Here is a 57671-nt window from a genome sequence, read left to right as displayed (position 1 = left end):
TATTCCTGGAAATTAGAAATCATTACTGTTTGTCCAAGTGAACAAAGCAATTCCGCTCTGTCCATGAAATCGCGTTCGTCGATCTCCCCGTCAGAACGCAGGTTAGACAAGGTGATTTCAAAAACAACCAGCGTATTTTCTTTCTCCACTTTGTTTTCTTCAAGAAACATTTTTAGTGATTTCTTGTACATGTCCATATTTACTCTCGTAACAGGACGAAAACTACCTCTTAGAGCAAGTATGTTCTTTTTATATAAGATGGCTGCAGGAAGTATGTTTCTACCTTCAGGATCAAACATAACCGCATCGGTCATTCCGTTTTTTACTAATTGTAAACTCATCAAACGATTGTCTACATCAGCAAAACGTGGGCCTGAGAAATTAATAGTGTCGATCTCTAGTTGGTCTTTGTCTAAATGGTCGTATAAATAACGCAGTAATCGTTTAGGATCATTGTATTTATAAAAGGCACCGTAGATTAAATTCACTCCTAGAATACCAAGGGTTTCTTGTTGTAATCGAGCGTCAGTTTCTTTAAAACGGATGTGGAGTATAATTTCGTTGTAGTCTTCATCTGGTTCGATTTGGTATCGAATTCCTACCCAACCGTGTCCTTTAAATTGTTTGGCAAAATCAATAGTAGCGACCGTATTAGCGTAACTAAAAAACATTTTATTGGGATGTTTTTCTCTGCTCAATCGTTTTTCAATGAGTTCACCTTCCATGGTGATCATTCTTTTAAGTCGGCTTTCAGTTACATAGCGGCCGTCTTTTTCGATACCATATATTGCGTCACTAAAATCTTTGTCATAAGCTGACATTGCCTTCGCGATAGTTCCAGAAGAACCACCAGATCTAAAAAAATGTCTTACAGTTTCTTGTCCAGCACCAATTTCAGCAAAAGTTCCATATATATTTTCATTCAAATTGATACGGAGTGCTTTATCTTTTATTGAGGGTATTTGTGCGATGACTTTGTCACCTTTTAATTTTATTTCTGTGTCCATTTTATTTTAAATATGGCTAATATGTTGCAAAGTTAGTTAAATAGGTTTCTAATGAAAGATAATTAATCCTATTTTTGTAAAAAAATCAAAGAGCAATTGAAGGTATATTTTTTAGGCACTGGTACATCACAAGGGATTCCTGTTATTGGCAGTAATCATCCGGTATGTAATAGCACTGATTTGAAAGACAAAAGGCTTCGCGTTTCTGTTTGGATTAGTTGGGACGATCATTCTTATGTAGTTGATTGTGGTCCCGATTTCAGGCAACAAATGCTTGCCTCTAAGTGTCAAAAAGTAGACGGAATTCTTTTTACTCATGAACATGCAGATCATACCTCAGGTTTAGATGATATTCGTCCATTTAATTTTAGACAAGGAGAGATTCCTATTTACGCACATAATCGTGTTATTGATAATCTTAAGGAGCGCTTTGAGTATATTTTTAGAACCGAAAATCGATATCCTGGTGCGCCTTGCGTCAAAACGATTGAAGTGATCAACGATGAACCCTTTCAAATAGGAAATAAAGTAGCGATTCCTGTAAACGTAATGCATGGTGATCTACAGGTGTTTGGTTATAGAATTGATGATTTTGCCTATCTGACTGATGTAAAAACGATAGACGATATTGAAATACAAAAACTTAAAAACTTAAAAGTATTAGTAATAAATGCTTTGAGGGAAGAGCATCATTTCTCCCATTTAAATCTGGAGGAAGCCTTAGCTTTAATTGAATTGGTTCAACCAGAAAAAACTTATTTAACTCATATTAGTCATGTCTTCGGTTTTCATGAAGAGGTGCAAAAAAAGTTGCCAGAGAATGTCTTTCTGGCTTATGATAATTTAGAAATCACACTATAATAAAATTTAAAATGAAAAAATCCTTTCTTCTCTATGCCTTTATAATTCTTGCTCTAATGCTCGTTTTTACCTATAGTTTTTATAGTAAACAAGTCGCTTATGAACAGGACAGATATGAAAAAACGACTAAAAAATTAAGAGACAGTTTGAATTCGGTTACTACTAAATTGAATGATGCTAATTATTTTTCTTTGGAAAGAAATGAAAAAGCTCAGAATTATTTCGAATCAGGAACTTCAGAAAAAATGATTAAGTACGAAGAATTAATCCCTTATGTGACGGAGAAATTATTAGACTACAATTCGAATCCAAAAGGGAATCCTTATGTAGGTCAAGATCAAATAGGGGCAAATAAGTTTATCATAAACAAGGTGAAAGTGCTTAACCACCGATGGATTATTGCTGATTACAATGATGGAGATATATGGGGTGAAGTATTATTGAAATACTTTGTCAATGAGGATGAAAGCATATCGTTTGAAGTAAATCAAACGCTACTGTATCAGAAATAATAAAAAAAGGTTCCAAATTTTGGAACCTTTTTTTTGCTTTATTTTATAACCAGTTTTTAAAATCTGTAAATATCTGAGGCGATATTCCGTGTCCAATAGGGTATTCTTTGTATATAGAATCGATTCCTAATGCGTCTAAAAATGGCGTTGTATTTCTAGCCCAAGTTACCGGGATTACTTGGTCAACGACACCATGAGAAGCAAATATCTTTAGTTTAGACAGATCGTTATTTCGATAGTTTTCTTCAAAAATTTCGTCATTTACATAACCACTCAATGCAATTACTTTGTTGATTTTTTCAGGATGTGAAAGCGCAATCGCATAACTCAATATTGCACCTTGGCTGAAGCCCAGTAAGGAAACAGCTTTTGCATCAATTGGATATTTAAGAAGCAGTTCGTCAATGAAACCAGCAATTAATTCGCGAGAAGATTTTGCTTGTTCATTATCTGAAAATTTATTTTGATCAGCATCAAAATTGATGGCATACCAAGCATAACTTCCGTATTGTAAGTCATAAGGTGCTTGTGCAGATACGACATAATATTCATCAGGAAGTTCATTTGCAAATGAAAATAAATCTTCGGCGTTGCTGCCGTATCCGTGAAGTAAAAGTAAAAGTGGGTTTTTGTCTAATTTTATTTTTGGCTCTCTAATGAGATATTGTAAAGATGAATTCATTATGGTTTATGTTTAAAAAACCATGTCAAAGCTTTAAACATTGACATAGTTGAGGAATTTTTGAAATTAATATTTAAGAGATATTCGAAAACCATTTTTGGAAAAGCTCACCTACAAGAGGCATTGGTTTTGTTTCTCCTTTTATCGCGCTGAAAATACCATAAGACCACAGTACAGAAACGCAAATCCACATTGGTGCCGAAATAAGTAGGCTATTAAAATTACTGATAATTAAACCCAGTGATATGAATGTAAGAGTAATTCCTAGTCCTTGGCGGATATGAAATGAAGCAAATGTATTTTTATCTTCAGAGTTCATGGACATGGCGATAAAAACCCCTATACCTAAAATATAGCTTGTAATCGCTGCCGTCTTTCCTTTTTCAATTGTATTGTTCATGTTGTATTATTGTGATACTATTAATTTTCCTTGGTTTACAATTCCGTAAACTTTTCCTTTTGTTTCGGTACCTAAAAATGCTGAGTTTTTAGATTTAGATAAGATAGCTGCTTTGGTGAAAACGCCTTTTCCTTCTGGTGTGAATAAACTCAAATTTGCTTTGGCTCCTTCTTCAATAGGATAGCTTTCAATACCAAAAACTACTTTACCTGAAGTCAATTTTTCTACGACTGTTTCTAATGGTAAAACGGTCATCAAAGCGCCAAATGCACTTTCTAAACCTATAGTTCCATTTTTGGCCATATCAAACTCCATTTTCTTATGTTCGATATCGATAGGATTGTGGTCAGAGGTAATCATATCGATGGCGTTATCTTTTACTGCATTGAGCAACGCTTTGCGATCTGTCTCCATGCGTAATGGAGGCGAAACTTTAAATCGGGTGTCAAAACCTTCTAGTTTTTCATCAGTCATTACTAAATGATGTACGGCTACGCTGCAGCTAACCTGCAATCCTTTTGCTTTTGCTTCTTTTATTAATTGAACTGATTTGGCTGTAGAAACAGTAGGAATGTGCAATTTACCGCCAGTATATTCTAATAAAAATAAATTTCTCGCTATTTGTAATTCTTCGGCAAGATTTGGAATTCCTTTTAATCCTAATCGAGTGGAAACGATTCCTTCGTTAACCACACCTTGACCTTTTATTTTTTCATCTTGCGGAAAAGCAATTACCAATCCGTCGAAATCCTGAACATATTGTAAGGCAATTTTTAGCAAATTAGCATTGTCTTGGCTTTTATTATAATCTCCAAAGGCAACTGCTCCGCATTTTTTCATGTCATAGATCTCAGCCATGTCTTTTCCTTCACTTCCTTTTGTTAAAGCTCCAATAGCGAAAAGCTGTGTAGCACTTTCCATCGCTTTATTCTGAACAAAGTTCACTTGCGATTGATTATCAATAATAGGGAAGGAGTTGGGTTGCAAAGCGATAGCTGTAAAACCACTTTTTGCAGCAACATTTAATCCATTCGCAATCGTTTCTCTTTCTTCATAACCGGGTTCGCCCAATGAAACGCTACTGTCAAACCAGCCTTGTGATACATGGAGATTGTCCAATTTTATTTCTTCGGTTTTGTCTGCATTGGGAAGGGAAGTAGCTATTTTTTTTATAAAACCATCTACAATTAAAATATCTACTGTCTTGTTGTGAAAAGGACTGTTTGAATCGATAATTTTGGCGCTTCGGAGGATAAATTTCATATATAGAGACTATTTTTTTGTTTTGTGGAGTCCAAAAACAATTAATTATTTCAGGAATCGGATGATTGCCATTTCAGTGACTAGAAAGAGCAGTGCAAAGATAACAAACCATTTCCAAATTTGATTATCCAATCGGTTGGTTTGTAAAGTATCAAATACTTTTGCTACTGAATCTATTGTTTTGTATCTAGAAAGTACGTTTTCATTGACAGCGCTAAGGTCACTTTCGGTTCTATCGAAGTTAAAACTGATGTTTTCTACAAATTCCTTTTGGTTATAAATTCCGTAATTCCCAGCTTCTTCTGGATAATCATTAAACGTTAATTTCACTTTGCTATTTATGATTTGCTGAATCGGGATGAAATTTTCAGCAGCATTTTTTACCGTAAGAATTGCATCTTTCGATAAAGCTACATCCACTAAATATGGATTTGTATTCCCGATAGTTAGTGCGTTTATTCCTTTTGGCTGATTGTTCATTGCCATTTTATAAAAAGTGGGAACGATAAGCGGAGATTGTTGAAAGTTTGAATTTGTAGTGTTTATAGGTGCTGAAAAAACATAGACACTAGAAATTGCATTGGGCAAAGCCGTTAAAAATGCACTTTGATCGTCATTATAAAGCGCGGCCGGATTTGAATTTGATAATGAAAAGGAACCGCTTGTTTTTGGATATTGAAAATTAGTAATTTTATTTTCAAAAACAGATTTAAACAACGGATGATTGAAATTGATTTTCGTGATTAGTTTCTCTCCAACTTCAAAAGATTTAAATTGGATGCCTCCAAAATCACCTAGAAACTGATTCAAATTTGCTGCAGTATCTTTCTCTGATGGAATAACGATAAGACTGCCGCCTTTTTCTACAAATGACTTTAAAGTTGTCTGGAGCGCTTGCGGAATTGCATCGAGTTCATTTAAAATAATGACATCTTGTTTATCAATACTGTTGTAATCTAATGAGCCAATTGTAGAATTGGTGAAATTAAACTCACCATCCGTATAAATCCGACTTAAAAAGTTGCTTTTTTCGGCGGCGCCAATGCTTATGACATTCGTCTTTTTTATTTTTGAAATAGTGAAATATAAGGTATTGTCATAGCTTAGACCGTTATCAATGATGGAGATATAACCATGAAAAGGCTGTTTAGGGATTGTGAAATTGATGCTTTTTTTGTTGGTTTCGAAGTTAACAGCGGTTTTTGCAACCAGTTTATTTTGGTTGTAAATCGCTATAGGAACCGCATTCAAATCAGCACCATGATGCGATAATTCAACTGCGATATCATAGAAATTATCTGAGATATCATTGATATAAACGCTGTCAATTGAAGTATTATTCTTTTGTTCTGACTTCGGGATTATAAAATAAGGAACATCATTTTTATCCCGGTTTTTGAATTGTTTTTCGGTAAGACCGATGCCATCTGTGATAATGACAATATCTTTCTTAAAAGCAGATTTATGAGCTTTTACTTTTGTCATTATGCGATCTAGTTGAAACGGCGTAGCACTGTATTTCAAGTTTTGGAGTTCCGTACGAATGGATTTAATATCAGTATCCCAAAAGTCTTCAGAATTTGTAAGCAATGAGAAATTAGTGTTTTCGGGAGTATCTTCCAGTAATTCCTGAACGGCGCGCTTTAGTAATTCGCCTTTTTTGCCTTTAGCCTGCATACTAAATGAATTGTCTAAAATAATATACATTTCATTGTTTGCATTTAGCTTGTCTTTGGCTTCAAAAAAGGGTTGAGCAAAAGCTAAAATGATACAGCTAAGTAATAATAATCGGCAACTTAGAAGCAACCATTTTTTTATTTTCGAACTTTTTCTAGTTTGGACAGAAAGGGCTGCGAGGAATTGTACGTTTGTAAAATATTCTTTTTTAAAACGACGAAATTGAAATAAATGAACCAAAATTGGTACAATCAGCAACAAGAGAAAGTATAAAATTTCGGGATGTTTAAATTGCATTCTTTGATCGAGTTAGCTGCATTGGATTATATTCTCAATGAAGATTGAATCAAAAATACAAATTTGTACACAGTTGCATGATGCTATTGTTTAAAATTTTCGGTTAAGATTCACTTTTTCTTTCACTTTTTAACAAATGACATTTTTATTGACTTTATATTCTTGGAACGTAATAAATAGACTGCCATATATTATGTATTTTAGCCTTAAAATATAATTTACAAAAATGAAAAAACAATTTATAACATTACTGATCGTTTTAATTTCCAGTAGTACTCAAGCACAGGATTCTAAATTCAATTTGGTAATAGGAACTTATACGAATAAGTGCGACAGCAAAGGAATATATGTTTATGATTTTGATTCGGATACAGGAAGTTTTAATTTGAAAAACACTTCTGAAAACGTTGTGAATCCAAGTTATTTGACTGTTTCGAATGATAATAATTATGTATATGCTGTAAATGAAAATGGGGCCGAAAGTGGTGTGAGTTCTTTTGGATTCGATCCTTCGAGCGGAAAATTAAATTTTATAAATCAACAAAGTTCTAAGGGAGCTGATCCTTGTTACATTATTAATGACGATAAAAATGTAATCGTTGCTAATTATTCAGGTGGGAATATATCCGTTTTTGGGAAAAATGGTGATGGAAGTCTAACCGAAGCCAAACAAGTAGTTTCGCATTTGAGAAAAGCGAAAGATGGAAAAACCCAGAAAAATCCTCACGCACACATGGTGTATTTTTCTCCAGATAAGAAATATGTTTTGGCTAATGATTTAGGGAATGACATGGTTTATACCTATAAGTACAATCCAAATTCTGTTTCTGAAACTCTAAAAATAAAAGATAGCGTTTCCGTAAAAGCAGGAAGCGGACCACGACATTTAACCTTTAGCAAAAACGGAAAATACGTTTATTTACTGCAAGAATTAGATGGAGCATTGACTGTTTTCAAGTATTCGAATGGAAAATTGAAAAAAATTGATGAAGCTACTGTTGTTGCAAAAGATTTTAAAGGAAAAAATGGTGCAGCTGACATTCATATTTCACCAGATGGTAAATATTTGTATGCCTCTAATCGTGGAACAGCAAATGACATTTCGATTTTTAAAATCCTTAAAAACGGAAAATTAGAATCAAAAGGTCAAACAAGTACTATGGGGAAAGGACCTCGGAATTTTGCGATTGATCCAAGTGGTAATTTTCTTTTGGTTGCGCATCAATATACAAATGATGTTGTAATTTTTAAAAGGGATAAAACTACTGGCGCGCTTACAGACACTGGAAAAAAAATAGAGTTGTGTGCTCCCGTTTGCTTGGTTTTTGTAAAGTAGTTTTCAGTTATCAGTGGTCGGACCAATTGCCTGGCCACTGATAACTAAATACTGGGACTATTTTTTCTTGTCTTTTCGCTTTTTGTCTCTCGTTTTTAGCATGTTACGATTGACAGATCCATGAGTTTTTTTCTTGGTAACTCCAGGTCCACCCAAATTGACTTTCTTATTCTTTTTACTTTTTTCTTGGAAAGCACCATCTCCATCAAGTGTTTTCTTTTTCATTAAGAACTTAACAACTTGACGTTCTTTTTCGGGCTCAATTAACTTAGCCGAAACTTCTACTGCTTCAGGGAATGCCTCAATAGGTAATTCCATGTTCATTAGAACTTCGATTTCCACTTTAGCTTCTTCCTCTCTGGGAGCAACAAAACTAATTGCTTTTCCTGTTTTATCAGCACGTCCCGTTCTACCTATACGGTGCATGTATAATTCTGGCATTGCAGGCATTTCGAAGTTGATAACATGGGTAATATTCGAAATATCTAAACCTCTGGCCATAATATCGGTAGTGATAAGTCCGCGAAGATTTCCTTCTTGGAAAGAAGCCATCGTACTTAGACGATAATTTTGAGATTTGTTTGAGTGAATTACTCCAAATTGATCTGCAAAATCTTCATCGATACGTACGTGAAGCATATCAGATATTTTCTTGTTGTTTACGAAAATCAACACACGACTCATGTCTTCATTTTCTTCTAACAAGTGTTTAAGCAAGTTTACTTTAGTATTAAAGTTAACTGCATGATACGATACTTGTTGAATGTTTTCCAATGGAGTTCCAGATGCCGAAAGAGTAACTTCTTCGGGATAATCGAAGTAGTCATTTAATATAGCGTCTACTTCGTCAGTCATCGTAGCAGAAAATAATATGTTCTGACGTTTTTTAGGCATCATCGCTAAAATAGCAGTCAACTGAGTACGGAATCCTAAATTCAACATTTCGTCGAACTCATCGATAACCAGTTTTTGCATTTCTTCAAAACGAATAACATTGTCTAATGTTAAATCCATTATCCTTCCCGGTGTTCCTACCAGTATGTCGCAACCTTGATAAATTGTTGTTTTTTGAGTGTTGATGTTTACACCACCAAAAATACCAACAGTACGAACTGACATGTATTTCGTTAATTTTTCTACCTCCTCTACTACTTGAACCACAAGTTCACGCGTAGGCACAAGTATCACAATTTTAGGAGTGTGCCCCGGAAGAAATTTGTATAATTTTAATAAGGGTAATAAATAGGCAAATGTTTTACCCGTTCCCGTTTGTGCAATTCCCATCATATCACGACCTGACATTATCACAGAAAAAGTTTTTTCCTGAATAGGAGTAGGCGTTGTAAACCCTAAATCATCTATTGCTTTTTGTACAGATTTAGGAAGGTTGAATTGCTCGAAAGTGGTCATTTGCTTAAATTTTTTGCAAAGGTACGTTATTTTTAAGGATACTCCTATTTACAATGGTAATGGTTTCATTTTGAGCTAATAGATTAATGATAAATTAATTAAAGTGGATATAAAAAAGATTGAGCCCGATATAGTATCGAGCTCAATATTGTCAACTTTTATGATGACTTGACAAAGTATAAAATAGCTTTCAAAATTATATACAAAAGCTTTTTCCTTTTTTTTAATAAATGAATTAAATCTTATTTCTTGATGATCTTGGCAGAGGAGGTTTTTCCGTCTATGATACCTATAAGATAATAGATTCCCGTTGGAAGATTACTTAAATTTATGTTTGCCGTTCGATCGAAATTAGGATATGAATTCATTTTCTTTCCGGTGCTATCAAAAATCATCAACTCATCAAAGTTTGTAGGTGCTTCCACAGTTAAAATATCTGCTACTGGATTTGGATATACATTTATGCGTGTTTTAAAGGAAGTGATACTTAGGTTAGGTTTTTTAACATTTAGTACAACCGTGGTAGGTGTAGATAAACTATAACCGTCATAAATAGCATATTGAAAAGTATCTATTCCAACGAAATTAAGAATAGGAGAATATTCAAAAGAACCATCGGTTTGTAATGTTAAAATTCCGCTTTTAGGATTTTTAAAAACAACTGTCATTTTTTCTGTTCCGTCTAAATCAAAGTCGTTTTTGAGTAAACCGTAAGGAGCATTAATAAAGGCAGGATAACTACCATCATTAAAAGTGTACTCATCACTTACGCTTATGGCACTAGTGTTGAATTTCTGTAAATTGTCCTGCATCACGTAAAAAGAAACTTTTCTTTTCTCTGGAATATTTTTTAAATCAAGCGCATTCCAATCATTCCAAACAAATCTATCGGCGTGCTCAAACCAATTTTGCTTGTAATAGGCATTTATTTTGATTCCATCAGTAACAATTTCTTCTTTCGCTTGGGTTTCTTTGGTGTCGTTTAGTACGGTTTTAGTGTTTGGAGCTACAAAATTAATGTAGTTCCAAGGCAAACGAATGTGGATTGATTTATCGGCAATAGTCACCGCATCTTTAGAGGAATACGGCTGAAAATCATAATTTACCTGTAATTTTCCAATGTATTGGATATCAGCATTAGAATTAGTACCGTTATTTTTAACTCTAACTATATTCCAGGGTTTACCATCAGTAGCTACTGAATGGTACAATTGGTTTGCTGTAGAAACATTATGCCAGTTCCCAAAAGTATCATACGCTTCGGTAACATACAATTCGGCAGAATGATTGGTTATTTTTATGGCAAATTCACTTCTGTTGGGGATGCTGGCTCCATTAGGAAGCAAAGATTCTCCAAGAGTTGTATCATAAGTGTCTAAGGCTACCCAAAGTTCATCGATGGTTTTAAAATTATCTTTTAGCTCTAGCTTGATTTCTAAAAATTTGAGGTTTGCATCTGCACTTATTTTTGTTACGGCATCTGCGCGGTTATCTTTCAAGGTTTTAAATTGAGAGGGCTTTTCGAAGCTTAATAAACCAAAATTTTGTTCAGCAGAATTAAGGTTTTGCCACAGCACTCTGCTTTCAGGAGAATAATCCAAAGGATCTGCTAACCAAGTTCTTTTAAACCATTCGTCTGTAAGTGAAAATTGGATTCCACCACCACATTGGGTGTCAAAAATCGACTGTAAAATTCTCATATCTGTAAGACCTTGATTATATTCATCAAATCCTCCGTGATTCATGCCTGATGATGTGTAATGTGCCGTAGTCCAACTACTAGGAACGCCATATTCAGCAATTATTAATGGGAATTTTGTATAATGCGATTTAAGATCTTGTAAATAGGCTTTGTAGCTATTTGGACCAAAATTATCAGAAGTATTTTGATAAGAAGCCTGATTACCAATGAAGTCGGGGTAATACGGATAGGCATGATAGCTCATGAAAATCCCCGATGGAGCGTTTACGATTTCAATTTTAGACAAATTAATTTGCTGACTGTCTTCTGGATCATTTACTTCACCCGTATGTGTCAATGGGTCTAATGTGGGCCAGCTTGAAAAACTAATAGGTCTTTGTGTATCAAAAATAGTTTGTTCAAAATCAAGCGCGAAATCCATCATTCTTGTTTCCCACTGTTCGGCAGGGGAAGCATTCGCTATTTTAAGATGTTTACCTGTAAATTGCGTGTCATTTGGGTTTGAAAGATTGGTCGTTGCAACTTCTTGCGGCATAACTTCTCTACCGATGATATAAGCCAGACACCATTTTGACACGTCAGATGTATAACTACCGGAAGCTTTTCCAAATCGTTCTGGAATTGTGTTGTCTCCATGCAAAGCTTTTATGTTATCCTGAATTTCTAATTGAAAAGTGTTAGTTAGATAATTTAAGTCGTTATTATATCCCGGGGCCTCTTCGTCAAGCCAAACTCCCTGCATAAAAAGTAAAGGATTGTCAGAATGAAGGTTGTTATAATCACTTAAAGCTTTATAAAAACGTGGATAATGCAAGGTGTAAATTCGGAACGAATTGAAACCCGCCGCTTTCATTTCTTCAAACCAATGATAATATTGCTCATAAGAGGGAGCCAATTCTCCTGGGAATGTTCCGGGAATACCAACTCCTAAATTAGTTCCTTTTATGAAAAAAGGAACGTATGCTTCCCCATTCCAAATAGTTAAAAAATCCTTGTTTGTGGCATAAGGATATTTATTGACAGTCTGTCCAAACGCAGTTGTACAGAATAGGATAAGGTTTAACAATAATACTTTTGTGTAATTTTTTTTCATATTTTTTTTCATTTAACTTATTTGTAAACTCATAAATTTCTTCCTAATTTTTCCAAGGCTATATCCTATTTTTTTTTAATTCTATTTCGTGGCTTCCAGTTCGAATTTCGAACTGGAAGCAAATTTATCTGAAACGCACATCCCAAGTAAAGGCTACGAAATAAACCCAATAATAATCACCAGGACTGGATAGTTCTTCCTGATGCGTTATTCCGAATTGAGTATTGTAAATATTTAGCTGATTGCGAGAAGTAAAATTATAACCTAAATTAATTTTTTGCGATTTCAATCCTATTTTGACGTTATCCACAGCCGTGTAATTGAACTGGTTTAGCTCGGGCGAATATCCCACACCTGCTGAAACACTGAAATAATTATCGGCATCCGATCGGTATTTTCGATAAGTCAAAGCCCCAGAAAAACTGGTTCCCAAATCTCCCGGAGTAAGATAAGGACGAAACGACCAGTAGCTGTTACCCGTGTACCAACTTACAGAAGCAGTGTAGAAATTAGTTGTGGTTGCATAATTCAGCGTACGAAAACCAAGGGAGGCTTCGAGACCGTGAGGTAATGCTTTGAAAAGTTCAGCACCGTATTTTGTTTTAGGGAAAAGTGAAGAATTTGAATATCCTGCATTAATGTAACCATAAAGTCCATTAATAATTTTAGGATACATTTCTATTTCTAGCTGTGTACCGTTAGTATTTAATTTCCTGTTGAAATTCAGTTTAGCAGTTACAAATCCCAGTTTAGTTTGGCGTCCATATTTCAGACTATGATATTGAATAGGTTCGAAAATTTCAGAAAAAAAATCGGCTGACACAATTAAACCGATAGTATTGAGACTTACCTTTTTTCGTAAAATGTATCTAAGTTCTTCTGCTTTTTGGTTATCTGGATTTTCCTGAAGTATCAAATTGACAGTATCCAAAGCATCCGAATTTTTTTCTATCTGTTCCTGGGACTTGGCTTTTAAGAACAATATGTCCGCGTCTTTTGGAAAATGCTCTAAGGCTCTGTCAGACATTTTTAAAGCGATAAAAGGAGCATTTGCCCATAATTCATTTTGAATTATTCCCTGCCAGGCAGGCTTGTTTTTTGGATCTTTTTCTAAAACAACTTCAAATTCCTTTTTTGCTTTTTTATTATCTCCGTCCCATCCATAAGTCGTCGCCAAGTAAATACGAACATCATGATAATCTGGATATTTTGTCAAAATAAAAAGTAAAGTATCCTGTGCTTGTTTACGTTGATTGTTAGTTGCTAAGTCTCGTGCAGTGTTGAAGGCGCCGTCTGGATCTCCGCTGAATTCTTTTTCTTGCCCCAACATTTGAAAGGCACATAAAAAAATCAGTATAACACTTAGTTTTAAAATTATTTTACAGATCATTTTTTTAATCTCCATCTCTTAGATTTATATTTTAAATATTTAAACTTTAGACATTCCAGTTCTAGTCATTTCTCCCCATTTTTTCTTTTTGTTAAAATAGTAGTCCATGTTTCCTCTAAAAGCAGCGTATAATATGAACGGATGAATGACAAATGGTTCTAAGAAGGTGATAAGAATTAATTTAATTCCTGTTCCTTTTTTCTTGTATTGATGATAAGTAAGTTCTTCAGAAATTATGGATATTATCGAAAACAAAACAGTAAATAAATAGGCTACAAGTATAAAAGCAAGGGTGTAATCCCATCTTACTTTTTCGTAAGCAATAAGAACTCCAAAATAGATTAGTCCTAATATCTCGATTATAGGTGCCATTCTTTCGAATAAAAACCAATAGGGATAACTTAGAAGTCCCATCGCTCCGTAATTTTTATTGAAGCCAATTTTTCGGTGTATTTTCAGTGTTTCTATAGTGCCACGAGTCCAGCGATTTCTTTGAGAAATAAATACTTTATAACTATCAGGAGCTTCTGTCCAGCAAAGTGGATCAGGAATATAGGCCACTTTATATTTGGGTTTGCTTTCTAGTTCTTCCATATAGCGTCTCATTCGAACAATAATTTCCATATCTTCTCCTACAGTTTTAGTGTCATAGCCTCCCACACTAATTGCAATCTTTTTATCGAATAGTCCAAAAGCTCCTGAAATAACTAACAATCCATTTAACCTGCTCCAAGCCATTCTTCCAAGTAGAAAAGCTCGTAAATATTCTAGAATTTGCCCTTGGAGCATCAGTTTATTTGGAAGGTTGATTTCAAGCATTTTACCTTCTTTAATAATGCACGAATTTGCAATCCTAATTACACCGCCGGCAGCAATAACTTGCGTGTCTGTAGTTTCGAGAAAAGGTTTGACCAATTTGAGTAATGCGTCTTCGATTAACAGACAATCGACATCGATACAGGCAACATATTTGTTAGCACTAATATTCAATCCCATATTAAGAGCGTCTGCCTTTCCGCCATTTTCTTTATCAACAATTATTAATTTTTCAAAGGCTGGATTGGTTGATTTGTATATCCCGTTTCGAAGTGGTTTTGTAGGTATCTGCTCATTAATTAGGAAGTCTACTTTTACCAAATCGTAGGCTGCGATAAGCTTTTCTAAACTGTCGTCTTTACTACCGTCGTTTACAATTATAACGTCATAATTAGCGTAATGACAGGAAAGTAATGACCGTACATTTTCAATAATATTTAAACTCTCATTATAAGCCGGAGCTATGATGGAGATTGAAGGAGAAATATTAGAAGATAAAATTTTGTTGTAGTTAACAAAACTATTCTTCTTCATATAGGCGATACTCTCAATTATAGAAATAATCCCTAGAACAATGTAAGATCCTATAAGTACAAAACTATAGAGGAAAAATAAAAACCGCATAACGAGGATAAAATTATTCATAGAGGAAGTGCTTAATTTAATTCTAAATGTTTGATAATTTTAACAAAATCAGGATCCACAGACAACACCTTAAAACTATTGAAATCTTCTAGACTTAATTCTTTTAAAATTGTCAGTGCTGAGAATTTAATTTCAAAATTTGGATTTTGGATATTATCCAGAATAAATGGCTTGTCAGTCACTTCATAGGTGTTTTCCATCATTGTAAAAAAGGCAATTTGTTCTTCTATAGCAAGCTCATCAAAATTTCCAATTAATTCTGGTTTAGCTTCTATAATACTCAGGTGGCTGATTACTTCAATTGCTTGAATTCGCACTGCTAACGAAGGGTGTTTTAAAAGTGAAATAAGCTCGTCCTTTGCGCCATAACGATTGTATATTTTGGCCATTTTTAAAGAAAAAATCACTACAGATTCATTAGATGATTTAAGCCAGTTGTTTATACCCGAAATTTCCTGAGTTTTCAGTAACTGCAGCACTTCTAATAATTGGATTTGGTCCCATTCTGATATAGGGGTTTTTATGTCATTCAAAAAATCCAGACCTTTAAAATGAAACAAACTAACAAGGTACAATTGTATTACACTTCGCACTTCACTTTTGGGATGGTTGATATGCTTTTTAACTAAATCTTCAACTTCCTTTACTTCAAACAGCGTAAGTTCTCTGATTCCTTCAGCAATTAAATTCCATTTTTTATTTTTTATTTTCCAAAGGGAATGTTCTAGCAAACTAGTTTCTACATAAAGTTTATTGATCGAATTAGCCATTTCTCCAGAAATTTCATAACTCAACTTTAACATCGTTGCAATAAGAATGTCTTTTCTATACTCTTTAGAAGTTTCTTTTTTTAAATCTTCAATGATTAATTGTTGCTCTGAACTAATTTTATCACTATCCTCATCAGCTGAATATAAATAGGTGATAATTTTAGTTTCAAATTCTTTTCCTAAGGTCTTTTTTGATTTTTCATTTCTGCGTAAGATCGTTCTTAAAAATTTCAAATAGATTAGGACAGCAATAATGGAAGCGATTAGAATTACTATTAGAATCCATACTAATTCAATGACAACAGAAGAGCTTTTAAAAAGATCAATAAAATAATTACTCGAAATCATATCTATTATCGCAAAATTCGTTTTACTCTATTAACCATTTCATTTGGACTAAAAGGTTTTGTCATAAAATCAGTAGCTCCTAATTTAAAGGCTTTTAGTACTATTTCTTCTTGGCCTGATGCCGAAAAAACGATTATAGGAGTGCTGTTTTTTAATGTATTACGTACATGACTTATGATTTCAAGTCCGCTAATAAAAGGCATCATTATGTCTGTTAGAATTAATTCAGGATTGTGTTCCTCAATTAGCGCTATCGTTTCTTTTCCATTTTCGGCAATTAGAAGCTCGTATCCTTCTTTTTCTAACCGGAATTTAAGTAATAAGGATAGCATTGAATTATCTTCGGCTATTAAAATCTTTTTCATATTAATGTCGTATCATAATTTTAGTTCACTCGAACTTGATCTTTTATACTGATGTATACGTATTATTCTTTCTCTGAGTTTTTATTTTATAAATAATTTCCTGTCTATTTTAAAAAAGACTGCCATTTTTTAATATTTATTTAGTGCGAAAATAGTGTAATTTGTTCATGATAAACACGATAAAGTGTTAAATGTACCGATGAATAACATATCTATTTCCTTTTAATATCAAAAATAGGTTGGTAACAATCCCAAAAATCCGTTTTATACAAGAGATATTTTATAAATAGAGCAAATATCTGCTGGAAAACAGTATAATTTGAATATTAAAATCCTTCAAAAACTCCCAATCCAAAGAGTGCAAAATCATATTTAACGGGATCCGTTGAATCTAATTTCCGAAGTTGTAAATCTAATTCCGCTAGTGCTTTGCCATCATTTTGTTTTCGAGTTAGCAGCCCAAGTTTTCGAGCAACATTACCAGAATGGACGTCTAAAGGGCAAGACAAAATAGAAGGAGAGATACTTTTCCAAATTCCTAAATCTACTCCTTTGCTGTCTTGGCGACACATCCATCTTAAATACATATTAATTCGTTTTGCCGCCGATCCATTCATAGGGTCAGAAACGTGTTTTTGAGTACGTTGTGCATGTGGGATTTCGAAAAATATTTTCTTAAACTCAGAGATGCTTTTTTGTATTGAAGGTGTCTCTTGATTTTTAGAAAAAACAGCTTCGAGACCATCGTGATTCGTATAAATATTTTGAAGACTTTTTATAAAAAAGCTAAAATCCTGGCCGTTAAAAGTACGATGTACGAAAGATTCTAATCTTTGTAAATCATCCTCAGTATGAGACATCACAAAGTCAAAAGGAGCATTTCCCATCAAATCGATCATTCGATGCGAATTTTTGATAATCATAGTCCGATTTCCCCAAGCAATGGTTGCGCTAAGAAAACCGGCGATTTCGATATCTTCTTTTCGAGTAAAGAGATGTGGTATTTGCACCGGATCACTTTCTATAAAGTCTAGGGTATTGTATTGAATGACTTTTTCGTCGAGAAATGATTTGAGTTCAGCTTGATTCATTGAATGAGATACGGATAATATGGATTTTTCTGTTTATTCAGAACAGAATACAGAATACTGCGAATGATTACTGTTTGCTAATTTGGCCATCGACCATCACCAGTTTTCTGTCGGCCATGTTCGCTAATTCTTCGTTATGCGTTACAATCACAAAAGTTTGACCAAATTCGTCACGCAATTTAAAAAACAATTGGTGCAAGTTTTCTGCCGATGCGGTGTCAAGGTTACCAGAAGGCTCATCGGCAAATATAATCGCCGGTTTATTTATCAATGCGCGTGCAACCGCCACTCGCTGTTGTTCTCCTCCTGAAAGTTCATTGGGTTTATGATCAAGTCGGTGCGATAATCCTAGAAAGTCCAATAATTTTTTTGCCTCAGTTTCAGTTTCTTGTTTTGATTTATTGGCGATATAAGCAGGAATACACACATTTTCTAATGCTGTAAACTCAGGTAGTAACTGATGAAACTGAAAGATAAAACCAAGATTTAAATTTCGAAATTTAGAAAGGTTTTTATCATTCATTTTCAGAATGTCTTCATTGTTGATGCGAAGCTCTATTTCCTTTTCTTCTGATGGTCTATCCAAAGTTCCAAGGATTTGCAAAAGCGTCGTTTTTCCTGCGCCAGAAGCACCAACAATAGAAACGATTTCACCTTTTTTAATATGTAAATCCACTCCTTTTAAAACATGGAGTTGGTCGTAATATTTATGTAGATTTTTGGCATGTATCATAGGAAGCTCTTTGCTGCAAAGAAACAAAGATTTAAATGAATATTTAATGACGAACAAAATAATTTTGATGGCGTAAACTATAAAATTTAGTTAATTAGAAATAGGAGAGACTTTTTAAAACCCTAAATTTGAATTACAAGAAGGGTGTTACGGATTTAAAGACAATTTTATTTTATTTGTAATGTTGTTAATTTCGAAATGTAAACTGAAAAACAGTAGTATGTACCCTAAATTAAAATACTTAAAAACTATGGAAATAGAAAAAGGAATGGAAGTAGCTACGTTTGCAGGAGGTTGTTTTTGGTGTACAGAAGCAGTGTTTTTAGAATTAGAGGGAGTAAATAGCGTTGTTTCAGGATATATTGGAGGAGAGACGATTAATCCTACATATAAAGAGATTTGCGGTGGCGACACAGGTCATGCTGAAGCGATTCAAATCACTTTTGATCCGGAGGAAATATCATTTGGCGAACTCTTAGAAATATTTTTCGCCACCCATGATCCTACTACATTAAATCGTCAAGGAAATGATGTGGGGACTCAATACCGCAGTGAAATTTTTTATCATAGCGAAGAACAGAAAAAAACAGCTGAAGACTACATTGATTTAATGACGAGAGAAGATACCTTTGGAAAGACTATTGTAACTGCTATTTCCCCAGTATCAAAATTTTATGAAGCGGAGGATTACCATCAAAATTATTATAACGGTAATAAAACGCAAGGCTATTGCTCTTACATCATCACTCCTAAGATAGAAAAATTGAAAAAAGTGTATCACGATAAACTTAAAAAATAATGGAAAAAGTCGGGCTGCAGTTGGATAGAAACACTAAAAAAAGAGATCTATTTCTAGGTCTTTTATTTGATGCTATTGGGATGTTATCTTTTACAGTCCCTATGATTGGTGAGTTTTCAGATGTTATTTGGGCGCCAGTTGCAGCTTATCTCATGACAAGAATGTATAAAGGAACTGCAGGTCGAGTAGGTGGAGTGGTCGCTTTTTTAGAAGAAATACTCCCATTCACTGACTTTATACCTTCTTTTACATTAATGTGGTTCTATAATTATGTTATAAAAAGAGAAAGTAAAAGTTAAGTCTTTTTTATGTTCTAAAAAGAAAACCTAAGCCCATGCTTTTAAGCATTTTTTGCTCAAATGCCCAAAAGAATTTAAATTGGCCCAAAAGAAATCCTACTAAGACCAAAAGCACTTGGTATATCGGAAAAATTATCAGTAAACGAACTGGAGTGTACCACAAACCGAAATCTTCTTTCATAATTCCCAGCCAAAAACAAACGGGTTTTGATAGCCAAGCCGAAGTAGATCCAGTAATTGCAAAGCCGATAAATATAATGGCTAGTTGAAAATTGGACTCAATTTTCCAACGTTTTTTTAATTCCTTCATTTTTATTTATAATGATTACAAATATAGTAACATTATCTCGAAGGAACATAACCAAAAAGTTTTTGTTTGTAGGTATTTTGAAAATAGACCAGGTAGTTATAAAATAAGTAATTCACCTCATATCCATAATCGACATTTTGATCATAGTTTATGGTCATTTCGTATAGATTGGGATTATAGTGAAAAGGTTGCAAAACCCTACTATTCCATTCGCTGATCCACAATTTATTTTTGTTTTCTAAATAAGATTGAGAGTGATAATTCCTAGAGAATGCCCTTGACGCTAACCAAGAACTGTAACCTGGATCAATTATGATTACTTCATATTCCAGTTCCTCGTTAGCAATTCTAACAGTATCATTAGCCGTAGGATTCGGGTTTTCTGCTTTAGAAACGACTGACTTTGAAGTATTACAACTAATTATGACACCTAAAATTAATACTATTATGTAAACCTTATTTTTCATGATAAAAATTTTGACAGATAAAGTTACGGTTTAATTCGTTAATTCGTAAAGTTTTATAAAAAAAAAGGGATTCATTAAACGATGTTAATGAATCCCTTTTGTATGTATAAATTGAAATAACTATTTCAATAAACTGATAATTTGCGAAGCTAATTCAGTGCCTATTCTGTCTTGCGCTTCTCCCGTTGCAGCACCAATATGTGGAGTCAACGAGATTTTAGAATGCATTAAGATTGCCATTTCTGGTTTTGGCTCACTTTCAAAAACATCTAAACCAGCAAACAATACTTTTCCGCTGTCTAAAGCTTTTACTAATGCTACTTCGTCAATTACACCACCACGAGCACAGTTTACAATACCTACACCATCTTTCATCGTTGCTAGTTCTTTTTCTCCAATGATGTAGCCATCTTGAGCAGGAACGTGCAAAGTAATGAAATCAGCCTCTTTAAATAATGATTCTACTGATTGAGAAACAATAGTTGTAGTGATCGATTGTCCGTCAAAGAATTCTACTTTTACGTCAACTTGTGGAATAAAACTATCCGCAGCAATTACTTTCATACCTAATCCAAGAGCCATTTTTGCAGTAGCTTGACCAATACGGCCAATTCCAACTATTCCAAGAGTTTTTCCTCTTAACTCCACTCCGTTAGCGTATGCTTTTTTCAAACCATCAAAGTTTGAATCTCCTTCAAGAGGCATTGTTCTGTTAGAATCGTGTAAGAAACGTACACCAGAAAATAAGTGCGCAAAAACTAATTCAGCTACTGATTCTGATGATGAAGCCGGAGTATTTATTACGTGAATTCCTTTGCTTTTAGCATAATCCACATCAATATTGTCCATTCCTACACCACCACGACCAATAATTTTCAATCCTGGGCAAGCATCAATAATATCTTTACGCACTTTAGTAGCACTTCTTACAAGAACCACATCTACGTTATTTTCGTTTACAAAGTTAGCTACCTGTTCTTGGGCTACTTTAGTTGTAATTACTTCAAATCCACCTTTTTCTAAAGCTAGAATTCCACTTTTTGAAATTCCGTCGTTGGCTAATACTTTCATTTTTTATTGCATTTCGAGGAAAAAATAAATCTAATCCTCCTATTTTATATTATTGTTTTTAGGAGCTATTTCCCGCTATTCGTTTCAATCTTTATATTTTTTTAAAGAAAAAAAATATAAAGGATTTTCACTGCTATCGGGGCTAGGAATCCCACTTATGATATTGTTTACTTATACTTTCGCTTCAAGCGCTTGCATCACATCAACTAGTACTTGAACGCTTTCAATTGGCATTGCATTATACATAGAAGCTCTGTAACCACCTACTGAACGGTGTCCAGGTATTCCAGATATTCCTGCAGCTTTCCACATTGCATCAAAGGTTTCTGTGTGTGCAGCATCATTTAATAAGAAAGTAGCATTCATATTAGAACGGTCTTCAACAGCTGCAGCTCCTTTAAATAATGGGTTTCTGTCAATTTCACCATATAATAATGCCGCTTTTGCGTTGTTTAATTTTTCAACAGCAGCAATTCCTCCAAGGTTTTTTAGCCATTGTAAAGTTAATAAGGAAGAATAAACAGGAAAAACAGGGGGAGTATTGTACATGCTATCTGCTTTAATATGTTTTTCATAATCCAATATGCTTGGAATCGTTCTACCTGATTTACCTAGAATTTCTTCTTTTACGATAACTAAAGTAGTTCCTGCAGGGCCCATATTTTTTTGAGCTCCGGCGTAGATAATGTCAAATTTTGTAAAGTCTAATACTCTAGAAAAAATATCAGAACTCATGTCACATACCATCGGCATGTCTAATGAAGGAAATTCTTTCATTTGAGTTCCAAAAATGGTATTGTTACTAGTACAGTGAAAGTAATCTGCATCTGCAGGTACTGTATATCCTTTTGGAATATTATTGTAATTTTCTTCTTTTGAAGAAGCAACAACAACAGTTTCTCCAAAGAATTTAGCTTCTTTTATCGCTCCGCTAGCCCATGTTCCTGAGTCAAGATAAGCGGCTTTACCGTTTTCTTTCATCAAGTTATAAGGAACCATCAAAAACTCTAAGCTAGCACCTCCTGCAAGGAAAAGTGCTTTATATCCTTTGCCTTCTAAACCTAATAATTCAAGAGCTAGTGCTCTGGCTTCATCCATAACGGCTACAAAGTCTTTACTTCGATGCGAAATTTCTAAAATAGATAATCCTGAATCATTAAAATTTAAAATAGCTTGTGCTGATTTCTCAAATACTTCTTGTGGTAAAATGCATGGTCCTGCGCTGTAGTTGTGTTTTTTCATGGTGTAGTTTAAGTCCAAAAAATTAAAAAGCAAATTTCGGGAATAGGACTTTAAAAAGCGATTAATATTCGATTATTATTGCACATATTTCTATTATGTTGTTAACAAAAACGATATAGTGTCCACATTGTCTGCGTAATCTGATAATTTAGGATGTTGTGTTTGTCCAAAATCAATACTGTTTTCAATTAAATTAGTACTCACCACACATTGTATTTGGTCGCGCTCTTGCTCTAATCGAGTTTGCAATTCATTGAGGTTATCATAGTATTCATAGAACACACTCGAAATTGGAGATGCATGGCTTTTGTCTTCTTTTAAAGTCAAAAAACCATTATCTAACAATTTGAAATTGCTCATTAGGAAAACAGCCTTATTGTAATCATAATTATTGGCATATTTTTCATAATGAATAACATCTTGATATTCGAAAATAGCTTCAAAAAAAGCATCAAAAGAATAGCCTTTTGGTACAAAAAGTTTAGACACATTGCGACAACCCAAACCAAAATAACGGAAGATATCTTCACCTAAAGCGGTCAGTTGTTCTTTTGTCTCTTTCCCAGTTAGAATGGCAACTGAATTTCTACTTTTTCGAATAATAGAAGGTTTGTCCTTAAAATAATATTCAAAATAACGAGCCGTATTGTTGCTTCCGGTAGCTATTACAGCATCAAAATTTTCTAATTTTCCTTCGACAAAAGTAATTTTATCAGCAAATTTTGGCTCTATAGCGATAATATATTTCGCCATAAACGGAAGTAAATGTTGGTCGTTAGAGGATGTTTTAACTAAGACACTATGGCCTGTAATTAATACCGAAAGGAAGTCGTGAAAACCAACTAAAGGAATGTTCCCAGCTAAAATTAAAGCAATGTTTTTAGGCTTTGCATTATCTATAGTGTAAGCGGAAAGCCATTGATTCAAATTGTCTTCAGTAAGTGCGCTAGCCCAAGATTGAATCGAAAAATAAACCTGTTCTGGCGTGTACCAGCCATTATGAGATTGCGATAATTTTATCAGAGCTGTAAAGTCCTCAAAAAATTGATTATTCTTTAAAACTTCAGGGTTTTTAATCGTATTATCTTCAGAAAATTGGCTTAAGAACTTTCCTAATTCAACAAAAACACTTTTTTTTGTTTCTAATGTCATAATGTTTGCTTATGAATTGTTTTGATTGTAATTTTGTACAAAAATAAGCTTTAATATGTCGAAAGTCAAAAGTCTTAAAGTCATAAAATGACTTAGTGAGACTTTTTTATTTCGAATAACCAATACTATAATAAAATGGCAATAATTATAACTGACGAATGTATCAATTGTGGGGCTTGTGAACCGGAGTGCCCAAATACAGCAATATATGAAGGTGCAGACGACTGGAGATATAAAGATGGAACTAAATTAACGGGGAAAGTTATTTTACCAGACGGTACTGAGGTTGATGCTGAAGACGCACAAACTCCAATATCTGACGAGGTATATTACATTGTTCCTGGAAAATGTACGGAATGTAAAGGGTTTCACGATGAGCCACAATGTGCCGCTGTGTGTCCTGTAGACTGTTGTATTCCTGATGATAATCATGTTGAAACAGAAGAGACTTTATTGAACAGACAAGCATTTTTACATAACGAATAGATTAATACTTGTTTTAATAATATAAAAAAATCCTGTTAGCCAAGGCTAACAGGATTTTTCGTTTTTAAGAAATTACTTTCTACTATTTAGTAATAATATAAGTTGTGATCGTTATTGTATCAGTATTTTCATCATAAGTCTCTAATACTAAATTTCCATCAGCGTTAAAATGACCATATGATGTTTTATCTTTTGCTTTGTAGATATAATTGTTGTTAGATGTTTTTCTTAATACAGCTGATTTTTCGCCATTAGGATTAAACATGATGTAACCATTATTGTCACTCGCCACCTTATATTTTTTTCCGTCTAATTCATAATAAGCAGATCGATCCACAGAAATTACTTTCGTTACTCCGTTTTCTGTGATTTTTGTAGTTGCAGTAACTTCTACTGGACTTTCTTTTATGTCTTTGTTTAGTACTTTAGAATCAGCATCTTTCAGTTCAATAGTTTGTACTTCTTCGATTTCCTTAGTTTGAATCACACTTTTTTTTCCGTCAGAGTCTTTTACCGTAGTGATATTAGTCTTAACTTCTGTCTTTACATTTTTTTTCTGAGCTTGAATATTTAAAGAAAATAAAAAAGCTACCATTCCTATCATTATAATTTTCATAATATTTAATTTTAGTAATTTGTATATCACAAATTTAAAAGTAATTGACTTTTAAGCTGTTATAAAATTATCAGTAAAGTTTGTATTATTCACTCCTTAGTTAATAATAAGAATATAGTAATGGACAATTTGACTGTTGGCTTTCTTAAAACAGATTGTTTTTAGAATGGGAAATAAAAAAAGAGCTGTCATCAGACAGCTCTTCCTCGCATTATTAGAAATTTTATAAAATGAATTAATTAGAAATTAAATCCTAATCTTGCATAGTAATAAGCTCCGCTGAATCCCATTTGTACTGAATCCCAGTAGCCACCAGCTTCAGTATTTCCTTGTTCATCTTGCTTGTCTGGATAAATATTAAATAAATTGTTACTTCCTACGCTTAATTTAAGACTTTTAGAAAGCTTATATCCTAGAGTTAAATCAGTAATTGTTTTAGCAGTATAAACATCATCTTCATCATTATAGTCAACTAAGACTACTTTGCTGAAATTAGTGAAAGCCAAACCTGCATCAAATTTATTTTTTGAATAATTAAGGTTTAAACCAAATTTCGATTTTGGTGCAGATGCCAGTAAAAATGCTTTTTCTCTATCTCCAAAGAAAATAGCTTCGTCTAAATTACCGTTTTTGACATTTTCAATTTTCATGTCATTGATATTTCCAACAAGTGTTACTCCGAATTTGGAATCTCCAAATGATTTTTTCCAATTTAAAACTAAATCTAAACCTGTAGTTTTTGTATCCACTCCATTTGTAAAGAACTGAGCTTCTGAAACACCTAAGTTGAATGAACTGGCGTCAAAATATCCAGTTAAAACGATTCTGTCTTTAACTTTAATAGAGTACCCATCAACTGTAGCAGTAAAATCACCAAAATTTGCAGTAAATCCTAAAGAGGCATTAACCGCTTTTTCTTCATTTAGTTTTTGTATTCCAAAGGCATTTGTAACTGGACTGTTATTAGGCGAAAGTATAACTTCTGTCGCTCCAGAAGCATTGAAATTTGTAAAACGTAAATTGTAATAAATTTGAGCTAATGAAGGAGCTCTAAATCCTGTGCTCAAAGATCCTCTAATATTGAAATTTTCTGAAGCTTTAATTCTTGCCGCTATTTTTCCGTTTACAGTGCTTCCAAAATCGCTATAATTCTCATAACGAACTGCTCCACTTATTAAGAGTGAATTTGTAATATCAAATTCGGTATCAGCATATAATGACAAGTTTGTACGGCTTTTGTCAACTTTGTTAGCTGGACTATATCCAGGAAAACCTTGAGATCCACCAGGTCTTAGTTCTCCTGTGATAGGATCCGTTGGCGCTGTTTGAGTTGCAGGGTCGATTATCACTCTTCCATTAGTGTCATAAGTAGAATAAGAACCTTCTTCTCCAGCAAAAATATTGAAGTTTTCTGTTCTAAATTCAGCTCCAAAAGCGATATTCATTCCGTTTAATACAGAGCTATAATTTTTAGAGAAATCAAAATTAGTTGTGTTTTGACTCAAACTATGTCCACCAGCATCAAATTCTGTAGGTGAAGCTCCTTCTAATGAAGCATTAATAGTTCCTTTTATGTAGTAATGAAAAAGGTTTTGACCATAAGCATTACTGATGTCAATTTTCCAACCGCTAGCAGTCTCAGTTCTAAAACCAGCTGCAAATGAATTGTCTAATATGTTTGATGTAATTCTTGGTGAATAACCTCCAGGATAGATTGATTCTACAACTCTTTCTCCATCATTTCTGGTAAAAGCATAAGCATCTGTATCTCTATAGTTTCTTCCTCCAAAAGCATAGAACTCAGTTTTGTCAGATATTGGCATTGCAAAATTTCCAAAAAGGTTAAATCCTTGAATAGCTGCTTCTCCAAATCCTTTTCTGAAATCATATCCAGGACGTAATGTTTTATTTTTGTTTAAATACTCAGTAGTGAAGTTGGCATAACCACCTTTGTCGCCCACTGCAACACCATAATTTGCAGCAACTTTAATGGAGCCACCATCAAAAGATTGATCTTTTCCGTATGAATTTCCATTTCCGTTTTGATCTAAGCGATATCCATCTGTATTTGTTGTTCCGTCAAGGAAATCGCCTTTAGCATTAGTATTAAATGCTCCGTAGGTAATAGATCCAGTAAGTTCATCCACATTATCATTTAATACAATATTAATTACTCCCGCGATAGCGTCAGAACCGTATTGTGCCGCAGCGCCATCTCTCAAGATTTCAATTCTTTTAATAGAAGCCGCTGGAATTGCATTTAAATCGGTTCCTGTGTTTCCACGTCCGCGAGTTCCAAAAAGGTTGATAAGAGACGATTGATGTCTTCTTTTTCCATTAATTAAAACTAGAGTTTGATCTGGACCTAAGCCTCTTAATGAAGCTGGATCCACGTGATCTGCCCCATCTGAACCAGATTGTTTATTAGCATTAAATGAAGGAGCAACATATTGTAGCAATTCATTAATCTCTAATTTTCCACTTTGCGTTGTTACATCTCTTACATTAATAACATCGATAGGGACTGCTGAATTTACTACAGTTCTTTTTGCGTTTCTAGAACCTACAATTTGCACTTCTTGTAATGTCTGCCCACCTTCTTCTGATAAAACAACATCAACTTTCGAACTTGAAGTCCCTTTTTCTACTTTGGTAAAACCAATGTAGCTAAAAACGATTGTAGCTCCTTCTTGAACTTTTATCTTGTAAGTTCCTGCCATATCGGTAGAAACACCATTATTAGTTCCTTTTTCAACGATGTTAACTCCAGGAAGTGGGCTGCCAGAGTCGTCTTTTACTACTCCAGAAATCTCTTTTTGTGCAAAAAGAAACGAGGCGTTTAGCAGTAAAAATAATAATGCAATTTTTTTCATAATAAAGTTAATTTGGTTTTTGTTTAGTGTAAAAGTATTCGCAATTTAATTTTTTTTTAACAAAATAAAGGTAAAATCAATTTTTTTTTATAAAAAATATACATAATTGTATTAATGTAATGTTTTTTCTGCTTGAGCGTTTATTAAATCTTATATTTGCAAAATTTTAAAGTAAACATAGAACTTATAGTAGTACAATACTATACGTAAATATAAATAATATGAAAGCAGGAATTGTAGGGTTACCAAATGTTGGAAAATCAACTTTATTTAATTGTTTATCGAATGCAAAAGCGCAAAGTGCTAACTTTCCTTTTTGTACAATCGAACCTAATATAGGTGTTGTAAACGTGCCAGATCCAAGAATTGAAAAACTAGAAGAACTAGTTAAACCAGAACGCGTTCAAATGGCAACAGTTGACATTGTGGATATTGCAGGTTTAGTTAAAGGAGCTAGTAAAGGAGAAGGTTTAGGAAATCAATTCTTAGGAAACATTAGAGAATGTAACGCTATTATTCACGTTCTACGTTGTTTTGATAATGATAATATCGTTCACGTTGACGGAAATGTAAACCCAATTCGCGACAAAGAAACAATCGACATTGAGCTGCAATTGAAAGATTTAGAAAATGTTGAAAAACGTTTAGAGAAAGTAAATCGCGCAGCCAAAACTGGAAACAAAGAAGCGCAAACTGAGAAAGCACTTTTAGACCGTATCAGAGAGACATTGCTTCAAGCAAAATCAGCTAGAACAATAACTCCTCAAAATAATGATGAAGAGGTTTTGATGGAAGGTTTCCAATTAATTACTGCAAAACCAGTATTGTATGTTTGCAACGTAGATGAAAACTCTGCTGTAAACGGAAATAAATATGTGGACCAAGTTCGCGAATTAGTGAAAGACGAAGATGCTGAGGTTATTATCCTTTCGGTAGGTGCTGAAGCTGATATTACTGAATTAGAAAGCTACGAAGAGCGTCAGGTTTTTCTAGAAGATATGGGTTTAACTGAGCCAGGTGCGTCTGTTTTAATTAGAGCAGCTTATAAATTATTGAAACAACAAACTTATTTTACAGCAGGTGTAAAAGAGGTCAGAGCTTGGACGATCGACGTTGGATCTACTGCACCACAAGCTGCGGGAGTAATTCATACTGATTTCGAAAAAGGATTTATTCGTGCTGAGGTGATTTCTTATGAAGACTTCGTTCATTATGGTTCAGAAGCTAAAGCAAAAGAAGCTGGAAAGTTCAAAGTAGAAGGAAAAGAATATATCGTTAAAGATGGTGATGTAATGCACTTTAGATTTAACGTGTAATTTAAGACAATAGAAGAAAGAAAAAAGAATATAGAAAACCGTAGAAGTGATTTTACGGTTTTTTTTGTGGGATATTGTTTTTTATCGATTACCCACTTAGTTTGTGACCCTGGAAACATCTCACACAAACCGTGAAACAGCTAGCTTGTCCCATTGTAATCGTCTTAGTATAGTTTATTGTAGCTTGAGATTCCTCCGGAATGATAAACTAACTTTTAATTTATACCGCTAAATTTCCATCGGTGTGCTAATTTTACTATTTTTATAAAAAAAGTCATGAAAATTATAGCTTTTGGCGCAAGCCCCAGTAAAAAATCCATTAATAAAAGATTAGCAACCTACGCTTCCAGTTTATTCGAAAATGCCGAAGTGGAAGTGCTTGATTTAAATGCCTACCAGATGCCTATTTTTAGCGTGGATGTCGAAGAAGAAATTGGGAAGCATTCTTTAGCACAAAAGTTTTTAGACAAAATTGCCAGTGCTGATATTTTAGTGGTTTCCTTGGCCGAAAATAACGGTAACTATTCTGCTGCTTTTAAAAATGTTTTTGACTGGTGCACCCGCATTCAGAAAAGGGTTTTTCAAGATAAACCCATGCTTTTGATGGCAACTTCTACAGGTGCAAATGGTGCTACAATTGTATTAGGAATTGCTAAAAATGCTTTCCCGTTTTATGGAGGAAATGTAAAAGCAACTTTCTCGTTACCAAGTTTTGACGCTAATTTTGATAGTGAAAAAGAGGAAATTAGCAACATCGAGTTGCGAGAAGAACTTCAAAAACTAATACAAGATAATTTTTAATCAGTTATGATTTCAGTTCAATTACATTCCATTTTAGATAATGACTTCTATAAATTTACGATGCAGCATGCTGTAATCAAGCTTTTTCCAAAGGCGAAAGTTCGTTATGCATTCATTAACCGAGGTAAACATGAGTTCCCGCCTAATTTTGCTGAATTACTTCGCAATGCTGTCGATGCGATGATTGATTTAAGGTTGTCAGTTGCCGAAAAGAAATTTCTTGCTGATAATTGTCCCTATTTAGACCCAACTTATTTGGATTTTTTACAAGGCTATCAATACGATCCTGCCGAAGTTACAATTGAGCAGCAGGGAAGTGATTTGAAAGTTATTATCGAAGGATATTGGTATCGAACGATTCTTTGGGAAGTTCCCTTGATGGCTTTGATTTCAGAACTTTTTTATACTTCGCAAAACTTAATTCGTGTTGATGATGAAGAAGTAAAACGTATTACAAAATCTAAAATAGAGAATTATAATAATTTAGGTGTTGTGATTTTAGAATTTGGAACCCGCCGTCGTCATTCGTATAAAGTTCAAAAATTAGTTAATGAAACCTTAGACACTTTTGGTGCCAATAGTTTTTTAGGAACTAGCAATGTGCATTTGGCGATGATGCAAAACAGAAAACCGTCGGGAACACATGCTCATGAATGGTTTATGTATCACGCTTCAGAATACGGATTTAAAGTAGCCAATGCCGTAAGTCTCGAAAATTGGACAAAAGTGTACCACGGCGATCTTGGAATTGCTTTAACTGATACGTACACAACCGAAGTCTTTTTCGAACAATTTAATAAAAAATACTCCAAACTTTTTGATGGTGTTCGACACGATAGTGGCGATCCGATTGAGTTTGCCAAAAAAACGATCGAACATTACGAAAAAATGGGCATTGATCCGAAATCGAAAATTATTGTTTTCTCTGATTCTTTGAATTTTGAAAAGGTAAAAGTTATTGCCGATTTTTGTCGAGGAAAAATAAAAATGTCTTTCGGTATTGGAACAAACTTTAGCAATGATGTGGGTTTACCCGCAATGAATATGGTAATTAAACTTACGAATACTAAACCCGAAAATAGTCATTGGGAAGCGGTGGTAAAACTATCAGATGAAAAAAATAAACATACTGGAACTCCAAAAATGATTGCTCTTGCCCAACAAGTTTTAGGAATAGAATCCCAAAATGAATTGATTTTATGATGTCGAAATCATTTTTAATAACTTTGAAGCGAAGCCCTTTTTAAATTTATCGAATTACACTATATTAGCACACTCAAGGTCTATGCTGAAAGCGAAGTCCGAACAGAACGAAGTTAAAATCCACAAAATTTACAATGTCCGATCAAAATCAATATACCGAAGATAATATTCGGTCACTCGACTGGAAAGAGCACATTCGCATGCGTCCCGGAATGTATATCGGGAAACTGGGAGACGGTTCTTCACCAGATGATGGTATTTATATTCTTTTAAAAGAGGTTCTAGACAACTGTATCGATGAATTTGTCATGGGTGCAGGAAAAACGATTGAAGTTACGATCAAGGACAAAACGGTTTCCGTGAGAGATTACGGTCGTGGAATTCCGTTAGGAAAAGTGATTGATGTTGTTTCTAAGATGAATACCGGAGGAAAATACGATTCTTTGGCCTTCAAAAAATCGGTGGGTTTGAACGGAGTAGGAACAAAAGCGGTCAATGCTTTGTCTAATTATTTCCGTGTAGAATCAGTACGTGATGAGAAACAAAAGGCCGCCGAATTTTCAGCTGGAAATTTAATGTTGGAAGAAGATGTTATTGATACGACGAAACGCAAAGGAACTAAAGTTACTTTTATTCCAGACGAATCCATCTTTAAAAACTATAAGTTTAGGTTTGAATATATCATCAAAATGCTTAAAAACTATTGTTACCTAAACAATGGTTTGACCATCATTTTTAATGGTGAAAAATATTTTTCTGAGAATGGACTGAGAGATTTATTAGAAGAAACTATTAATGCTGAAGATTTAGAATACCCAATTATTCACTTGAAAGCAGAGGATATTGAAATTGCTTTAACACACAGTAAAACGCAATATAGTGAAGAATACCATTCGTTTGTAAACGGACAGAATACCACACAGGGTGGAACGCATCTTGCTGCTTATCGCGAAGCTATTGTAAAAACGATTCGGGAGTTTTATAACAAAAGTTTTGAAGCCTCAGATGTTCGAAAGTCTATAGTTACGGCGATTAGCATCAAAGTAATGGAACCTGTTTTTGAGTCGCAAACCAAAACTAAATTAGGTTCGACGGATATGGGGTCTGAACCAGGAATGCCTTCAGTAAGAACTTTTGTAAATGATTTTGTAAAAACAAAATTAGATAATTATTTACACAAGAATCCACGAGCTGCCGATGCTTTGTTGCGTAAAATTTTACAGGCGGAAAGGGAACGTAAAGAACTTTCAGGAATCAGAAAACTTGCCACAGATCGCGCTAAGAAAGCTAATCTACACAATAAAAAACTGAGAGATTGCAGAGCACATCTTCCAGACACAAAAAATCCTAGAAACTTAGAAAGTACTCTTTTTATAACTGAGGGAGATTCGGCTTCAGGATCGATTACCAAATCACGTGATGTCAATACACAAGCCGTTTTTAGTTTACGTGGAAAGCCTTTGAACTCTTACGGAATGAGCAAAAAAATTGTTTATGAAAATGAAGAGTTCAACTTATTGCAATCGGCTTTAGATATCGAGGATGGATTAGAAAAGTTACGTTATAACAATATTGTTATCGCCACAGATGCCGATGTCGATGGAATGCACATTCGTTTATTGATAATTACATTTTTTCTGCAATTTTTTCCCGAATTAATCAAAGAAGGGCATTTGTATATTTTACAAACCCCGCTTTTTAGGGTTAGAAACAAAAAAGAAACCATTTATTGTTATTCTGAAGAAGAAAGAAGAGACGCGATCGAAAAACTAAAACCAAAGCCGGAAATTACCCGATTTAAAGGATTAGGAGAGATTTCACCAGATGAATTCAAAAACTTTATTGGAGAAACCATTCGTTTGGATCCTGTAATGATGGATAAAAATACCTCGATTGAGCAATTACTCTCATTTTATATGGGTAAAAATACGCCAGACAGGCAGGAATTTATCATCAAGAATTTGAAAGTGGAGTTAGATGTAATCGAGAAAGTTTAACTATTTATAAATGCCTACAAAAAAAGCACTATTTTTTATCGCTTTACTATTTGTAATTAGTTTTTCAACTAGCTTTTTTATTATAAGAAGTAATGATCATATAGAATGTGAAACAGCTGTAAAAAAAGAGTTGGATAAAAATGGAAATGAAGTTGCAAAGGAGGAGCATGTTTGTAAAGAAAAATATTCTTTTTAGAATTTTTAGACCAAAATTAGAAGTGATTACGATTCAATAGAATAAATGTAATGAAAGACGAAGACGAAGAAAATATCATACCAAACGAAGACGAATCTCAAAACGAAATCAACGATTCCGGCGAATCAAATGATGAAGGATTTGACGATATAGTAACTTCGGGCGAACACCATTTTTACGATAATCCCGAAGACAGCCACGATACCATTACCAAAGTTACAGGAATGTACAAGGACTGGTTTTTGGATTATGCTTCCTATGTAATTCTGGAGCGCGCTGTTCCTGCGATTGAGGATGGTTTTAAACCGGTGCAACGTCGTATCATGCACTCGCTAAAAGAGTTGGATGACGGTCGTTATAATAAAGTTGCCAATGTTGTAGGGCACACCATGCAGTATCATCCTCACGGGGATCAGAGTATTGGAGATGCGATGGTACAGATTGGTCAGAAAGAATTATTGATAGATTGTCAAGGAAACTGGGGAAATATCTTAACTGGTGATGGTGCTGCGGCTTCTCGTTACATTGAAGCGCGTTTGTCTAAATTTGCTTTGGAGGTTATTTATAGTCCAAAGATTACTGATTGGGGAATGTCTTATGACGGAAGAAGAGCTGAGCCTAACAATCTTCCCGTTAAGTTTCCATTACTTTTGGCACAAGGTGCAGAAGGTATTGCAGTGGGACTTTCGACAAAAGTATTACCTCATAATTTTAATGAGTTAATCGATGCTTCGATAAAAATATTAAAGGGGAAACCTTTTACACTTTATCCCGACTTTATGACTCAGGGTATCGCTGATATCTCGAACTACAATAATGGATTAAGAGGTGGTCGTGTGCGTGTTCGTGCAAAAATTGCACAATTGGACAAAAATACTTTGGTGATTACTCAAATTCCGTTTTCGACAAATACGACTACTTTAATCGACAGTATTTTGAAAGCCAATGATAAAGGTAAAATCAAAATCAAAAAAATTGAAGACAATACCGCCGCCGATGTTGAAATTCTAATTCATCTTTTTCCTGGAGTTTCTCCTGATAAAACCATCGATGCATTATTTGCTTTCACGGCCTGTGAAACTTCTGTTGCGCCTTTAGGATGTGTTATTGAAGATAATAAGCCTTTGTTTATAGGCGTTTCTGATATGTTGAAAATTTCGACTAATAGAACAGTTGGATTGTTGAAAAGCGAACTCGAAATTCAACTGAGTGAACTCGAAGAACAATGGCATTTTCTTTCTTTGGAACGTATTTTTATCGAAAATAAAATCTATCGTGATATTGAGGAAAAAACCACGAGAGAAGATGTTTTACAAGCAGTTGATGATGGTTTAAAACCACACATAAAACATTTAAGAAGAGCTATTACCGAGGAAGATATTCTACGTTTACTAGATATTCGAATCATGCGTATCTCTAAATTCGACAGTAACAAAGCTCAAGATAAAATTGAAGCGCTTGAAGGAAATATAGAGCAAGTAAAGCACGATTTAGAGCACTTGATCGACTTTGCAATTGCTTATTTCACCAAGCTGAAAGAAAAGTACGGTAAAGGTCGCGAACGCCAAACCGAACTTCGTGTTTTTGATGATATTGAGGCTACAAAAGTAGTTTTAAGAAACACAAAATTGTACGTAAATAGAGAGGAAGGATTTGTAGGTACGAGCTTGAAAAAAGACGAATACGTTACAGATTGTTCTGATATTGATGATGTAATTGTTTTTCTACGTGACGGAAGTATGATGGTGACTAAGGTAGACGCTAAGACCTTCGTGGGTAAAGATATTATTCATGTTGCTATTTTTGACAAAAGCGACAAACGCACTACTTACAATATGATTTACCGTGACGGTAAATCGGGGCCTTCTTATATCAAACGATTCAACGTTTCAGCCGTTACGAGAGACAAACTTTATGATTTGACTAATGCAACCAAAGGATCGCAAATCCTGTATTTTACATGCAATCCAAATGGAGAAGCTGAGGTGATAACGGTGATTTTACGTCAGATAGGAAGTATTAAGAAATTAAAATTCGATATCGATTTTGCTAAAATGGCTATTAAAGGACGAAGTTCCAAAGGGAATTTAGCATCTAAATATCCAATTAAGAAAATTGAAATTAAAGAAAAAGGAATATCGACTTTGCTACCAAGAAAAGTATGGTATGACGATACTGTTCAGCGATTAAATGTAGATGAAAGAGGGGAGTTGCTTGGCGAGTTCAGACCTAGCGATAAAATTTTGATTATTCAACAATCAGGGAAACTAAAAGTAATTACGCCAGAATTATCCACTCATTTTGATTCAGATATGGTGGTATTAGAAAAATGGGTTCCTAAAAAACCAATTTCGGCCATTTATTATGATGGTGAAAAAGAGCGCTACTACATCAAGCGTTTCTTGGTTGAAACCGAAAATAAAGAAGAGGTTTTTATCTCAGAACATCCAAATTCGCAATTAGAAATTGTATCAACGGATTATCGTCCGGTGGTTGAGCTTGTTTTTCCAAAGATAAAAGGTGTTCAAAAAGATTCGGTAACAGTAGATATAGAAGACTTTATCGCGGTAAAAGGATTCAAAGCCTTAGGAAATCAATTAACGACTGATAAAATAAAACAGGTCAATATGTTAGAGCCATTGCCTTATGAAGTGCCAGTAGAAATCGTACCGGAACGCCGAATCACAAATGATGATGGAACTGAGGTTCAGCTCGATGATGACGGACAAGTTAACTTGTTCTAACTAAAAAAATAGCTCCTTAATTGGAGCTTTTTTTAGTTTTTTTCAGATTTTAAGGTTCGCTCAAGCATATTATTTAAACAATTGCTCTAAGGTAATTTCTTTTTTGTCTCGTAGTTTTTTCAAAATCTTTAAAAATGCAATCGCAGTGATATAAGCGTCTCCCATTGCGGTATGTCTATCTTTTAAGGGAATGTCAAATTTATCAGCCAGCTCATCTAATGAATAATGGTCCTTATGATTTAATAGATTTGATTTTATTAGTGTTTTCTTGTACAAGACTCCTGTATCTAAAGTTTTGTTTTTTAGAATAGGCAAGCCATTTCGTTCCAGTGCTCTATTGATCATAGTGATGTCAAATAAAGCGTGATGGGCGATTATGATTGAATCTCCTAAGAAATCTAAAAATGCTTGCAAGGACTCTATTTCGGTTTTTGTGTTGCTAACCTGACCTTTTAATATTCCATGGATTTTGGCACTTGAAGAATCATAATGTTCTTGATAAATATAGATTTCTATACTTTCCTGAATTGGAATAACACCATTTTGCAAAACGATGGCTCCTATGCAAAGTATTCGATCTGTGTCATAATTAAAACCGGTAGTTTCAGTATCTAAGACGACAAAACGTGTCGAATCAATTGCACCCGATAATTGTTCGTCTGTACTCTCGTTCGATAATCCCAAAAGATGGAATAAATAATATTTGGCTTTGTTTATAAAATGGATCATAAGACTATTTTGCTGGGATTGAATCGAATGGATATTAATTCCTGAAGTTCTTTAATTGTCTTAAAAGTTCGCTTTAGTTTTATTTTTTCTAATTTAGTTAATGCATCTAAAGCAATAAACTGTCCCGAATCGTTGTGTAAAAGTCCTTGCTTCGTTCTGAATTTCAATAATGCTTTATAGGAATACGAGCAGGCTAAGTAAAGCTCTTTGTTATTGGGTTCTAATTCGGCTAATTTTTCAAACCGCTCTGGAGTATTGCTAATGGATTTCACAGAATGGGAAACAATCAAAACTCTTGCTGCATCTGCCAGCGGCATTAACGCCCGTTTTTTTATATCGAAATGATCTTTGTGAATTCCATTTTGCTCTACTACGAATTGCCTAAAAAATCCGGTGGGAGAAGGACTTTGCAAGGCGCCACTAACTAAATGCACATAGAAAGTTGGATTTGCTTTTATTATTTCGAAAATATATTCTGAAAGTTCATTTACAATTTCGGCATCTCCATAGGAAAGACTGTAATCAAAAAAGATAAAGGAAAGTAGAACTTCTGTTTTTCCAGGATTTGTGACCCATTGATGAACTTGGTTTTTCCATTGATTGAGACTCAAACACCATTTCGGATTGGAAGCCATCATTTCCGCTGGGCAATAATCATAACCAATTTGGAAAAGTCCTTTGTTTATATGAGTCGCCAGTTCTAAAAAGTAAGTATTGGTTTCAGTAGCTAGCTCTTCTGGAACATCTTCATAAACAAGCGCATTGTCTTGGTCTGTGTGAAGAAGTTGTTCTCTCCTTCCTTGGCTGCCTATTGCTAGCCAAGCAAATTTAACGGGAGGTGGTTGCTGCATTTTTGAAAGTACAATTTCTATAACGCGCTCGATGCAGGCATCGTTTAGTTCTGTAATGATGTTACTGGTTAGCGTTATCGGAATGTTTTGATCTAAATAACCTTGCAATAATTGCATTATTCTGGCACGAATAGGCTTGATATTTTTAATTTTTTTAGCACGTTTAATCGCTTTTATCAATACTGCGGGATTATTCCCTAAGGCAACCATGACATCGTGCTTAGATAAAACCCCAACTACTTTAGTATTTACCGTGCCGTCTTTAGTGAGACATAAATGACTTATATTGCTTTTCATCATGGCCATCTGTGCTTGAGTGATGGTCATTTTTTTAGGGTAAGTAATTACAGGAGCAGTCATTATTGAAATAGCAGTCGTGGTGATAGGAAATTCTCCAGTGACAATTTTATTCCTTAAATCTTTATCAGTTATTATTCCTATAGGTAGCATCTCTTCGACTACAATGATTGCTCCTACATTTTTGCTTGTCATTATTTCAGCAATTTCCTTCACTGTTGTTGTTGCTGTACAACTAATTATTTTTTTCGAATATTTAACCGGCTGTAGATCTAACAGTTTAGTTTCAGTTTCTACGCTGCTTTCAACAGTATCTCCATATAATTTTCCTCTGTGATTTTTCGAAAAAGGATTTCGAGTTGTAGAAGCAAAGCTTTCGATTAAAAAATTTCCTACAGCTGGATTTTCTAGTGCATACGGTTTAAAAATGGTTATTGGTATGGCGTAAAGTATGGTTTCTTCATGGGCTGTAGCGTCCATTTTATAGTTTTCATTTGCAAGAAGCGGTCTTAACCCAAAAATATCTCCTTCATCGCACATGTCCAAAATATCATTGTCTGTTGCATTTTTTAGTGTTACAGCACCTTTATGAACTACATAAAAGGAATCATGAACCTCTTCATTTTCGGAAAATATTACTGCATTTTTTTCTTTATAGATTATAGATATATGCTGAGAAAGTCGCTCAATATCCTTTTGATTTAAAAAATTAAATGGAGGGAAGTTCTTTAAAAAGTCGGCAACTCTATGGGAGATGGTATTTTTCATTAGTTGATATTTGAGCCTAAGTTACTACTAAAATCGGTAGATTAAAATCAAAAAATAATTTCTTGTTTTCGAATAAACACTAACGAATGATGCAGTAGGACGGGTACTGATTTAAAGTTAAGAATTTTGCATAAAAAAAGCTCCACAAAGGAGCTTTTCTATAAAACATATTTTTTAATTCTTCTTTCTCATTTTCATATTTAAGAACTCTACTGCCAGTGAAAAAGCTATGGCAAAATACAAGTAGCCCTTTGGAACGGCACCAACATGTTCACCCACTAAAGCTGCATTTGATAAGTGCATACTTTCAGTAATCAACATAAATCCAATCAGGATTAAGAAGGCCAATCCTAAAATTTGAATCGATGGATTTTGGTTTACAAAATTCCCAACAGGAACTGCAAAAAGCATCATCACTCCAACCGAAATTACAACAGCTGTAACCATGATATACAAGGCGCCTTCGACACCATTAGTCATCCCAACGGCAGTTAAAATACTATCGACTGAGAAGATAAGATCAATAAGTAATATCTGGAAAATTACATTGCCAAAAGATTTTGTGGCCGTAGTTTTTAAGGTTTTTTCTTCTTCACCTGTGTGATCTACTTTTTCATGAATCTCTTTAGTACTTTTATATATTAGAAAGAGTCCTCCCAGAAATAAAATGATGGCTTGACCAGTAAAATCAGCACTAAACCATCGCCAGTTTACACTGAAAAATGGTTCTTTCATTGCAATTAAAAGTGTAATTCCAAACAGCAATGCGATACGCATAAACATGGCTAGAAATAAACCAATTTGCGTTGCTTTTTTTCTTTTCTCTTCAGGTAATTTCCCTGTAACTATAGAGATAAAGATGATATTGTCGATTCCTAGAATGATTTCCAGAAAAGTTAAAGTTAATAAGGCAACCCAAGCATCGGGATTTAAAAATACTTCCATCTTTTATAATTATTAGTTTATTGATTTTTTTAACGATTAGTCTTTATTCTCCTAGCTTTGTTACAGTCCCTTTTTGTTTTTGGCCTGAGCCAACTAAACCAAATTCAAATGTATATGAGTTTTCTGAAGTTGTCAAAATTTTCATGCTTATTGACTTTTCTTCTGCCATATTTTTTGGATGTAATTTTTTCAAAATGTACTCACAATCATTAGTCCATCTTATTGATGCCGTATCAGTTTTTCCATTGTAGGTTTCAATTTCTATACTGTCATTTCGTTCAAAAAGTGTTGTTTTAACTACGCCATCCACTTCGTAATCAAAACGAAATTTACCGGTTTTGAAATCTTGGCAGTTGCGTTCCACATTATAGCAGGAAAGAACTAATAGCAGTAATGGAAGTAGGAATAATTTTTTCATTTTATTTGTTTGATTTATTTTTGAGTCTTTTCTACCGGCACTTTTAAATTTCATTACTAGGAACAAAGCAATTTTTTATCTGTGCTGTTTTATGTAACTAAACCTTTTCGATTGTTACTCTATTTTTATATCATATTTTTCCAAAAGCCCAGGAATTCCTTGCGCAGAAAACTTTGCTTTTTTCATGGGGTTGAATTCTGGATCAATTTTATAATTGTAAGCAGTCAAGAAATTCACCTCCTTTAATTGGGTATCATTGAAAATGGCATTGTCTAAATTGCAATTCTCAAAAACCGAATTAGAAAGTGTACTTCCAATAAAGCTAACTTCTTTCATCGAACAAGAATTAAACTTTGTCTTTGGCATTTTCTTATTGGCAAACGAAGAATAATCCAAAACACAGTCTTGAAAACTCACTGTAAATAAGAAATCCATACAGCTATTAAACTGAATTCCTAATAATTTACAATTGCTAAAATGCACTGTTTTTAAACTGCTGCCCATCAAACTTGTCATCGAAAGATTGCAATCGATAAACTCACAGTCCATGAAGGTGTTATTAGAGAAATCACTGTTTGAGAAGTCACAGTTTTTAAAGACACAATCTTCAAATTCCCGATTATTGACTCTTTTATCTATAAAAACAATTTTTTCAAATGTTTTTTGAATGTGGATTAAGTCTTCCATTAGTCGTTAAATAAACTTTTCATAATTGTATTCAATCCTTGAAAAAGTAAATACACTGCCGCACCACAAGTAGCAATTCCGATCATTAGAATAAGATAGTGCCACAGGTTTTCCTTGTTGATAAATGCGTTGTAAATAAGTGATGGGCCTATAAATAGCAAGGGTAAAGCGCCTGCTATATATTTAACTCCTTTAGCTAAAACTTCTTTATTAGTGCCCATTTTTTATTTTAATTTCTAGTCGTACCTAGTTTTTACACAGTACTCCAATTACTAAATTCAGTTTTTATTTATTAAAAAATTCAACCGCTTTTCTCACGCTTCCGTGTTCTTTCAATAAAGCAGCTGCTTCTTCATAGCTAACAGAAATCTCTCCCATAATCATTTTTACCCCTCGATCAACAAGTTTAGTATTGCTAAGTTGCATATCTACCATTTTGTTGCCTTTCACTTTTCCAAGTTGGATCATGGTGGCTGTAGTAATCATATTGAGTACTAATTTTTGAGCTGTACCTGCTTTCATTCTGGAGCTACCTGTTACAAATTCGGGACCCACAACTACGTCTATCGGGAATTGCGCTGTTTGAGAAAGCGGACTTTCGGCATTACAAGAAATACTTCCTGTTATAATATTATTTTTGTTGCATTCTTCTAAACCAGCAATGACATAAGGCGTTGTTCCTGATGCGGCAATACCTACCACGACATCATTCTCATTTATATGGTGACCCTGTAAATCTTTCCAAGCCTGAGTGTCGTTGTCTTCTGCATTTTCTACAGCTTTGCGAATGGCAGTATCGCCACCAGCAATGATTCCTACAACTAAATCAAAAGGAACGCCAAATGTAGGCGGACATTCTGAAGCGTCTAAAACGCCTAAACGACCTGAAGTTCCCGCTCCGATGTAAAAAAGTCTCCCGCCTAATTTCATTTTCGGGATGATTTGTGCTACTAAATTTTCAATTTGTGGTAAAGCCTTTTCCACCGCATTAGGAACTATTTTATCTTCCTGATTGATGTTGATGAGTAATTCCTGCACCGACATTTTTTCTAGGTGTTCGTATTTAGAGGCTTGTTCGGTAGTTTTAGTAAATGCCATTTTTTAAATAATCAAAATTTATATGGAAAACTTTTTTGTTGATTTTATGTGTTTTGCTTAAAGCTTATTAAACGAAGTAAGCTAGGATAATTCCCAAAACAATCATGGAAACTTTGGCGACATTGAATTTATGCCCTTCGCTACTTTCAAAAATAATGGTCGAGGAGATGTGAAATAATATTCCAATTACCACGGCCGTTATTTGGGTATGATATGCATTTAAAACTGGTAAATAATCGGATGCCAATGTCCCCAGCGGAGTCATTAATGCAAAAGTGATCATAAAGGCAAAAATTGCTTTTTTGTTCAAATGTGCATTGATAAAAAACGTTGTTAGTATAATCGCGATAGGCAAATGATGAATAGCAATACCTACAGCTAGATCGTGATGATGTCCTACAGGAAATCCTTCCAAGAAAGCATGAATACAGAGGCTAATAAATAATAGCCAAGGTATATGAGTCATATTTGGCTGCCCGTGTACGTGCCCATGTTCTGCACCTTTCGAAAAAAATTCCAATATAATTTGGAATAAAATACCCAACATGATAAAAATACCAATGTCATGGCTGTGACTTTCATAAACTTCCGGCAATAAATGCATTACCGTCAAAGAAAGTAGAAAGGAGCCGCTAAAAGCCAATAGTAGTTTTAGATTAGTCTTGTTTTTGGGTTTTATTATCAAAGCCAAAATATAACCAAGCAATACGGAGAGTAGAGGTAGTAGGTAATTCATTTATTTAAAAATAAGAATAAGTCTTTCGCTTTCGGTTTTGTGAAAACTTTTCAGTTTATAATCTCCAAAAATATCTAATAGATAAATCCCGGCTTCTTCCATCATGGATTCAAAGTCTTCCAGGGTTAATGCTTTTACTTTTTCAGTAAAATGAAACTTTTGTCCTTTGTCTTCAAAGTCAATTTCTTTATAAATATGACCGTCTTTTAGATAGCGCTTCAAGTGAAAATCAATTCCTTCGACAGTTTTTGTTTCCTCAGGAACCAGAGTTTTAAGTACTTGATTGACATTCATGAAGTCAATTACTGCAAAACCATATTCAGATAAACTTTCTTTGATTGCTTTTAGTGTTGTAAGATTGTCTTCGTCATTTTCGAAATAACCAAAACTGGTAAACAAATTAAAAATGGCATCATATTTTTCTTCGAAGGGCTCTCGCATGTCGTGCACTTTAAAATGCAGAGTGTCATTTGCGTTTTCGTTAGCTTCGGCAATACTGTTTTCTGATAAATCAGCTCCCAAAACATCAAATCCTAATTGGTTCAGATAGATAGAATGACGGCCCTTACCGCAGGCCAAGTCAAGAACTTTAGCGTTTTCTGGCAGATTAAGGTAGTTTGTTATGTTGTCCATAAAAAGTTGTGCCTCAGTGCAGTTTCTCTCTTTGTAAAGGATGTGATAATAAGGTGTATCGAACCAAGAACTGAACCAAGCTTCTGTTGGTTGTTCTGGATTTATATTCGTTGGTTTTTGTTCTTCAGACATTTATTCTTTTTCAATTAATTCAAGTCCCGCAAATTTAGTGTATTTTTGCTGAAAAATAAAGAAACCGTGGAGATACAGAGTGATTCTCGATGAGAAACTTTTAATTTCTATCACGGCCTAAACGTAAAGCAGAAAAAGGTCTGTTTTAATTGATACAAACAAATGGAAAATAATTTTAAGATGGTTGCCAAAACCTTTTTTGGTTTTGAGGAAATTTTAGCAAAAGAATTACAAATGTTAGGCGCACAAGATGTCGAACAGGGCGTAAGAATGGTAAGTTTTAAAGGGGATAAAGGGTTTATGTACAAAGCCAATTTGTCATTGCGTACCGCTTTAAAAATTTTGAAGCCAATTTATTTCTTTAAGGCAAACAACGAACAAGCGTTATATAAAGGGATTTCTGGTGTAAACTGGTCAAGATACATCAATGCTAATCAAACTTTTGTGATTGATGCAACAGTTCATTCTGATAACTTTAATCACTCTGAATTTGTTTCTCAAAAATGTAAAGATGCGATTGTAGATCAATTTAGAGAACGCACAGGACAACGCCCAAGTATCGATAAAATACATCCAGATTTAAGAATTAATATTCATATTGACAAAGACCAAGTTTCGGTAGCATTAGATACATCAGGAAATTCGTTGCATCAACGTGGCTATAGAACAGCAACCAATATTGCTCCTATAAATGAAGTATTGGCAGCAGGTGTTTTATTGCTCTCGGGTTGGGATGGACAAGGTGATTTCTTAGATCCAATGTGTGGTTCTGGAACTTTCTTGGCTGAAGCAGCTATGATTGCTTGTAATATTCCAGCAAACATTAACCGTAAAGAATTTGCATTCGAAAAATGGCATGACTGGGACAATGATTTGTTCGACAATATCACTGACAGTTTATTGAAAAGAGTTAGAGAATTTCATTATACTATAAAAGGTTTCGACAAAGCTCCATCTGCAGTAAGCAAAGCCAAAGACAATATTAAGAACTCCAATTTAGAAGAGTATATCACTATTGAAGAGAGAAATTTCTTCGATACTGAGAAAACGACACAAGGGAAATTGCATATGGTTTTTAATCCTCCTTATGATGAGCGATTGGATATTCACATGGAAGAGTTTTACAAAAACATTGGAGATACTTTAAAGAAAAACTATCCTGGAACTAACGCTTGGTTTATCACAGGAAACCTGGATGCATTAAAATTTGTAGGATTAAAACCTTCGAGAAAAATTAAACTTTTTAACGCTAGTATAGAAGCAAGATTAGTTAAATACGAAATGTACGAAGGAAGTAAGAGAACAAAGTTCCAAGTTAATGTAGAGGAGTAGTCAGTAATCAGTTTACAGTTTACAGTATTCAGTGATTAGCTTATAGAAGAATAAAACACAAAAACATTACCACAATAAAACTCCACAAAGTCGCGCCCTCCGAAGGAGGGAGCGGAGGGAGGATCAAACAGAAATACAATGACAAGATTACAAATAAGAGCATTTTTATACCAGTTAGGCTGTTTTGCCATATTATTCGTCTCAGCGCGTTATCTAGTGGAGCGCTATACGGGATTAACTGATTTATGGATTCCCTTGACGGCATTTGTTGTGGGAACGATTTTATCGCCAAAATTTAAAGCTATTAAAACACAAGATGGCGAGAAGTTGTATATGAAATGGGTTTTCTCAAAGGAGGTTAAAGAAATAGGGTAATAGTTTACCCCAAGTAAAAACATAATAAAAAACCGCCGATTCACAGATTGTAATAATCTTTGAATCGGCGGTTTTTTTTATTTAAGAAATAGCGCAATAAAAGCGATATTTCTATGTGCTATGGAAACAGAAAAGGATATTTATTTTTTCGTAGCGCTTTTTTTATTCACTTCAACTGGCACAACTTTCTTTTTATAGATAGGTATGAAGTATGTAACTGTATAGTTAAATCCTACTCCAAAATCACCATCGTAGGTTCTATTAAAACCTGGTATATAAAGGTTATCGAAATTACCTGGTTTTTTATTGGATACCAATCGGTTCAAGCGAAGGCTGAAACCCGCAAAAACATTATCAAATACTTTTGCTTTTATACCCGCAACCACTTCGATCCAACTGGCTGTTAAGCCATTGAATTTTTCTCCTGATGGAAGGGCTGCTCCTTCTCCAAAATAAGGGTTGGAATTATATATTTTATAGCTGTTCAATTCCTGATTAAAAGTACTGAAACCATAGCGCAATCCAATAGAGAGAATATTCTCCATGTCTAACCAGTTTTCGTAGGCATTGTAATCAAAACCTCCTTTTAGATAAGATCCTTTTGTAGTGAAATTTAGACGGTCATCATCTGTAGTTTTATTTTCATTACCTATCTCTGCTGCCAAAAAATATTTTTTTGTCAATCTGTAATCACCTACAAATTCGATTCCTTTATAATCCTTGTCATACAACGCACGAGTTAATTTATACAAATCAACACCCACACGAAGTCCGTAACGGTCTGTTTTTACGGGAACTAATGTGTCTTGTACCTCCTCGGGCAATTTTACTGTCTTTAAATTTCCATTATCAGGAATAATAGGAGCTGTGCGCGTACTGTCAGCTACATTATTAAGAGTAGTAGTTTCCTGCGCTTGCGCTAAAGAGAGAGATAAAACGAGGCAAATACTAAAAAAATATTTCAAGGTGTGTTTCATTTTCGTTAGCTATAATACTATTTTTCACCGCAATGAATTGAATCCATTTTTGATCTGGAACCGCTGCGTCAGTATGGACATAAGGTGTTTGAGGATCAAGAGTATATTCTGTTTTAAAACCACAGGCACGAGACACAAATAAATTTTCTCGCACATAATTAAATTTCAGGACGTCTTCGTTTATTAATGCTGGATTTGTATTTTCCGCATTCAGAATAAAACGAAAAGTAGTTGCATCTGCATTTGTTTTCAGCGGAATCGAAACAGTGCTTCCGTTGATTAAAGTCGCACCATTAAAATTAACTCCATCAGTCATTCCTTCACCGATTATTTTGAGATCAGTAACATTTTTTTTAACGGACGAATTCGCAACGTCATAAAATGTAATCACTAGTCGAGAAGTTGTAACCGTTTTGGGATCACAGATATCATCCTTCTCACAACTGGAGAAAGAGAAGGTGATAACAAATAGCAACAGTATTAATTTTTTCATATCTATTTTGGTGATTAGTAATTAGTGAAAAGTAATTAGCTCAAAATTGAGACTAATTACTTTTCACTAATTACTAGGGACTACCTATCTTCTTTCTAAAAGAACCACGTTCTCTACGTGATGTGTTTGCGGAAACATATCCACAGGACGCACGCGAGCTACTTTATATTTCTCGTCCATCAAGGCTAAATCACGCGCTTGTGTAGCCGAGTTACAACTTACATACACGATTTTTTCGGGAGCAATTTTCATGATTTGTTCGATTACGTCTTTGTGCATTCCGTCTCTTGGAGGGTCAGTAATGATAACATCAGGATGACCATGCTGCGCAATGAATTCGTCATTAAATACGACTTTCATGTCTCCTACAAAGAACTCACAATTATCAATATTATTACGTACGGCATTTGCTTTAGCATCCTTGATAGCGTCAGGAACACTTTCGACACCTATTACTTTTTTTGCTTTTTTAGAAACAAACTGAGCAATAGTTCCAGTTCCAGTATATAAATCATAAACGATTTCATTTCCAGTTAAACCAGCAAAATCTCTTGTGATTTTGTATAATTCATACGCTTGATCTGAGTTGGTTTGGTAGAATGATTTGGCATTAATGCTAAATTTCAAACCTTCCATTTCTTCAAGTATATAATCTCTTCCTTTATAAAGTTTAATATCGGTGTCGTATAAAGTGTCGTTCGCTTTATTATTCACCACATATTGTAAAGAAGTAATTTGTGGGAACTTCTCATATAAATGATCCAGGATTAATTCTCTATTTGCTTTGTCATTCTCAAAAAACTGAATCAATACCATGATTTCTCCAGTAGAAGAGGTGCGCAACATTAAAGTACGTAGCAAACCTTCGTGTGCTCTTGGATTAAAGAAAGTCAGGCCGTTTGCGTTAGCAAAATCTCTAACCTCATTTCTAATTGCGTTTGATGGATCTTCTTGTAAGTGACATTTATTGATGTCAAGGATTTTATCCCACATTTTTGGGATGTGAAAACCTAAAGCATTTCTGTTTCCTAAATCTTCTGTACTTGCAATTTCAGCTTCTGTCAACCAACGGCTGTTTGAAAACGAAAATTCCATTTTGTTTCTGTAGAAGAACTGTTTTTCTGAACCTAAGATTGGCTCAAATTCAGGAAGTTCAACTTTTCCAATGCGCTGCAAGTGATTCAACACTTCATTTTGTTTATAATACAACTGTTGGCTGTATTTCATATTTTGCCATTTACAACCACCACAAACACCAAAGTGCTCGCAGATAGGCTCTATTCGGTGCTCTGAAAATTCATGAAAATGGATCGCTTTTCCTTCGTAATAGGCCTTGCGCTTCTTGAAAGTTTGCACGTCAACCACATCACCCGGAACCACATTCGGGATAAACACTACTTTACCGTCTGGAGCTTTCGCTACTGATACTCCTTTTGCACCTGCATCGATGACTTTTATCTGGTGAAACACCACCTTATCTGTATTTTTCTTTGCCATGGCGCAAAAATAAGCGTTTGTACCCTAATATTTTCAAAAAGAGGTGATTTTTATTTGTGCCTATTCCCGCTTTTCGCTACAAATCCCCAGTTCTTCAAGCAAGAATACTACCCCAGTAAAGGAGCTTTCTGCGGTCGCTCTTTACCGGCGAGTATTCTAAAGCTTGCAATCCTGCGGGTTTTTCGCTATAATCGGGGGCATCACTACTACGAGACCAGCTGTTTTCATCATTTTCAAAAGCATGGGTTAAACTAGAATAAACGGCAATTATAACTAGAATTTCTTTCTAATTATAACTCGGAATACATATTAGAAACTCGTGCTGGCTGATGTTGGGAATCTACTAAGCTTCTAAAATCTCTACCTGTAGGCTCTTCAAAAACTTCCAGTTGGAATTGAGAGGTAATGGTAAGCAAGTGATCAAAAATATCCGATTTGATTTGCTCGTATTTCTCCCATTCTTTGACTTTACTAAAACAATATATTTCTAAAGGCATTCCTTTAGAAGTCGGATCCAGTTGTCGAACCATATGGGTCATTTCCAAATTTATATTCGCATTGGAACGAATGTAGTTTTCGGCATAAATTCTAAATACACCAATATTTGTTAGGCTTCTGCTATTAACAACATTAGATTCATTGCCAGCTAACGTTAAATTTGATTTCTTAATTTCTGCTTCTTTATCAAGGATATAGTCCTTTATAAGGGCATATTTTTTAAACTGTTCTAGCATTTGCTCATCACAAAAACAAAAACTACTCACCTTTAGATAAATAGATTTCTTGATTCTTCGACCTCCAGAATTACTCATTCCGCGCCAGTTTTTAAAAGAGTCAGTAATAAAAGCATAGGTAGGAATTGTGGTGATTGTCTTATCCCAATTTTGGATTTTAACGGTGCTTAGATTGATGGAAAGTACATCGCCATCGGCATCATATTTTGGCATAGCAATCCAATCACCCACGCGTACCATATCGTAAACTGACATTTGAACGCTGGCTACAAAGCCTAGGATAGTGTCTTTGAAAATCAACAGTAAAATGGCGGTCATAGCACCCATTGCGCCTAGAAAGTAGAACGGACTCTTTCCTAGAAGTACAGACAAAATTAAAATTCCTCCTACGAAATAAACAAAAATATTCATTACTTGAATGTAACTCGTAATGGGTTTGTCTATAAAAGCTGGAGATACAGAAAGGATCTCGTTAAGAACCGCTAGAAAAGCAATAACGGTCCAGACAATAATCAACAAAATTACAATCGTTGCAAGAGTTATTGCATAACTAGAAAGTGCAGGATACTCTGCTAGAATGGAAGGCACTGCAAAAATCACAATAAATGCGGGAATGATGAAAGCAAGTTTGTCAAATATTCTTTTTTCAATTAGGATATCGTCCCAGGTAATTTTAGTTTTTAAAAATATTTTGTGAATCGAATTAACGATTATTTTTTTAGTCAAAATCCAAGCGATAGAACATATAATCAGTAAGCCAAAAAGGAGAATTGGAAGATTGATGTAATAAGCAATTTGACGATCTACATTAAAATAGTCAGTTAACCAGTTAGGATCTATTTGTATAGCGGCATATTGTTTACTAGTTGGAATCATTGTTTTAATTTGTTTTATGCAAAGGTAACATTCACAAACTAAGACAAGAATAGATCCTAGGGATTGGCATTTTCTTAACAGTATAAGGTTGTTTATACTGCAGTTTTACTAGCTTAATTAATGGACTTAAACTGTTTCATTTCTTGCAATGGTTCTATGGCATTGTAATCTTTCCATATCTTTGGATCATAGGATTTGATATTTGTGAATTTAAAGTCAGCCTCTTTTATTTTTTCGATTGCTGCTGCTGTAGTTTTAGAACGCGACATATTTAGAAATTCCGTTTTACTGCTAACATTTACTTCCATTTTTAGATCAAGCGAAAGCACATCTTTTTCGCTGCTGGTCAATTCTATAAATTTTAAAGGCCGGTTTAAATAAAAGTATTGTCCCTGTTCTATTGCGGCATACTGCATATAGTAAGTATCGTCCTCACTTTTTTTCTTGTAGGTTATTGTCCCTTTACTAATATTCTGCGAAGTTTTTATTCCCAATAGAAACTTCATGTTAAAATTATTTAGTTTCTCCCCTTCCTCTAATGTATAGTCAGTTCTAAGGACTGCATAATCCGTTTCTGAAATATATAATTTTCCTAAATATTTTGCCTTGCTTCTTCTAGGTTTAAAACTCAATACATAGGCAAACTCATTGTCATTTGTATAGGTCGCACCTTCGTATTTATAGTCATACAATTCTGTATTATTAATAAAATCTAATTCGTTGCTTTCTAGGAAATTAGAATCTGAGAGAAAAGAATTTAAGCTCGATTTTGTTGAAAGTAATTGGTTAGTTTTTTCTTTGGTTTTATCCTTGTTTCGATTTCGATTAAAATCCTTACGTAGTGAAATGGTATCGCGAGAGCCAAAAAGACCACTTTTAAATCTATAGTATTTAGTTGAATCTAGATGTTGCAGCATGGTATTCATGGCTGCTTTTTGTAATTCCTCTAAAGAAGAGGAACGGCCTTCGTTTTTTAATTTCGTTGCTTTCAAGACCTCCATTTTTGATGATAACTGGAACTTATCATTCTTTTTTGTTTTGGTAGAGTAGTAGTTACATAGGATATCTGTGAATTCCATGGGCGGATTAGAAATTAACTGCGTAGAGAACCTCTTCAAGTCGGAATTTGCTTTTTGAAGTGCTTGTTTTGTAAATCCAGTTGATTTGTCGATCTCCACTTCAATTAGTTTGGGTTTAAAATAATCCGATTTTCGATAAAAAAGCAAATCCTTTGAAGCTGCTGTCTCATTTTTATAATTGCGAGCTAAGTTAGCTTTAACGTTAGCCATAATTTCATATGGGTTTGGTTTTTCATTGGAGACCTTAACATCATTAAGTTGAAAAACACCTGGTGCTAGTTCTATTCTATAATTCAGTCTTTTCAATTCCCCAACGGTTAGTAGTCTCTGAACAAATCCCAAATAAGATACGGCGAGTTCTACTTCGTCCCGACTATTATTCTCAGATAACGTAAAATAGCCTTCGGCATTTGAAACAAGATTTTCAGATTCGCCTACCTTAATATTAGCGTACGGAATACTTTCACCAGTTGCCGAATCAATGATTTTTCCTTTAATATTCTGTGCTATTCCAAACTGGAAATTAAGGAGTGTAAAAAAGGTAATAATAAAAATTGTTCTCATATTATAGTAGGTGCTTGAAAAAGTAAGACGAAGTTAGCGCTGTTTTGTTACAAAATCACAGATTGCTTATTATTAATAATTTACCTCAAGAGCGTTTGAGTTTTGTGGGTTTTTATGGGTAGTGGAATTTATAATCGTTACTAAAAGGCTTTGTAATTTAAAGAGTAGGGATAGGGTTATCAAATCCACATTTAGAACTTTGTTTAAATCCTATCAAACTAAATTTTAATATTGGTTTTATTCTAAATATATTTACCACTCTATAATTAGCAATTACTAAAATGAAAAAACTACTATTTGTTGCGTTTTTGGTGCTTTCGACCAGCTTATTTGCGCAAAACAACAGTCTCTATGCTGTTAGTGAAAATTATACTAAGAAAGAAGTGCACATTAAAATGCGTGATGGAGCTTCGCTTTACACAGTCATTTACACGCCAAAGGATCAATCAAAGAAATACCCAATTATCATGCAACGCACGCCATACAGCTGTGCTCCTTATGGTCCTAACGAGTTCAAGAAAAGCATTGGACCCAGCGAAACCATGATGAAAGAAGGTTACATTGTGGCGTATCAAGATGTACGTGGACGCTGGATGAGTGATGGTTTGTATGATAATATGCGTGCTTTTATTCCAAATAAAAAATCAAAAAACCAAGTTGACGAAGCTTCTGATACCTACGATACAATTGATTGGTTAGTTAAAAATGCAGCGAATAATAATGGGAATGTGGGAACTTGGGGAATTTCATATCCTGGGTTTTATGCAACTTATTCTTTATTAAGCAGGCATCCCGCACTGAAAGCAGTTTCGCCTCAGGCTTGTATTAGTGATTTCTTTTTCGATGATTTTCACCATAATGGAGCCTATTTATTGAGTTATTGGAAAGCAACACCACTTTTTGGAATTCAAAAAAAGGAACGCACCACCACATCTTGGTACACTTTGCCTGACTTAGGGACGAAAGATGATTATCAATTTTTTATGGATGCGGGGCCTTTGTCTAATTTGGATTCGTTTTATGGCAAAGACAATGAGTTTTGGCAACAGCTAAAAGACCATTCTAATTATGATGATTTCTGGCAAAAAAGAGGGATTCTACAACATTTAAAAGATATTAAACCTGCAGTAATGACTGTTGGAGGATGGTTTGATGCTGAGGATTTATACGGTCCTTTGAATACCTACCAAACCATAGAAAAAACTAGCAAGAACTATAATACTATTGTTATGGGACCATGGAGTCATGGTGACTGGGCACGAAGCAGTGCTAAAGCAGTTATCGGAAATATAAACTTTGGAGATAGTATTTCCGGATTTTATCAAAAGAATATTGAAGCTAACTTCTTTCGTCATTTCTTAAAAGAGAATGGAAAAGGGCAAAACAAACTACCGGAAGCCTATGTTTTTGATACGGGAGTTAAAGATTGGAAAACCTATGATGTTTGGCCACCAAAAAATTCAGCGAAAGAAAGCTTTTATTTGGCAAACGATAAACTAATGACTTCAGTACCAACTGAGGTTGGTTTTCAGGAATTTATCAGTGATCCTAAAAAGCCAGTTCCTTTTACTGAAGATATTAATCAAAAAGGAATTACACCAAGAAAATACATGACAGATGATCAGCGTTTTTCGGCACGACGTCCTGATGTGATTGTTTATGAAACCGAAGTTTTAGAGGACAACATGACTTTGGCGGGCGATATTTTGGCACAACTGCAAGTTTCGACATCAGGTACTGATGCGGATTGGATTGTAAAAGTAATAGATGTTTTTCCTAGTGATGAGCCAGAAACTCCTGAAGTAGCTCCTTATTTAAAAATGAGTAACTACCACATGATGGTGCGAAGCGAAGTAATGCGCGGTCGTTTTAGAAATAGTTTTATCACTCCAGAACCTTTTGTGGCTAACCAGAAAACGGCGGTAGATATTAAATTGCAAGATGTGATGCATACTTTTAAGAAAGGACACAAAATCCAAATCCAGATTCAAAGTACCTGGTTTCCATTGATTGACTTGAATCCGCAAACCTTTGTAGATAATATCTTTTATGCCAAACCAGAAGATTTTAAAAAGCAAACGCATCGTGTGTATGACGATTCTAAAATTATATTTACGGTTGTGAAATAAAAGCAGACTTCTTTAAAACTAAAAACCCAATCCTTAAATAGTGATTGGGTTTTTGGTTATGTGAATATGTTTGTAATGTGTATTCGTCTTAAAAAAGTCGCAATAGTAACAATTTAATCAAGAGATAAAGCAATAGCATTTTCTGCTAGCGGTTCCATTACTTGATAACCTCTTTTGTTAGGATGTACACCATCTTCAGAATAATCGGCTTGTAATCCTTTGCGTTCATCCACCATTGCAGTATAATAATCAAGATATACGAGTTTATTTGCAGCGGCATAATTGATCAGTAATTCATTTAAAGCTTTGATTTTGTCGGTTGGTTGTTGATTGGGTTTCCAAGGAAAATCAAAAGCAGGTAAAACGGAGCAGAGCACTACTTTGATTTGATGGGCTTTCGCCAATTCGACCATAGAAAAAATATTGTTGGTGATCATTTCTAAGGTTGAAGGACCTGTGTTTCCGGCTATGTCATTAATTCCAGCCAAAAGGAGAACTACAGTAGGTTTTAAGGCGATGACATCTGCTCTAAAGCGAATAAGCATTTGCGGTGTGGTTTGCCCGCTAATTCCACGATTAATATAAGGCTTTCCTTCAAAGTAAGTTCCGTTAATGGTACTCCAAAACTCTGTTATGGTATCTCCCATAAAAACTATTCTATTTTCTCCCTCCGCAGGAAGGCGCAATCGAGAATTAGCCTTTGCATACTTACTTAAATTAGGCCAGTCTTGTACTTTACTCTTCATAATAGCTTATCGTGTATAATAGTAAACAAATCTATAAAATATTCACGGATTCCTATTTCGACAGCGAATTAATTGTATTCTAAAGTTGAAAAGGCTTCTTGTTTGGTTTACTATTTGCATTGCAGCAATGGTTTACTAACCAAAAAAATTAGAGAGTTTAATTCCGAAAATTGCTTTCGTATCTCTAATTCTTACACCGATTTTTGGCCGAATTTATAACTAATGATACAGTCAACTTATTAGAAAAAATATTAATATGTATATTCTGATAAAGTTGATTTTATTAGTAAATCAGCCCAATTTACTTGGACGTTTTTCTGATTAAAAGAGCTTGTTTTTGAAAATAAGCGGTATACAATTTTTATAAAATCACAATCGGCTGGACTTCTTCTTGAGTGATTATTTTAAAGTCTAAGCTAATTAACGGTAATACGCCTTAAAGTCAATCAAAGCTGGCTTTTAGCTGTTTTACATAAGGCTATTTTAATAGGGAAAACCACTTGTAATTTTTATCCAGTATCTCATGATTATATTATTATTAGCTAATAGTTTCTAGAAAATAAGTTCGAAAAATAATGTATTTTAAGATTCATACTGTTTGTAACTTACTTAAAAATAGATTTTTATGTAGTTTGTAGATTTTTTTAACACTTTCGTCGGAAATGTAAAATAAATCGTAGTAGTATGTTAAAAATAATATAATTTAGTTTAAGATGATGATTTTAGAGTCCTTGTCTGGATGTTTTTCTACCTACAAGAAAACATTTGTTTTGAATTAATAGAGTGCAATAAATCAGGGATAGAAAACCACGTTCTATTCGATTTACCTTTTCGCAGTTAGACAATAAGTATTTTATATATAATAATTTCAATTCAAGTGAGTATGAGAACAATTCTACCTAAATCGGGTTTTTTTACTTTTATTTTTTTACTTTTCAGTTTGTTTTTTGCCAATGTGGTTTTCTCGCAGGCAACTGTCACTACTGATAAGGATGATTATGCTCCTGGTGAGTACGTCATCATTACCGGTACTGGCTGGCAGCCAGGAGAACGGATTGACTTCACTTTTGTTGAGACCCCCAAACCTGCAACCTGTGTGAATTCCCATGATAATTTTGCCATCGCAGATGCGAGCGGGAATATCTATTATGGTGGCTTTTTGATTAAGGACAACCATCTTGGAGTTGCATTTGTTTTGACTGCTACAGGACAATTGTCCGGTAGAGTTGCTGTGACTGAGTTTACGGATGCAGGAATTGGTAGTGTAACCATAACAGCAAGTACATTTTGTGCGGGAAATGCTGTTGCAGTGAATTTTGAGGCTGTTTCTGCAAATCTAGGTGCAACTGGTCAATTCCCGAGTACGGCTGACTTTTATGCCGAATTAAGCAACTCATCTGGAAGTTTTTCGTCACCTATAGTTATCGGGAGTTTAATGAATACCGGTGGAAGTGGATCCCGAACAATAAATGCAACTATTCCTGCGAACACTATTGCTGGTACAGCTTATAGAATACGAGTTCGATCAGAAGCACCTATAACAAATTCACCTAATAATGGAGCTGACCTTATAGTTACTTCTTCCTCACCTGCAACACCAGGAACTATAACTAGACCTTCTAACGAATGTGCTGGTTCAATAAATAATTCTTATAGCGTTTCTACCGTTAGTGGCGCTACATCCTATACATGGAGTGTAACTGGTTCAGGATGGGCTATTACAGCTGGTCAAGGAACTGTTCTAGCAACTATAACGATCGGTACAGGTGTAGGAACAGTTTCTGTTACTGCTAATAATGGGTGTGGTTCCAGTACCGCATCCTCTACTGGGAATATTACACCAACAACTGCGGTCGGTTCACCTTTAGCCATTACGCAACCTTCTAATATATGTCGAAATAGTTCGGGTAATATATTTAGTATTTTATCAGTTGGAGGGGCTACTTCTTATACATGGTCTGTTACAGGAGCCGGTTGGTCAGTCACTAACGGTCAGGGTACACTATCTGCTACTATAGCTATTGGTTCAGGAAATGGGTCAGTCTCAGTAACTGCATCAAACTCATGTGGTACTAGTCCAGCTTCCTCCACAGGAACTATAAGTCCTTCGTTCGCCAATGCATTACTTACAACAGGTAATACAAGTATTTGTCAGGGCGATAGTGTAAATTTATCCATTACTCTAACAGGTACAGGAAATATTTCAGGTACATTAAGTGATGGAACACCATTTAGTGGAACGGCTGCAACCAGTCCAGTGATTTTGTCAGTGTCACCATCTGTGCAAACCATTTATACGATAGCGTCTTTAAATAATGGAACTTCTTGCATCGGTGCTTTTAGTGGTTCAACAGATATTTCATTTAAAGGAAAATACACCGCAGACGCAGGAGCCGACCAAACCATTTGCCCGCAAGGAACTACGTCAATCAGCGGATCTGTAACCGGAAGCCCTACAACTACATTATGGACCACCAGCGGAACGGGATTATTTGCAAATGCAAGTGCACTCTCTACAATTTATACACCTTCTACTTCAGATAAAGCAGCTGGTTCTGTTACACTTACTTTAACTGCCAGCGGCACTGGTGTGTGTGATGGTTTAGATAATTTGAATTTACTGATTGAAGATAATGTTGCAGCAGTAGCCATAGCACAGAACGTAACGGTTCAGTTAGATGCTACAGGCGTTGGTTCAACCACGGCAGCATTAGTTAACAATGGATCAAGTGATGCATGTGGAATCCAGTCATTGGTATTAAGCAAAACAGCATTTGATTGTACGAATGTTGGTGCAAACACAGTTACTTTAACGGTAACGGATAACAATGGAAATGTATCAACAGTTGACGCTACAGTAACAGTAGAAGATAATGTTGCASCAGTAGCCATAGCACAGAACGTAACGGTTCAGTTAGATGCTACAGGCGTTGGTTCAACCRCGGCAGCATTAGTTAACAATGGATCAAGTGATGCATGTGGAATCCAGTCATTGGTATTAAGCAAAACAGCATTTGATTGTACGAATGTTGGTGCAAACACAGTTACTTTAACGGTAAMGGATAGCAATGGAAATGTATCAACAGTAGACGCTACAGTAACAGTAGAAGATAATGTTGCAGCATTAGCCATAGCACAGAATGTAACGGTTCAGTTAGATGCTACAGGGAATGGTTCAACCACGGCAGCATTGGTAGACAATGGATCAAGTGATGCATGTGGAATCCAGTCATTGGTWTTAAGCAAAACAGCATTTGATTGTACGAATGTTGGTGCAAACACAGTTACTTTAACGGTAACGGATGTAAATGGAAATGTATCAACAGCGACAGCAGTAGTAACAGTAGAAGATAATGTTGCAGCATTAGCCATAGCACAGAATGTAACGGTTCAGTTAGATGCTACAGGGAATGGTTCAACCACGGCAGCATTGGTAGACAATGGATCAAGTGATGCATGTGGAATCCAGTCATTGGTATTAAGCAAAACAGCATTTGATTGTACGAATGTTGGTGCAAACACAGTTACTTTAACGGTAACGGATAACAATGGAAATGTATCAACAGTAGACGCTACAGTAACAGTAGAAGATAATGTTGCACCAG

51 protein-coding genes (1 of these 51 running past the window's edge) are annotated in these 57671 nt (G+C 34.6%); 16 read left to right on the top strand and 35 right to left on the bottom strand.

Annotated elements, in window-relative coordinates:
* Positions 1-1007 carry the 5' portion of a TonB-dependent receptor gene (locus E0F98_RS08810; protein WP_132110566.1) on the bottom strand. It extends 469 nt beyond the left edge of the window, so 1007 of the gene's 1476 nt are visible here — the first part of the coding sequence; the start codon lies at positions 1005-1007; its stop codon lies beyond the left edge, outside the window.
* Positions 1008-1103: 96 nt separating this feature from the next.
* Here E0F98_RS08810 and E0F98_RS08805 point away from each other — a divergent pair, with 96 nt between their 5' ends.
* On the top strand, positions 1104-1868 hold the full coding sequence (locus tag E0F98_RS08805; protein WP_132110564.1) for an MBL fold metallo-hydrolase: 765 nt from the start codon (positions 1104-1106) through the stop codon (positions 1866-1868).
* A gap of 11 nt (positions 1869-1879) precedes the next feature.
* Entirely contained in the window at positions 1880-2380 is a 501-nt protein-coding gene (locus E0F98_RS08800) for a hypothetical protein (protein WP_132110562.1), read from the top strand.
* A gap of 43 nt (positions 2381-2423) precedes the next feature.
* Here the strand turns inward: E0F98_RS08800 and E0F98_RS08795 are convergent, their stop codons facing one another.
* From E0F98_RS08795 to E0F98_RS08780, 4 genes are all read right to left on the bottom strand, one after another.
* Complete coding sequence (locus E0F98_RS08795) at positions 2424-3062, bottom strand: alpha/beta hydrolase (protein WP_132110560.1); 639 nt, start codon at positions 3060-3062, stop codon at positions 2424-2426.
* A gap of 73 nt (positions 3063-3135) precedes the next feature.
* Positions 3136-3462: a hypothetical protein gene (locus tag E0F98_RS08790; RefSeq protein WP_132110558.1), complete on the bottom strand. Its 327-nt coding sequence runs from the start codon at positions 3460-3462 to the stop codon at positions 3136-3138.
* 6 nt (positions 3463-3468) lie between these two features.
* Positions 3469-4725 (bottom strand): dihydroorotase, encoded by a 1257-nt coding sequence (locus E0F98_RS08785; RefSeq protein WP_132110556.1) that lies wholly within the window; start codon positions 4723-4725, stop codon positions 3469-3471.
* A 45-nt stretch (positions 4726-4770) separates the two neighbouring features.
* Positions 4771-6699 carry a BatA domain-containing protein gene (locus E0F98_RS08780; RefSeq protein WP_132110554.1) on the bottom strand — a complete coding sequence of 643 codons (1929 nt, stop codon included), beginning with the start codon at positions 6697-6699 and terminating at the stop codon, positions 4771-4773.
* A 226-nt stretch (positions 6700-6925) separates the two neighbouring features.
* Between E0F98_RS08780 and E0F98_RS08775 the strand changes: the two genes are divergently transcribed.
* Positions 6926-8035, top strand: coding sequence for a lactonase family protein (locus E0F98_RS08775; protein ID WP_132110552.1), 1110 nt, complete (start codon positions 6926-6928; stop codon positions 8033-8035).
* A gap of 57 nt (positions 8036-8092) precedes the next feature.
* Here E0F98_RS08775 and E0F98_RS08770 read toward each other — a convergent pair whose 3' ends face one another.
* From E0F98_RS08770 to E0F98_RS08735, 8 genes are all read right to left on the bottom strand, one after another.
* Entirely contained in the window at positions 8093-9445 is a 1353-nt protein-coding gene (locus E0F98_RS08770; RefSeq protein ID WP_132110550.1) for a DEAD/DEAH box helicase, read from the bottom strand.
* Positions 9446-9687: 242 nt separating this feature from the next.
* Positions 9688-12240 carry a T9SS type A sorting domain-containing protein gene (locus tag E0F98_RS08765; protein ID WP_207917093.1) on the bottom strand — a complete coding sequence of 851 codons (2553 nt, stop codon included), beginning with the start codon at positions 12238-12240 and terminating at the stop codon, positions 9688-9690.
* Between the two features lie 124 nt (positions 12241-12364).
* A complete protein-coding gene (locus tag E0F98_RS08760; RefSeq protein WP_243699219.1) occupies positions 12365-13645 on the bottom strand; it encodes a YaiO family outer membrane beta-barrel protein in 1281 nt (426 codons plus the stop codon).
* A gap of 24 nt (positions 13646-13669) precedes the next feature.
* Positions 13670-15091, bottom strand: coding sequence for a glycosyltransferase family 2 protein (locus tag E0F98_RS08755; RefSeq protein ID WP_165929300.1), 1422 nt, complete (start codon positions 15089-15091; stop codon positions 13670-13672).
* Between the two features lie 11 nt (positions 15092-15102).
* Positions 15103-16209 (bottom strand): hypothetical protein, encoded by a 1107-nt coding sequence (locus E0F98_RS08750; RefSeq protein ID WP_132110546.1) that lies wholly within the window; start codon positions 16207-16209, stop codon positions 15103-15105.
* Positions 16210-16214: 5 nt separating this feature from the next.
* Positions 16215-16574 (bottom strand): response regulator transcription factor, encoded by a 360-nt coding sequence (locus tag E0F98_RS08745; RefSeq protein WP_132110544.1) that lies wholly within the window; start codon positions 16572-16574, stop codon positions 16215-16217.
* Between the two features lie 326 nt (positions 16575-16900).
* Positions 16901-17665, bottom strand: a complete 765-nt coding sequence (locus E0F98_RS08740) for a TIGR02757 family protein (RefSeq protein ID WP_132110542.1) — start codon at positions 17663-17665, stop codon at positions 16901-16903.
* 67 nt (positions 17666-17732) lie between these two features.
* Positions 17733-18398, bottom strand: coding sequence for an ABC transporter ATP-binding protein (locus E0F98_RS08735; RefSeq protein ID WP_132110540.1), 666 nt, complete (start codon positions 18396-18398; stop codon positions 17733-17735).
* Between the two features lie 220 nt (positions 18399-18618).
* On the opposite strand from E0F98_RS08735, the gene msrA reads away from it, so the two are divergent.
* Together msrA and E0F98_RS08725 are read left to right on the top strand one after the other, a co-directional pair.
* The gene (gene msrA, locus E0F98_RS08730) at positions 18619-19197 is read left to right on the top strand and encodes a peptide-methionine (S)-S-oxide reductase MsrA (RefSeq protein ID WP_394345847.1); all 579 of its coding nucleotides are present in this window, start codon (positions 18619-18621) and stop codon (positions 19195-19197) included.
* Positions 19197-19496 carry a hypothetical protein gene (locus E0F98_RS08725; protein WP_132110538.1) on the top strand — a complete coding sequence of 100 codons (300 nt, stop codon included), beginning with the start codon at positions 19197-19199 and terminating at the stop codon, positions 19494-19496. Before msrA ends, E0F98_RS08725 begins: the two co-directional genes overlap by 1 nt.
* Positions 19497-19503: 7 nt before the next feature.
* On the opposite strand, the gene E0F98_RS08720 is transcribed toward E0F98_RS08725, so the two are convergent.
* From E0F98_RS08720 to E0F98_RS08700, 5 genes are all read right to left on the bottom strand, one after another.
* Entirely contained in the window at positions 19504-19806 is a 303-nt protein-coding gene (locus tag E0F98_RS08720) for a DUF6787 family protein (RefSeq protein WP_132110536.1), read from the bottom strand.
* Positions 19807-19838: 32 nt separating this feature from the next.
* Positions 19839-20273 carry a DUF6146 family protein gene (locus E0F98_RS08715; RefSeq protein ID WP_132110534.1) on the bottom strand — a complete coding sequence of 145 codons (435 nt, stop codon included), beginning with the start codon at positions 20271-20273 and terminating at the stop codon, positions 19839-19841.
* Positions 20274-20393: 120 nt separating this feature from the next.
* Positions 20394-21344: a D-2-hydroxyacid dehydrogenase gene (locus E0F98_RS08710; RefSeq protein WP_132110532.1), complete on the bottom strand. Its 951-nt coding sequence runs from the start codon at positions 21342-21344 to the stop codon at positions 20394-20396.
* A 171-nt stretch (positions 21345-21515) separates the two neighbouring features.
* A complete protein-coding gene (gene serC / locus E0F98_RS08705) occupies positions 21516-22586 on the bottom strand; it encodes a 3-phosphoserine/phosphohydroxythreonine transaminase (protein ID WP_132110530.1) in 1071 nt (356 codons plus the stop codon).
* 93 nt (positions 22587-22679) lie between these two features.
* Complete coding sequence (locus E0F98_RS08700; protein ID WP_132110528.1) at positions 22680-23738, bottom strand: acyl-CoA reductase; 1059 nt, start codon at positions 23736-23738, stop codon at positions 22680-22682.
* A gap of 135 nt (positions 23739-23873) precedes the next feature.
* Between E0F98_RS08700 and E0F98_RS08695 the strand changes: the two genes are divergently transcribed.
* Positions 23874-24224, top strand: coding sequence for a 4Fe-4S dicluster domain-containing protein (locus E0F98_RS08695; RefSeq protein WP_132110526.1), 351 nt, complete (start codon positions 23874-23876; stop codon positions 24222-24224).
* Between the two features lie 82 nt (positions 24225-24306).
* Here E0F98_RS08695 and E0F98_RS08690 read toward each other — a convergent pair whose 3' ends face one another.
* Together E0F98_RS08690 and E0F98_RS08685 are read right to left on the bottom strand one after the other, a co-directional pair.
* Positions 24307-24840 (bottom strand): hypothetical protein, encoded by a 534-nt coding sequence (locus tag E0F98_RS08690; protein WP_132110524.1) that lies wholly within the window; start codon positions 24838-24840, stop codon positions 24307-24309.
* Between the two features lie 239 nt (positions 24841-25079).
* A complete protein-coding gene (locus tag E0F98_RS08685) occupies positions 25080-27713 on the bottom strand; it encodes a TonB-dependent receptor (RefSeq protein ID WP_132110522.1) in 2634 nt (877 codons plus the stop codon).
* Between the two features lie 221 nt (positions 27714-27934).
* Between E0F98_RS08685 and ychF the strand changes: the two genes are divergently transcribed.
* From ychF to E0F98_RS08655, 6 genes are all read left to right on the top strand, one after another.
* Positions 27935-29029 (top strand): redox-regulated ATPase YchF, encoded by a 1095-nt coding sequence (gene ychF, locus E0F98_RS08680; RefSeq protein WP_132110520.1) that lies wholly within the window; start codon positions 27935-27937, stop codon positions 29027-29029.
* Between the two features lie 276 nt (positions 29030-29305).
* Complete coding sequence (locus tag E0F98_RS08675; RefSeq protein WP_132110518.1) at positions 29306-29830, top strand: NADPH-dependent FMN reductase; 525 nt, start codon at positions 29306-29308, stop codon at positions 29828-29830.
* Between the two features lie 6 nt (positions 29831-29836).
* Positions 29837-31033 (top strand): nicotinate phosphoribosyltransferase, encoded by a 1197-nt coding sequence (pncB, locus tag E0F98_RS08670; protein WP_132110516.1) that lies wholly within the window; start codon positions 29837-29839, stop codon positions 31031-31033.
* Positions 31034-31167: 134 nt separating this feature from the next.
* Positions 31168-33030, top strand: coding sequence for a DNA topoisomerase IV subunit B (locus E0F98_RS08665; protein WP_132110514.1), 1863 nt, complete (start codon positions 31168-31170; stop codon positions 33028-33030).
* A 10-nt stretch (positions 33031-33040) separates the two neighbouring features.
* A complete protein-coding gene (locus E0F98_RS08660; RefSeq protein ID WP_132110512.1) occupies positions 33041-33226 on the top strand; it encodes a hypothetical protein in 186 nt (61 codons plus the stop codon).
* A 50-nt stretch (positions 33227-33276) separates the two neighbouring features.
* A complete protein-coding gene (locus E0F98_RS08655; RefSeq protein WP_132110510.1) occupies positions 33277-35970 on the top strand; it encodes a DNA gyrase/topoisomerase IV subunit A in 2694 nt (897 codons plus the stop codon).
* 69 nt (positions 35971-36039) lie between these two features.
* Here the strand turns inward: E0F98_RS08655 and E0F98_RS08650 are convergent, their stop codons facing one another.
* The 9 genes from E0F98_RS08650 to E0F98_RS08610 form a co-directional block, all read right to left on the bottom strand.
* Entirely contained in the window at positions 36040-36699 is a 660-nt protein-coding gene (locus E0F98_RS08650) for a 3'-5' exonuclease (protein ID WP_132110508.1), read from the bottom strand.
* Positions 36696-38615 carry a DUF294 nucleotidyltransferase-like domain-containing protein gene (locus E0F98_RS08645; RefSeq protein ID WP_132110506.1) on the bottom strand — a complete coding sequence of 640 codons (1920 nt, stop codon included), beginning with the start codon at positions 38613-38615 and terminating at the stop codon, positions 36696-36698. Before E0F98_RS08645 ends, E0F98_RS08650 begins: the two co-directional genes overlap by 4 nt.
* A gap of 174 nt (positions 38616-38789) precedes the next feature.
* The gene (locus tag E0F98_RS08640) at positions 38790-39560 is read right to left on the bottom strand and encodes a TerC family protein (protein WP_132110504.1); all 771 of its coding nucleotides are present in this window, start codon (positions 39558-39560) and stop codon (positions 38790-38792) included.
* Positions 39561-39603: 43 nt separating this feature from the next.
* The gene (locus E0F98_RS08635) at positions 39604-39978 is read right to left on the bottom strand and encodes a DNA topoisomerase IV (RefSeq protein WP_132110502.1); all 375 of its coding nucleotides are present in this window, start codon (positions 39976-39978) and stop codon (positions 39604-39606) included.
* Positions 39979-40092: 114 nt separating this feature from the next.
* A complete protein-coding gene (locus tag E0F98_RS08630) occupies positions 40093-40665 on the bottom strand; it encodes a pentapeptide repeat-containing protein (RefSeq protein WP_132110500.1) in 573 nt (190 codons plus the stop codon).
* Positions 40665-40886 (bottom strand): DUF6095 family protein, encoded by a 222-nt coding sequence (locus E0F98_RS08625; RefSeq protein ID WP_132110498.1) that lies wholly within the window; start codon positions 40884-40886, stop codon positions 40665-40667. Before E0F98_RS08625 ends, E0F98_RS08630 begins: the two co-directional genes overlap by 1 nt.
* A gap of 64 nt (positions 40887-40950) precedes the next feature.
* Entirely contained in the window at positions 40951-41763 is an 813-nt protein-coding gene (gene murQ, locus E0F98_RS08620) for an N-acetylmuramic acid 6-phosphate etherase (RefSeq protein ID WP_132110496.1), read from the bottom strand.
* Positions 41764-41830: 67 nt separating this feature from the next.
* Positions 41831-42499, bottom strand: a complete 669-nt coding sequence (locus tag E0F98_RS08615; RefSeq protein ID WP_132110494.1) for a ZIP family metal transporter — start codon at positions 42497-42499, stop codon at positions 41831-41833.
* On the bottom strand, positions 42500-43264 hold the full coding sequence (locus E0F98_RS08610; protein ID WP_132110492.1) for an SAM-dependent methyltransferase: 765 nt from the start codon (positions 43262-43264) through the stop codon (positions 42500-42502).
* Positions 43265-43426: 162 nt separating this feature from the next.
* Between E0F98_RS08610 and E0F98_RS08605 the strand changes: the two genes are divergently transcribed.
* The gene (locus E0F98_RS08605) at positions 43427-44596 is read left to right on the top strand and encodes a THUMP domain-containing class I SAM-dependent RNA methyltransferase (RefSeq protein ID WP_132110490.1); all 1170 of its coding nucleotides are present in this window, start codon (positions 43427-43429) and stop codon (positions 44594-44596) included.
* A gap of 138 nt (positions 44597-44734) precedes the next feature.
* Positions 44735-44971 carry a hypothetical protein gene (locus E0F98_RS08600; RefSeq protein WP_132110488.1) on the top strand — a complete coding sequence of 79 codons (237 nt, stop codon included), beginning with the start codon at positions 44735-44737 and terminating at the stop codon, positions 44969-44971.
* A gap of 140 nt (positions 44972-45111) precedes the next feature.
* On the opposite strand, the gene E0F98_RS08595 is transcribed toward E0F98_RS08600, so the two are convergent.
* The 5 genes from E0F98_RS08595 to E0F98_RS08575 all read right to left on the bottom strand — a co-directional run bounded on the left by E0F98_RS08595 (position 45112) and on the right by E0F98_RS08575 (position 51191).
* On the bottom strand, positions 45112-45936 hold the full coding sequence (locus E0F98_RS08595; RefSeq protein WP_132110486.1) for a DUF6048 family protein: 825 nt from the start codon (positions 45934-45936) through the stop codon (positions 45112-45114).
* Positions 45920-46441, bottom strand: coding sequence for a DUF6452 family protein (locus tag E0F98_RS08590; RefSeq protein ID WP_132110485.1), 522 nt, complete (start codon positions 46439-46441; stop codon positions 45920-45922). The genes E0F98_RS08595 and E0F98_RS08590 overlap by 17 nt, the downstream gene beginning before the upstream one ends.
* An 84-nt stretch (positions 46442-46525) precedes the next feature.
* Positions 46526-47938 (bottom strand): 23S rRNA (uracil(1939)-C(5))-methyltransferase RlmD, encoded by a 1413-nt coding sequence (rlmD, locus tag E0F98_RS08585; protein WP_132110483.1) that lies wholly within the window; start codon positions 47936-47938, stop codon positions 46526-46528.
* 290 nt (positions 47939-48228) lie between these two features.
* Positions 48229-49548, bottom strand: a complete 1320-nt coding sequence (locus E0F98_RS08580) for a mechanosensitive ion channel family protein (protein ID WP_132110481.1) — start codon at positions 49546-49548, stop codon at positions 48229-48231.
* A gap of 113 nt (positions 49549-49661) precedes the next feature.
* Positions 49662-51191 carry a carboxypeptidase-like regulatory domain-containing protein gene (locus E0F98_RS08575; RefSeq protein WP_132110479.1) on the bottom strand — a complete coding sequence of 510 codons (1530 nt, stop codon included), beginning with the start codon at positions 51189-51191 and terminating at the stop codon, positions 49662-49664.
* A 281-nt stretch (positions 51192-51472) separates the two neighbouring features.
* On the opposite strand from E0F98_RS08575, the gene E0F98_RS08570 reads away from it, so the two are divergent.
* Positions 51473-53320 carry a CocE/NonD family hydrolase gene (locus tag E0F98_RS08570; protein ID WP_132110477.1) on the top strand — a complete coding sequence of 616 codons (1848 nt, stop codon included), beginning with the start codon at positions 51473-51475 and terminating at the stop codon, positions 53318-53320.
* 113 nt (positions 53321-53433) lie between these two features.
* Here E0F98_RS08570 and E0F98_RS08565 read toward each other — a convergent pair whose 3' ends face one another.
* Positions 53434-54066 carry an SGNH/GDSL hydrolase family protein gene (locus E0F98_RS08565; protein ID WP_132110474.1) on the bottom strand — a complete coding sequence of 211 codons (633 nt, stop codon included), beginning with the start codon at positions 54064-54066 and terminating at the stop codon, positions 53434-53436.
* 883 nt (positions 54067-54949) lie between these two features.
* Between E0F98_RS08565 and E0F98_RS08560 the strand changes: the two genes are divergently transcribed.
* Positions 54950-57671: beta strand repeat-containing protein (locus E0F98_RS08560; RefSeq protein ID WP_132110472.1), on the top strand; the 2722-nt coding region annotated here is incomplete at its 3' end.

Origin of the sequence: Flavobacterium hiemivividum (assembly GCF_004349145.1) — a bacterium.
Taxonomy (GTDB): Bacteria; Bacteroidota; Bacteroidia; order Flavobacteriales; family Flavobacteriaceae; genus Flavobacterium; species Flavobacterium hiemivividum.
This window is presented reverse-complemented; position numbering and strand designations above follow the sequence as displayed.

Bases quoted from the DNA above. Each gene is read 5' to 3' on its own strand.
- E0F98_RS08630 (WP_132110500.1), bottom strand. From the start codon at position 40,665: ATGGAAGACTTAATCCACATTCAAAAAACATTTGAAAAAATTGTTTTT.
- E0F98_RS08765 (WP_207917093.1), bottom strand. From the start codon at position 12,240: ATGAAAAAAAATTACACAAAAGTATTATTGTTAAACCTTATCCTATTC.
- E0F98_RS08660 (WP_132110512.1), top strand. From the start codon at position 33,041: ATGCCTACAAAAAAAGCACTATTTTTTATCGCTTTACTATTTGTAATT.
- E0F98_RS08795 (WP_132110560.1), bottom strand. From the start codon at position 3,062: ATGAATTCATCTTTACAATATCTCATTAGAGAGCCAAAAATAAAATTA.
- E0F98_RS08785 (WP_132110556.1), bottom strand. From the start codon at position 4,725: ATGAAATTTATCCTCCGAAGCGCCAAAATTATCGATTCAAACAGTCCT.
- serC (WP_132110530.1), bottom strand. From the start codon at position 22,586: ATGAAAAAACACAACTACAGCGCAGGACCATGCATTTTACCACAAGAA.
- E0F98_RS08745 (WP_132110544.1), bottom strand. From the start codon at position 16,574: ATGAAAAAGATTTTAATAGCCGAAGATAATTCAATGCTATCCTTATTA.
- E0F98_RS08590 (WP_132110485.1), bottom strand. From the start codon at position 46,441: ATGAAAAAATTAATACTGTTGCTATTTGTTATCACCTTCTCTTTCTCC.
- E0F98_RS08775 (WP_132110552.1), top strand. From the start codon at position 6,926: ATGAAAAAACAATTTATAACATTACTGATCGTTTTAATTTCCAGTAGT.
- E0F98_RS08650 (WP_132110508.1), bottom strand. From the start codon at position 36,699: ATGATCCATTTTATAAACAAAGCCAAATATTATTTATTCCATCTTTTG.
- E0F98_RS08610 (WP_132110492.1), bottom strand. From the start codon at position 43,264: ATGTCTGAAGAACAAAAACCAACGAATATAAATCCAGAACAACCAACA.
- murQ (WP_132110496.1), bottom strand. From the start codon at position 41,763: ATGGCATTTACTAAAACTACCGAACAAGCCTCTAAATACGAACACCTA.
- pncB (WP_132110516.1), top strand. From the start codon at position 29,837: ATGATTTCAGTTCAATTACATTCCATTTTAGATAATGACTTCTATAAA.
- E0F98_RS08725 (WP_132110538.1), top strand. From the start codon at position 19,197: ATGGAAAAAGTCGGGCTGCAGTTGGATAGAAACACTAAAAAAAGAGAT.
- rlmD (WP_132110483.1), bottom strand. From the start codon at position 47,938: ATGGCAAAGAAAAATACAGATAAGGTGGTGTTTCACCAGATAAAAGTC.
- E0F98_RS08700 (WP_132110528.1), bottom strand. From the start codon at position 23,738: ATGACATTAGAAACAAAAAAAAGTGTTTTTGTTGAATTAGGAAAGTTC.
- E0F98_RS08800 (WP_132110562.1), top strand. From the start codon at position 1,880: ATGAAAAAATCCTTTCTTCTCTATGCCTTTATAATTCTTGCTCTAATG.
- E0F98_RS08645 (WP_132110506.1), bottom strand. From the start codon at position 38,615: ATGAAAAATACCATCTCCCATAGAGTTGCCGACTTTTTAAAGAACTTC.
- ychF (WP_132110520.1), top strand. From the start codon at position 27,935: ATGAAAGCAGGAATTGTAGGGTTACCAAATGTTGGAAAATCAACTTTA.
- E0F98_RS08780 (WP_132110554.1), bottom strand. From the start codon at position 6,699: ATGCAATTTAAACATCCCGAAATTTTATACTTTCTCTTGTTGCTGATT.
- E0F98_RS08625 (WP_132110498.1), bottom strand. From the start codon at position 40,886: ATGGGCACTAATAAAGAAGTTTTAGCTAAAGGAGTTAAATATATAGCA.
- E0F98_RS08685 (WP_132110522.1), bottom strand. From the start codon at position 27,713: ATGAAAAAAATTGCATTATTATTTTTACTGCTAAACGCCTCGTTTCTT.
- E0F98_RS08740 (WP_132110542.1), bottom strand. From the start codon at position 17,665: ATGAATCAAGCTGAACTCAAATCATTTCTCGACGAAAAAGTCATTCAA.
- E0F98_RS08675 (WP_132110518.1), top strand. From the start codon at position 29,306: ATGAAAATTATAGCTTTTGGCGCAAGCCCCAGTAAAAAATCCATTAAT.
- E0F98_RS08695 (WP_132110526.1), top strand. From the start codon at position 23,874: ATGGCAATAATTATAACTGACGAATGTATCAATTGTGGGGCTTGTGAA.
- E0F98_RS08600 (WP_132110488.1), top strand. From the start codon at position 44,735: ATGACAAGATTACAAATAAGAGCATTTTTATACCAGTTAGGCTGTTTT.
- msrA (WP_394345847.1), top strand. From the start codon at position 18,619: ATGTACCCTAAATTAAAATACTTAAAAACTATGGAAATAGAAAAAGGA.
- E0F98_RS08710 (WP_132110532.1), bottom strand. From the start codon at position 21,344: ATGAAAGTATTAGCCAACGACGGAATTTCAAAAAGTGGAATTCTAGCT.
- E0F98_RS08715 (WP_132110534.1), bottom strand. From the start codon at position 20,273: ATGAAAAATAAGGTTTACATAATAGTATTAATTTTAGGTGTCATAATT.
- E0F98_RS08720 (WP_132110536.1), bottom strand. From the start codon at position 19,806: ATGAAGGAATTAAAAAAACGTTGGAAAATTGAGTCCAATTTTCAACTA.
- E0F98_RS08760 (WP_243699219.1), bottom strand. From the start codon at position 13,645: ATGGAGATTAAAAAAATGATCTGTAAAATAATTTTAAAACTAAGTGTT.
- E0F98_RS08575 (WP_132110479.1), bottom strand. From the start codon at position 51,191: ATGAGAACAATTTTTATTATTACCTTTTTTACACTCCTTAATTTCCAG.
- E0F98_RS08615 (WP_132110494.1), bottom strand. From the start codon at position 42,499: ATGAATTACCTACTACCTCTACTCTCCGTATTGCTTGGTTATATTTTG.
- E0F98_RS08750 (WP_132110546.1), bottom strand. From the start codon at position 16,209: ATGATTTCGAGTAATTATTTTATTGATCTTTTTAAAAGCTCTTCTGTT.
- E0F98_RS08570 (WP_132110477.1), top strand. From the start codon at position 51,473: ATGAAAAAACTACTATTTGTTGCGTTTTTGGTGCTTTCGACCAGCTTA.
- E0F98_RS08655 (WP_132110510.1), top strand. From the start codon at position 33,277: ATGAAAGACGAAGACGAAGAAAATATCATACCAAACGAAGACGAATCT.
- E0F98_RS08690 (WP_132110524.1), bottom strand. From the start codon at position 24,840: ATGAAAATTATAATGATAGGAATGGTAGCTTTTTTATTTTCTTTAAAT.
- E0F98_RS08755 (WP_165929300.1), bottom strand. From the start codon at position 15,091: ATGAATAATTTTATCCTCGTTATGCGGTTTTTATTTTTCCTCTATAGT.
- E0F98_RS08605 (WP_132110490.1), top strand. From the start codon at position 43,427: ATGGAAAATAATTTTAAGATGGTTGCCAAAACCTTTTTTGGTTTTGAG.
- E0F98_RS08565 (WP_132110474.1), bottom strand. From the start codon at position 54,066: ATGAAGAGTAAAGTACAAGACTGGCCTAATTTAAGTAAGTATGCAAAG.
- E0F98_RS08790 (WP_132110558.1), bottom strand. From the start codon at position 3,462: ATGAACAATACAATTGAAAAAGGAAAGACGGCAGCGATTACAAGCTAT.
- E0F98_RS08735 (WP_132110540.1), bottom strand. From the start codon at position 18,398: ATGATACATGCCAAAAATCTACATAAATATTACGACCAACTCCATGTT.
- E0F98_RS08665 (WP_132110514.1), top strand. From the start codon at position 31,168: ATGTCCGATCAAAATCAATATACCGAAGATAATATTCGGTCACTCGAC.
- E0F98_RS08580 (WP_132110481.1), bottom strand. From the start codon at position 49,548: ATGATTCCAACTAGTAAACAATATGCCGCTATACAAATAGATCCTAAC.
- E0F98_RS08640 (WP_132110504.1), bottom strand. From the start codon at position 39,560: ATGGAAGTATTTTTAAATCCCGATGCTTGGGTTGCCTTATTAACTTTA.
- E0F98_RS08635 (WP_132110502.1), bottom strand. From the start codon at position 39,978: ATGAAAAAATTATTCCTACTTCCATTACTGCTATTAGTTCTTTCCTGC.
- E0F98_RS08770 (WP_132110550.1), bottom strand. From the start codon at position 9,445: ATGACCACTTTCGAGCAATTCAACCTTCCTAAATCTGTACAAAAAGCA.